At 44.5% G+C, this 53,469-nt stretch carries 46 protein-coding genes and 2 pseudogenes; 15 read left to right on the top strand and 33 right to left on the bottom strand.

Going from position 1 to position 53,469, the window contains the following annotated elements; translation table 11 throughout:
• Positions 1 to 187: 187 nt before the first annotated feature.
• The 8 genes from lpdA to AM629_RS12095 all read right to left on the bottom strand — a co-directional run bounded on the left by lpdA (position 188) and on the right by AM629_RS12095 (position 9,578).
• The gene (gene lpdA, locus AM629_RS12130) at positions 188 to 1,615 is read right to left on the bottom strand and encodes a dihydrolipoyl dehydrogenase (protein ID WP_054479257.1); all 1,428 of its coding nucleotides are present in this window, start codon (positions 1,613 to 1,615) and stop codon (positions 188 to 190) included.
• A 204-nt stretch (positions 1,616 to 1,819) separates the two neighbouring features.
• Positions 1,820 to 3,406 (bottom strand): dihydrolipoyllysine-residue acetyltransferase, encoded by a 1,587-nt coding sequence (aceF, locus tag AM629_RS12125; protein WP_054479255.1) that lies wholly within the window; start codon positions 3,404 to 3,406, stop codon positions 1,820 to 1,822.
• Between the two features lie 14 nt (positions 3,407 to 3,420).
• The gene (gene aceE / locus AM629_RS12120; protein WP_054479253.1) at positions 3,421 to 6,084 is read right to left on the bottom strand and encodes a pyruvate dehydrogenase (acetyl-transferring), homodimeric type; all 2,664 of its coding nucleotides are present in this window, start codon (positions 6,082 to 6,084) and stop codon (positions 3,421 to 3,423) included.
• Positions 6,085 to 6,270: 186 nt separating this feature from the next.
• Positions 6,271 to 7,035: a pyruvate dehydrogenase complex transcriptional repressor PdhR gene (pdhR, locus tag AM629_RS12115; protein ID WP_054479251.1), complete on the bottom strand. Its 765-nt coding sequence runs from the start codon at positions 7,033 to 7,035 to the stop codon at positions 6,271 to 6,273.
• Between the two features lie 718 nt (positions 7,036 to 7,753).
• Positions 7,754 to 8,122, bottom strand: coding sequence for a hypothetical protein (locus AM629_RS12110; RefSeq protein ID WP_054479248.1), 369 nt, complete (start codon positions 8,120 to 8,122; stop codon positions 7,754 to 7,756).
• Positions 8,123 to 8,160: 38 nt separating this feature from the next.
• Positions 8,161 to 8,433 carry a hypothetical protein gene (locus AM629_RS12105; RefSeq protein WP_235525466.1) on the bottom strand — a complete coding sequence of 91 codons (273 nt, stop codon included), beginning with the start codon at positions 8,431 to 8,433 and terminating at the stop codon, positions 8,161 to 8,163.
• Positions 8,434 to 8,769: 336 nt separating this feature from the next.
• A complete protein-coding gene (locus AM629_RS12100) occupies positions 8,770 to 8,991 on the bottom strand; it encodes a helix-turn-helix domain-containing protein (RefSeq protein WP_054479246.1) in 222 nt (73 codons plus the stop codon).
• 8 nt (positions 8,992 to 8,999) lie between these two features.
• Positions 9,000 to 9,578 (bottom strand): hypothetical protein, encoded by a 579-nt coding sequence (locus AM629_RS12095; protein ID WP_054479244.1) that lies wholly within the window; start codon positions 9,576 to 9,578, stop codon positions 9,000 to 9,002.
• A 1,035-nt stretch (positions 9,579 to 10,613) separates the two neighbouring features.
• Between AM629_RS12095 and AM629_RS12090 the strand changes: the two genes are divergently transcribed.
• From AM629_RS12090 to AM629_RS12060, 7 genes are all read left to right on the top strand, one after another.
• Positions 10,614 to 11,174, top strand: coding sequence for a fimbrial protein (locus tag AM629_RS12090; RefSeq protein ID WP_161804226.1), 561 nt, complete (start codon positions 10,614 to 10,616; stop codon positions 11,172 to 11,174).
• Between the two features lie 191 nt (positions 11,175 to 11,365).
• The gene (locus AM629_RS12085; RefSeq protein ID WP_235525465.1) at positions 11,366 to 12,010 is read left to right on the top strand and encodes a fimbrial biogenesis chaperone; all 645 of its coding nucleotides are present in this window, start codon (positions 11,366 to 11,368) and stop codon (positions 12,008 to 12,010) included.
• Positions 12,010 to 12,582 carry a fimbrial protein gene (locus tag AM629_RS12080; protein ID WP_054479238.1) on the top strand — a complete coding sequence of 191 codons (573 nt, stop codon included), beginning with the start codon at positions 12,010 to 12,012 and terminating at the stop codon, positions 12,580 to 12,582. The genes AM629_RS12085 and AM629_RS12080 overlap by 1 nt, the downstream gene beginning before the upstream one ends.
• 33 nt (positions 12,583 to 12,615) lie before the next feature.
• The gene (locus AM629_RS12075) at positions 12,616 to 13,356 is read left to right on the top strand and encodes a fimbrial biogenesis chaperone (RefSeq protein ID WP_054479237.1); all 741 of its coding nucleotides are present in this window, start codon (positions 12,616 to 12,618) and stop codon (positions 13,354 to 13,356) included.
• Between the two features lie 75 nt (positions 13,357 to 13,431).
• Positions 13,432 to 14,169: a fimbrial biogenesis chaperone gene (locus AM629_RS12070; protein ID WP_235525464.1), complete on the top strand. Its 738-nt coding sequence runs from the start codon at positions 13,432 to 13,434 to the stop codon at positions 14,167 to 14,169.
• Between the two features lie 82 nt (positions 14,170 to 14,251).
• Positions 14,252 to 16,894 carry a fimbria/pilus outer membrane usher protein gene (locus tag AM629_RS12065; protein ID WP_054479233.1) on the top strand — a complete coding sequence of 881 codons (2,643 nt, stop codon included), beginning with the start codon at positions 14,252 to 14,254 and terminating at the stop codon, positions 16,892 to 16,894.
• A 147-nt stretch (positions 16,895 to 17,041) separates the two neighbouring features.
• Positions 17,042 to 18,193 carry a hypothetical protein gene (locus AM629_RS12060; RefSeq protein ID WP_054479231.1) on the top strand — a complete coding sequence of 384 codons (1,152 nt, stop codon included), beginning with the start codon at positions 17,042 to 17,044 and terminating at the stop codon, positions 18,191 to 18,193.
• Between the two features lie 129 nt (positions 18,194 to 18,322).
• On the opposite strand, the gene ampE is transcribed toward AM629_RS12060, so the two are convergent.
• Positions 18,323 to 19,177 (bottom strand): beta-lactamase regulator AmpE, encoded by an 855-nt coding sequence (gene ampE / locus AM629_RS12055; RefSeq protein ID WP_054479230.1) that lies wholly within the window; start codon positions 19,175 to 19,177, stop codon positions 18,323 to 18,325.
• A gap of 1,052 nt (positions 19,178 to 20,229) precedes the next feature.
• Here ampE and nadC point away from each other — a divergent pair.
• The 7 genes from nadC to yacG all read left to right on the top strand — a co-directional run bounded on the left by nadC (position 20,230) and on the right by yacG (position 26,278).
• Positions 20,230 to 21,120 carry a carboxylating nicotinate-nucleotide diphosphorylase gene (nadC, locus tag AM629_RS12045; RefSeq protein WP_054479228.1) on the top strand — a complete coding sequence of 297 codons (891 nt, stop codon included), beginning with the start codon at positions 20,230 to 20,232 and terminating at the stop codon, positions 21,118 to 21,120.
• A 201-nt stretch (positions 21,121 to 21,321) separates the two neighbouring features.
• The gene (ppdD, locus tag AM629_RS12040; RefSeq protein WP_054479226.1) at positions 21,322 to 21,747 is read left to right on the top strand and encodes a prepilin peptidase-dependent pilin; all 426 of its coding nucleotides are present in this window, start codon (positions 21,322 to 21,324) and stop codon (positions 21,745 to 21,747) included.
• Positions 21,748 to 21,945: 198 nt separating this feature from the next.
• The gene (gspE, locus tag AM629_RS12035) at positions 21,946 to 23,391 is read left to right on the top strand and encodes a type II secretion system protein GspE (protein WP_054479224.1); all 1,446 of its coding nucleotides are present in this window, start codon (positions 21,946 to 21,948) and stop codon (positions 23,389 to 23,391) included.
• Positions 23,391 to 24,590, top strand: a complete 1,200-nt coding sequence (gene hofC, locus AM629_RS12030; protein ID WP_054479222.1) for a protein transport protein HofC — start codon at positions 23,391 to 23,393, stop codon at positions 24,588 to 24,590. Before gspE ends, hofC begins: the two co-directional genes overlap by 1 nt.
• Positions 24,591 to 24,681: 91 nt before the next feature.
• Positions 24,682 to 25,305, top strand: coding sequence for a dephospho-CoA kinase (gene coaE, locus AM629_RS12025; RefSeq protein WP_054479220.1), 624 nt, complete (start codon positions 24,682 to 24,684; stop codon positions 25,303 to 25,305).
• Positions 25,298 to 26,050 carry a cell division protein ZapD gene (gene zapD, locus AM629_RS12020; RefSeq protein WP_054479218.1) on the top strand — a complete coding sequence of 251 codons (753 nt, stop codon included), beginning with the start codon at positions 25,298 to 25,300 and terminating at the stop codon, positions 26,048 to 26,050. The genes coaE and zapD overlap by 8 nt, the downstream gene beginning before the upstream one ends.
• A gap of 30 nt (positions 26,051 to 26,080) precedes the next feature.
• Positions 26,081 to 26,278 (top strand): DNA gyrase inhibitor YacG, encoded by a 198-nt coding sequence (yacG, locus tag AM629_RS12015; RefSeq protein WP_054479217.1) that lies wholly within the window; start codon positions 26,081 to 26,083, stop codon positions 26,276 to 26,278.
• 42 nt (positions 26,279 to 26,320) lie between these two features.
• Here yacG and mutT read toward each other — a convergent pair whose 3' ends face one another.
• The 3 genes from mutT to secM form a co-directional block, all read right to left on the bottom strand.
• Positions 26,321 to 26,713: an 8-oxo-dGTP diphosphatase MutT gene (mutT, locus tag AM629_RS12010; RefSeq protein WP_054479263.1), complete on the bottom strand. Its 393-nt coding sequence runs from the start codon at positions 26,711 to 26,713 to the stop codon at positions 26,321 to 26,323.
• 116 nt (positions 26,714 to 26,829) lie between these two features.
• Positions 26,830 to 29,541, bottom strand: a complete 2,712-nt coding sequence (gene secA / locus AM629_RS12005) for a preprotein translocase subunit SecA (protein ID WP_054479215.1) — start codon at positions 29,539 to 29,541, stop codon at positions 26,830 to 26,832.
• A gap of 80 nt (positions 29,542 to 29,621) precedes the next feature.
• The gene (secM, locus tag AM629_RS12000; protein ID WP_054479214.1) at positions 29,622 to 30,149 is read right to left on the bottom strand and encodes a secA translation cis-regulator SecM; all 528 of its coding nucleotides are present in this window, start codon (positions 30,147 to 30,149) and stop codon (positions 29,622 to 29,624) included.
• A 31-nt stretch (positions 30,150 to 30,180) separates the two neighbouring features.
• Between secM and AM629_RS11995 the strand changes: the two genes are divergently transcribed.
• Positions 30,181 to 30,705: a DUF721 domain-containing protein gene (locus AM629_RS11995; protein ID WP_054479213.1), complete on the top strand. Its 525-nt coding sequence runs from the start codon at positions 30,181 to 30,183 to the stop codon at positions 30,703 to 30,705.
• Positions 30,706 to 30,793: 88 nt separating this feature from the next.
• Here the strand turns inward: AM629_RS11995 and lpxC are convergent, their stop codons facing one another.
• The 21 genes and pseudogenes from lpxC to AM629_RS23450 all read right to left on the bottom strand — a co-directional run.
• A complete protein-coding gene (gene lpxC, locus AM629_RS11990; protein WP_054479211.1) occupies positions 30,794 to 31,711 on the bottom strand; it encodes a UDP-3-O-acyl-N-acetylglucosamine deacetylase in 918 nt (305 codons plus the stop codon).
• A 98-nt stretch (positions 31,712 to 31,809) separates the two neighbouring features.
• The gene (gene ftsZ / locus AM629_RS11985; RefSeq protein ID WP_054479209.1) at positions 31,810 to 32,970 is read right to left on the bottom strand and encodes a cell division protein FtsZ; all 1,161 of its coding nucleotides are present in this window, start codon (positions 32,968 to 32,970) and stop codon (positions 31,810 to 31,812) included.
• Positions 32,971 to 33,033: 63 nt separating this feature from the next.
• Entirely contained in the window at positions 33,034 to 34,290 is a 1,257-nt protein-coding gene (gene ftsA, locus AM629_RS11980; RefSeq protein WP_054479207.1) for a cell division protein FtsA, read from the bottom strand.
• Between the two features lie 42 nt (positions 34,291 to 34,332).
• Positions 34,333 to 35,135, bottom strand: a pseudogene (gene ftsQ / locus AM629_RS11975) (cell division protein FtsQ).
• Position 35,136: 1 nt separating this feature from the next.
• Complete coding sequence (locus tag AM629_RS11970) at positions 35,137 to 36,057, bottom strand: D-alanine--D-alanine ligase (protein WP_054479205.1); 921 nt, start codon at positions 36,055 to 36,057, stop codon at positions 35,137 to 35,139.
• Entirely contained in the window at positions 36,050 to 37,525 is a 1,476-nt protein-coding gene (gene murC, locus AM629_RS11965) for a UDP-N-acetylmuramate--L-alanine ligase (protein ID WP_054479260.1), read from the bottom strand. The genes AM629_RS11970 and murC overlap by 8 nt, the downstream gene beginning before the upstream one ends.
• Before the next feature lie 55 nt (positions 37,526 to 37,580).
• Positions 37,581 to 38,648, bottom strand: a complete 1,068-nt coding sequence (gene murG / locus AM629_RS11960) for an undecaprenyldiphospho-muramoylpentapeptide beta-N-acetylglucosaminyltransferase (protein WP_054479204.1) — start codon at positions 38,646 to 38,648, stop codon at positions 37,581 to 37,583.
• Positions 38,645 to 39,838: a cell division protein FtsW gene (ftsW, locus tag AM629_RS11955; protein ID WP_054479203.1), complete on the bottom strand. Its 1,194-nt coding sequence runs from the start codon at positions 39,836 to 39,838 to the stop codon at positions 38,645 to 38,647. Before ftsW ends, murG begins: the two co-directional genes overlap by 4 nt.
• The gene (gene murD, locus AM629_RS11950; RefSeq protein WP_054479202.1) at positions 39,838 to 41,148 is read right to left on the bottom strand and encodes a UDP-N-acetylmuramoyl-L-alanine--D-glutamate ligase; all 1,311 of its coding nucleotides are present in this window, start codon (positions 41,146 to 41,148) and stop codon (positions 39,838 to 39,840) included. The genes ftsW and murD overlap by 1 nt, the downstream gene beginning before the upstream one ends.
• A gap of 2 nt (positions 41,149 to 41,150) precedes the next feature.
• A complete protein-coding gene (gene mraY / locus AM629_RS11945) occupies positions 41,151 to 42,233 on the bottom strand; it encodes a phospho-N-acetylmuramoyl-pentapeptide-transferase (protein ID WP_054479200.1) in 1,083 nt (360 codons plus the stop codon).
• A complete protein-coding gene (murF, locus tag AM629_RS11940; protein WP_054479199.1) occupies positions 42,227 to 43,606 on the bottom strand; it encodes a UDP-N-acetylmuramoyl-tripeptide--D-alanyl-D-alanine ligase in 1,380 nt (459 codons plus the stop codon). Before murF ends, mraY begins: the two co-directional genes overlap by 7 nt.
• Positions 43,603 to 45,090 carry a UDP-N-acetylmuramoyl-L-alanyl-D-glutamate--2,6-diaminopimelate ligase gene (murE, locus tag AM629_RS11935; RefSeq protein ID WP_054479197.1) on the bottom strand — a complete coding sequence of 496 codons (1,488 nt, stop codon included), beginning with the start codon at positions 45,088 to 45,090 and terminating at the stop codon, positions 43,603 to 43,605. The genes murF and murE overlap by 4 nt, the downstream gene beginning before the upstream one ends.
• The gene (locus AM629_RS11930) at positions 45,077 to 46,843 is read right to left on the bottom strand and encodes a peptidoglycan DD-transpeptidase PBP3 (protein WP_054479195.1); all 1,767 of its coding nucleotides are present in this window, start codon (positions 46,841 to 46,843) and stop codon (positions 45,077 to 45,079) included. Before AM629_RS11930 ends, murE begins: the two co-directional genes overlap by 14 nt.
• Positions 46,844 to 46,872: 29 nt before the next feature.
• Entirely contained in the window at positions 46,873 to 47,193 is a 321-nt protein-coding gene (ftsL, locus tag AM629_RS11925; RefSeq protein WP_072161878.1) for a cell division protein FtsL, read from the bottom strand.
• The gene (gene rsmH / locus AM629_RS11920) at positions 47,190 to 48,134 is read right to left on the bottom strand and encodes a 16S rRNA (cytosine(1402)-N(4))-methyltransferase RsmH (protein ID WP_054479192.1); all 945 of its coding nucleotides are present in this window, start codon (positions 48,132 to 48,134) and stop codon (positions 47,190 to 47,192) included. Before rsmH ends, ftsL begins: the two co-directional genes overlap by 4 nt.
• Positions 48,135 to 48,136: 2 nt before the next feature.
• On the bottom strand, positions 48,137 to 48,595 hold the full coding sequence (gene mraZ / locus AM629_RS11915; protein ID WP_054479189.1) for a division/cell wall cluster transcriptional repressor MraZ: 459 nt from the start codon (positions 48,593 to 48,595) through the stop codon (positions 48,137 to 48,139).
• 584 nt (positions 48,596 to 49,179) lie between these two features.
• Positions 49,180 to 50,187: a catabolite repressor/activator gene (gene cra, locus AM629_RS11910; protein ID WP_054479188.1), complete on the bottom strand. Its 1,008-nt coding sequence runs from the start codon at positions 50,185 to 50,187 to the stop codon at positions 49,180 to 49,182.
• Positions 50,188 to 50,273: 86 nt separating this feature from the next.
• The gene (gene ilvN / locus AM629_RS11905) at positions 50,274 to 50,765 is read right to left on the bottom strand and encodes an acetolactate synthase small subunit (protein ID WP_054479187.1); all 492 of its coding nucleotides are present in this window, start codon (positions 50,763 to 50,765) and stop codon (positions 50,274 to 50,276) included.
• Positions 50,766 to 50,767: 2 nt separating this feature from the next.
• Positions 50,768 to 52,495 carry an acetolactate synthase 3 large subunit gene (gene ilvI / locus AM629_RS11900; protein WP_054479186.1) on the bottom strand — a complete coding sequence of 576 codons (1,728 nt, stop codon included), beginning with the start codon at positions 52,493 to 52,495 and terminating at the stop codon, positions 50,768 to 50,770.
• A 353-nt stretch (positions 52,496 to 52,848) separates the two neighbouring features.
• Positions 52,849 to 53,298: an RBBP9/YdeN family alpha/beta hydrolase gene (locus AM629_RS11895; RefSeq protein WP_235525463.1), complete on the bottom strand. Its 450-nt coding sequence runs from the start codon at positions 53,296 to 53,298 to the stop codon at positions 52,849 to 52,851.
• A 55-nt stretch (positions 53,299 to 53,353) separates the two neighbouring features.
• A pseudogene (locus AM629_RS23450) lies at positions 53,354 to 53,469 on the bottom strand (IS630 family transposase); the annotation flags it as partial.

The following is a 53,469-nucleotide window of genomic DNA, read 5'->3' as shown; positions in this document are numbered from 1 at the left end:
GCCGTTCAGCTAACACTTCCCCTCACCGGGTGTGTGGAGGACTTTCACCTCTTAGTCGCTCTTTGGCCACCACAGCTAAAGAACAGCGCCTGTCACGGCGCTACGCGCCATGCCCGGCGCACATATAAAAAAACGGCTCCCATAAATGAAAGCCGCCTCGTCAAATTACATCGGTCGATTTAAGAAATTATTTCTTTTTCTTCGCTTTAGCATTTGGCAAATCAGTAATACTACCTTCAAAGATTTCAGCCGCCAGACCAACAGATTCATGCAGCGTTGGATGAGCGTGGATAGTCAACGCGATATCTTCTGCATCACAACCCATTTCAATTGCCAGACCGATTTCACCTAGTAGTTCACCACCGTTAGTACCCACAATAGCACCACCGATAATACGGTTACTTTCTTTATCGAAAATCAGTTTGGTCATACCATCAGCACAATCAGAGGCGATTGCACGACCAGAAGCAGCCCATGGGAAGGTTGCTGTTTCATAGCTGATGCCTTTCTCTTTCGCTTCTTTCTCCGTCAAGCCAACCCATGCAACTTCTGGTTCAGTGTAAGCAATGGATGGAATAACTTTTGGATCAAAGTAGTGTTTCTTACCGGAAATAACTTCAGCCGCAACGTGTCCTTCGTGAACACCTTTATGAGCCAGCATTGGTTGACCAACAATGTCACCAATCGCAAAGATGTGCGGTACATTAGTACGCATTTGCTTATCAACATGGATAAAGCCACGGTCATCAACTTCAACACCCGCTTTACCCGCATCCAGCATTTTACCGTTAGGTACACGGCCAATAGCAACCAGAACCGCGTCATAACGCTGTGGTTCTGCCGGTGCGTTTTTGCCTTCCATCGTGACGTAGATACCATCTTCTTTGGCTTCTACTACAGTCACTTTCGTTTCCAGCATCAGATTGAATTGCTTGCTGATACGTTTGGTAAATACTTTCACCACATCTTTATCAGCCGCAGGAATAACCTGATCCAACATTTCAACAACATCGATCTGAGAACCCAAAGCGTGGTAAACGGTTCCCATTTCCAGACCGATAATACCACCGCCCATCACCAGTAGACGCCCAGGAACCGTTGTCAGAGCCAGTGCATCTGTAGAATCCCATACGCGAGGATCATCATGAGGGATGAATGGCAATTGGATAGGACGGGAGCCAGCGGCAATAATGGCGTTATCAAAATTAATCGTTGTTGCGCCACCTTCACCTTCAACAACCAATGTGTTAGCACCCGTAAATTTACCAATGCCATTGACAACTTTAACTTTGCGGCCTTTAGCCATACCAGCCAGACCACCGGTCAGCTGATTGATAACTTTTTCTTTCCAAACACGGACTTTTTCAATATCAGTCTTTGGCTCACCAAAAACGATACCGTGATTTGCCAAAGCTTTAGCTTCTTCAATAACTTTTGCTACGTGAAGCAATGCCTTAGAAGGGATACAACCAACGTTAAGACAAACACCACCTAAGGTAGAGTAACGTTCCACCAGGACGGTTTCCAAACCTAAATCCGCGCAACGAAAAGCAGCAGAATACCCTGCTGGGCCTGCCCCAAGCACCACAACCTGGGTTTTAATTTCAGTACTCATCATGACCTCTTAATTGTTTGTCCGGCGGGTCAGACGCCAAAAAACGATATATTCCACCGGGACCTACATACCGCGAGCAGTTTACAGAATTGTTAATAACCTGAAAAGCGCGTTAACGTGACAGAACTCGCAACAAACCAACCAGATGCAAGCTACCCTGCCACAGCAATAACAATCAGGCCGGCATATGGCCGGCCTTTAAGATTACATCACCAGACGGCGGATATCGCTCATTGCATGATTAATAAATGTAATGAAACGTGCACCATCAGCACCATCGATCACACGATGATCGAAGGAAAGTGACAGAGGCAGCATCAGGCGTGGTACAAATTCTTTACCATTCCAAACAGGCTTCATCGACGAGCGAGATACACCCAAAATAGCCACTTCCGGCGCATTGACGATTGGCGTAAATGCAGTACCACCAATACCACCCAGACTTGAGATAGTGAAGCATCCACCCTGCATATCAGATGCAGTCAGTTTGCCGGAACGCGCTTTCTTAGACATCTCAGTCAACTCGCGGGACAATTCGATGATGCCTTTCTTATTAACGTCACGGAACACTGGAACCACTAGGCCATTAGGTGTATCAACTGCTACACCAATGTTGATGTATTTTTTCAGCGTCAGTTTCTGACCATCTTCCGAGATAGAACTGTTAAAACGCGGCATCTCTTCCAACGCTTTTGCTACCGCTTTCAGGATGAACACCAGTGGGGTGATCTTCACACCAAGCTGTTTCTTTTCAGCTTCCTGATTCTGTTGTTTACGGAAGTTTTCAACTTCAGTGATATCCGTTTCATCGAACTGCGTAACATGCGGGATCATCACCCAGTTACGGCTCAGGTTAGCACCAGAAATTTTCTGGATACGACCCAGTTCAACCTCTTCGATTTCACCAAACTTGCTAAAATCAACTTTCGGCCAAGGCAACATACCCGGCAGACCACCACCAGCTGATGCAGGGGCGGATTCGGCACGCTTAACCGCGTCTTTCACGTAAGCCTGAACGTCTTCACGCAGAATACGGCCTTTACGACCCGTACCTTTCACTTTAGCCAGGTTAACACCAAATTCACGAGCCAAACGACGGATTACCGGTGTTGCGTGAACATAAGCATTATTTTCAGTGAAGTCGTTTTTATCTTCTTCTACGAAACTTCTGCTCTCTATAACTGGCACCACTTTCTCTGGTTCAGCCGCTGGCGCAGAAGCCACAGGTGCAGGCGCTGCTCCCACGACTTCAAATACCATGATCATAGAATCGGTTTTTACTTTATCACCGACCTTGATTTTAATGTCTTTAACGATACCGGCGAATGGTGCAGGCACTTCCATCGAAGCTTTATCACCTTCTACGGTGATCAGTGACTGCTCCGCTGTAACCGTGTCGCCTACTTGAACCATCACTTCGGTCACTTCAACTTCATCACCGCCGATATCCGGTACATGAACATCCATGGCCGCAGAAACCACTGACTCCGGCTCTGCCATACGAGAGGACAGTGTCATAGCTGCCGATTCTTCAGCTGGTGCTGCTTCTACAGCACCATCAGCCGAATCAAAAATCATAATCAGTTTGCCAGTTTCAACTTTATTACCAACTGCAACTTTGATCTCTTTAACAACACCCGCTTGAGGAGACGGGACTTCCATCGAAGCCTTATCACCTTCCACTGTGATTAGCGATTGTTCAGCTTCCACTGTATCGCCAACTTTCACCATGATTTCGGTGACTTCAACTTCATCTGCACCGATATCCGGTACCTTAATTTCGATAGCCATTGGTTCTTTACCTCTTATGCCAGACGCGGGTTAACTTTCTCTGGGTTAATGTTGTATTTATTAATCGCTTCTTCCACAACATTCACGTCGATTTCGCCGCGTTTAGCCAATTCACCCAGAGCAGCAATTACCACGTAGGAAGCATCAACTTCAAAGTGATGACGCAAGTTTTCACGGCTGTCGGAACGACCGAAACCGTCAGTACCTAATACGCGGAATTCGCTTGCCGGGATGAAGTTACGAATTTGTTCTGCGAACAGTTTCATATAGTCAGTAGAAGCAACTGCTGGTGCTTCATTCATAATCTGAGCAACATAAGGTACGCGTGGAGTTTCTGTTGGATGCAACATATTCCAGCGCTCACAATCCTGACCATCACGCGCCAGTTCAGTGAATGAAGTTACGCTGTATACATCAGAACCCACACCATAATCGTTAGCCAGAATCTGCGCAGCTTCGCGAACATGACGCAAGATAGAGCCAGAACCTAACAACTGAACTTTACCTTTGCTACCTTCCAGACTTTCCAGTTTGTAGATACCTTTACGGATACCTTCTTCTGCGCCTTGTGGCATTGCTGGCATATGGTAGTTTTCGTTCAGCGTGGTGATGTAGTAGTAAATGTTTTCTTGTTTCTCACCATACATACGCTCCAGGCCATCATGCATAATCACAGCAACTTCATAAGCAAATGCTGGATCATAAGAGATACAGTTAGGAATAGTCAGAGACTGAATATGGCTGTGACCATCTTCGTGTTGCAAACCTTCACCGTTCAGTGTGGTACGACCTGAAGTACCGCCAATCAAGAAGCCACGCGCCTGTTGGTCACCTGCTGCCCAGCACAGATCACCAATACGCTGGAACCCGAACATAGAGTAGTAAATGTAGAACGGAATCATCGGCAAGTTGTTAGTGCTGTAAGACGTTGCCGCCGCCAGCCATGATGAACCGGCACCTAGCTCATTGATGCCTTCTTGCAGGATCTGGCCTTTCGCATCTTCTTTATAGTAAGCAACCTGCTCACGGTCCTGCGGGGTATACTGCTGGCCGTTAGGGCTGTAGATGCCGATCTGACGGAACAGACCTTCCATACCAAAAGTACGCGCTTCATCAGCAATGATTGGCACCAGACGATCTTTGATTGATTTGTTCTTCAACATCACGTTCAAAGCACGAACAAAAGCGATAGTGGTAGAAATTTCTTTGTTTTGTTCTTCTAGCAACGCACCAAAATCTTCCAGTGTTGGCAGTTCCAGCTTCTCTTCAAAATGAGTACGACGGCTTGGCAGATAACCACCCAATGCCGCGCGACGCTCATGCAAATATTTGTACTCTTCAGAATCTTTATCGAAAGTCACATACGGCAGATTTTCGATTTGGTCATCTGCAACAGGTACATTGAAACGATTACGGAAATGACGAACCCCTTCCATATTCATTTTCTTAACCTGATGAGCGATATTTTTACCTTCCGCAGTATCACCCATACCGTAACCTTTGACAGTCTGAGCCAAGATGACGGTTGGTTTACCGGTAGTTTCCTGCGCTTTTTTCAGTGCAGCAAATACTTTCTTCGGATCGTGACCACCACGGTTCAATGCCCAAATCTGGTCATCAGTCATGTCTTTGACTAATTCTGTCGTTTCTGGGTAACGACCGAAGAAATGCTGACGGACATAAGCACCATCTTTGGATTTGAACGTCTGGTAATCACCGTCCAGTGTTTCGTTCATCAGTTGGATCAATTTACCGCTGGTATCTTTACGCAGCAGTTCATCCCAACGCTCACCCCAAAGAACTTTAATAACCTGCCAACCTGCACCACTGAAAATACCTTCCAGCTCGTTAACGATTTTACCATTACCCGTAACTGGCCCGTCCAGACGTTGCAGGTTACAGTTGATAACAAATACTAGGTTATCCAGTTTCTCACGAGTTGCGATCGTGATCGCACCTTTAGATTCTGGCTCATCCATCTCTCCGTCACCCAAGAATGCGTAAACGGTTTGTTTGGATGTATCTTTCAAACCACGGTGTTCCAAATATTTCAGGAACTTAGCCTGATAAATAGCACCGATTGGCCCCAGTCCCATTGAAACAGTTGGGAACTGCCAGAATTCAGGCATCAATTTTGGATGCGGGTAAGAAGACAGGCCGTTACCATCAATTTCCTGACGGAAATTATTCATTTGCTCTTCAGTCAGACGACCTTCAAGGAAAGCACGAGCATAAACGCCCGGCGAAATGTGGCCCTGGAAATAAACCAAGTCACCGCCATCATTTTCATTGCGGGCACGGAAGAAGTGGTTAAAACAAACTTCATACATGGTTGCTGAAGACTGGAATGAAGCCATGTGACCACCTAATTCCAGATCTTTTTTGGATGCCCGTAAAACAGTCATCACAGCATTCCAACGAATAGCAGAGCGAATACGGCGCTCCAAATCCAGATTGCCAGGGTAAGCAGGCTCATCCTCAACAGCAATGGTATTGATATAATCGCGGTTAGCAGCACCAGCCGCAACATTCACGCCACCTTTACGTGCTTCGTTCAGTACCTGATCAATCAAGAACTGGGCACGATCAACACCCTCTTCACGGATGACCGATTCGATCGCCTGTAACCAGTCGCGAGTTTCGATCGGGTCCACGTCATTTTTCAAAATGTCTGACATGGTGTATTCCTTATCTGTTATCTGTTTCTAATGGTTATTTGGAGCCTATCTTCCGGTCATACCTTTGACGTTCACCCGGTCATGACCGGAAGATAGGCCCTCACTGTTGTTGCCGCTAGCGCCCTCAGTCAAGGGACTCGACTAGCCATGCAGACGCAGCAAACTTCAGGATCTGCACAGCTAATTTTATTGTGGATGTTGTTGGAGACGCCGTAATGATCGCTCGCAGCGGGTATGCTCACGGCTGAGATCCAATAAAACATCTTCAATAAAAGCTAAATGGCGATGGGAAGCTTCGCGGGCTTTCTCCGGTTGTCTTGCCATTATAGCTTCAAAAATTTTTGCCCGATGATCACTGACAGCCATCAGCATTTCTCTACGGGTATAAAGAAACTCAAAATTCTGCCGGATATTTTGTTCCAGCATAGGTGCCATACAACGCAATAAATGAAGGAGAACCACATTATGGGCAGCTTCAGTGACAACGAGTTGATATTGCAGAACAGCATCAGATTCAGCATTGACATCACCACTTTGCTGAGCTTGTTGAATAACAAGGTGATGTCCCCTAATACGCTCAAAATCTTCGTCAGTCCCACGCAATGCTGCGTAATAGGCTGCAATACCTTCCAAAGCATGGCGAGTTTCAAGGAGATCAAACTGAGATTCTGGATGGCCTGCCAACAATTGTGCCAATGGATCGCTGAAACTTTGCCAGAGATTATTCTGAACAAATGTTCCACCACCTTGACGGCGAAAGAGAAAGCCTTTAGCTTCCAACCGCTGAATAGCTTCGCGCAATGAAGGCCGTGACACATCAAATTGTTTCGCCAACTCACGTTCAGGTGGCAACTTCTCTCCTGGACGCAAAGACCCTTCAAGGATGAGATGCTCAAGACGCTGCTCAATGACATCTGATAATTTTGGTTGGCGGATTTTGCTATAAGCCATATTTACTATAAGCCAGTTAGAACCTATCTCATTAGGCTATTTTATTTGTCAAATTTGAACCTAGGATGGAACTCACACAAAAACACTCACTTTTGAATGCATTTTAATGCGACCCGAAGGATGAATGAAGCGAGTCATCCTCACACACTATTTTTGCATACTCCAGTTTTATATGCTCCGGGTTTTGTGTGCTGTCCATGTTCAAACTGCCTGCATCAATACTTCCTACTATCAAGATAGGCAATTAATGGGTAAACATTGTTTCGGCCTATGCCGGAGTCAATTGGTAATACCAATTTAAACCACAGGTCCCTAAAAGTAACAAAGTATTCACCAACTGTCCATAAAGACCTTGTGCTAAATCATAAAAACCTGCAAATTTTAACAATTTTTTTTAAAAATTAGTAAAATTTGATAACCAACAGGCTAAAAAACTCGCTACAACAATATTTAACTTAACCTTTTTTAAAGGTATAAATAGACATATTGAATCGTTACAGCAATAAAATAATAGAATATTCATGCTAACATTATAAATATTTAATCATCTATTATTAACTTCAAACACAGCTATTATCTCATTAGGTTATAAATGTATCTCAAATCAGGAAAACCGAGTGGCTAAAAACGGCGATTAGAAAGGAATAATTACAAATATGTGAGGAACCACCAGCAACAGCTCCATAGAACTGCTGTCGGTGGAAAAAAATGCGCGCCACTAAAACCAATAACGTGTTTCTTCATGCCACCCTTTTTCATACATACAGGAAGAAATCACCCAACGCCTTGCAGATTCATTCTTATCCCAGCGTTCAACTTCCGCTTTTGGCACAGTGATATAATGCCCGCAAGATTTGTCTTTTTTCCCGTCCTTATCTTCACAAGGGAAATGTTTCGTCTCAAAAGAATGAACAACTTTGCTGTCCCAGTCTGGTGGAAAGCGAAAATAACCCTGCTCCTTACATTCAGAATAATCTCTGTCTCTATCAAACTGAGTTGATCCCGGTTTTTCCCAAGACGTACAACCACTTAATAAAGTAAATAAAATAGATAAAAGGATAACAACTATTCTTTTTGTAAAATTCATACAAAAATTCCTACAAACAAATAAAATAACTAATAAAATTAAAAACCAATGGACATTCCAACACTATAACTTTCTTTTTCAAAAGCTGGCCATTCACCTGATTGGATAACTTGTCTATCCTGGATTGGTGTGTGTTCATCAAAATTAGGGGGGGAATTCTTAGTATTTACTTTAATTTTGGCACCTGAAATTATATCCTTAACATTACATTCATAATAACCACATGCTGAAACATAACTACTATTAAGCGTTGGCCCGGAACATCCGGTAATAATAAAGACTAATAATGAAATGATGAACAATTTATTCATTGTTAATATCCTTGAATTGCTGTATAAGTTAAAAAAATTAATATAAATAAGAACCATGTATAAATAAAGACTATTTCTTACGGTCTATTAAATAATATCTACATATGCATTTTATCTTTCTGGCACCCCATGGAATATCAGAACAATATCTCCCCATGGAAAAAAACATCCCTTCATCACAGGGAGAAACCTTTTTTATTAATGCTCCATTGACACCCAGGAATAACAAGCCAGATAAAAAACATGAAATAAGTGATATTTTCATGCAATTAAAATGAGTTAATTAATGTTAAGTTCCATCTCTAACAAGATATCAAAAGACACACAGTAATTTTATCAGCTGTTATCCTCTTGATCTTCCACATACTCTAGTATATCTCCAGGTTGGCATTGCAAATATTTACAAATCTTTTCTAATGTATCAATACGAATACCTTTTATTTTACCATTTTTCAGCAATGATAAATTTTGCTCAGTAATACCGATAATTGCAGCTAACTCTTTAGACTTTACTTTCCTTTTTGCTAAGATTACATCCAATCTTATTATAATACTCATGATGATTCTCAGATAAAATAACGTTGCTCATCGCTTATCTTCTTAGACTCACGCATAATTAAGCTAAATATCAGGAGGAATACACCAAACATAATAATAAACAGAGACTCTGAATTAACACCAAGCGAGAAACTAAATACCCGTTGTCCTTTTCCTAAATCTATAGATAAGGCCATTCCCTGTAATGTATCAATCACTGGATAAAGAAGTTGTTCTAAAATCATCAGGAAACCAATAATAAATGAACCAAAGATATTACGATCACTCCATATTTCACCTTTAGCAAACCGGAAAAATAGAATTCCGATTAATAGATAAGAAGCGGTTGATATGATTCGTGGTATCGTATCCAGCGATATGTAAAGTATCTGACTTAATAAAGACTGCTTAAATCCCTTTTCAATCAATGCGGGCATAAGATCACTATATGCCTGAAGGACGGCCTGACGAGTGGTATCATGCCATAACGACCAAGAAACGATATGGAACCCCATATCAGCAATTGCCATAACGGAAGCAATAATAATAGCCAGAAAGCTGAGTAGCCTGATCCTGGGATTAGTTACAAACTCCTGTTTATCACACATCTTACTGTCATTCCATTACATGCTCAACTAAACTGTCGTTAAATTACTTTAAAAGTTATCGTATGACAATAATTTTTTATCACTAAATAGACAGAACACGATTCAACATAATAGATAAATCATAGTGATAATCATTGAAAACTGTCATTAATTTATTGATAAAAAGGAAAAAGTAATCATTTACCTGAGTATGCAGACCTTCCCTCCCAAAGCGGCTTATCCGCCACAGCAGTAAATGCCGCTAGTGATTATTTATCATCCCGCATCACATAGCTTACAGCGATAGTTTGTTGTGAAGATTAAATAACAGACACAGTGCCGTTTACACCGGGCACCTTTTCAAAGCGCAGCGTATCTGAACAACGCCAGTCAATTTCAATACCGAGTGCATGGAAGATGATCTTAAAACAAACCTAATATCAGGCTTAGTCAATCCCCCCTAAATACGAAAAATTTATAAGCGTGATTAATACATTTTTTTGGAACGTTCAGAGAACTTGGTTTTTGGACAATACCAGAGAGACATAAATGTAGGGAAAGTACTGTCTAAAGCGGCGAGGTTGTTTTCGATGAAGTCAGTTTTTGATGTGAGGTAAAAAACCGAACATTTAGAGTTATTTTGTTCGGTTATCTTCAACCGCCGGGGCAGTATACGGAAAATTTCATCACTTAAAAGATATTTTTTGTGTTTTTTTGTAAAAAATTACTTAATTTTTTGATTTCAAATAGAAATTATTTCTTGCATTACGGATATTACGGCTTGTTAAGAGATCATTTATTGAGCGATTTAATATTCATTTTCTCATCCTAAAGGCAAAATTCCTCAAACCAAATGGTATAAGCCGTAAGTAGTTTCATTTGGTTAATATTTTTATTGATATATTTCATTAAGTTAACAACCGAACAAAATAACTCTAAATGACCAGTAAACGCACCGCCTTGGCGGCCCAGCTGTTTAATCTGTCATGGTGTTGTTTTAGACAAAATGTATTAAGTAGATATAGATAAGGAATAGATGAAATGAAAAAGCAAATTTTGAAAACCAGCGTACTAGCCTCAGTACTCTTGAGTATGGGGATGGGGATGGGGATGGGGATGGCACATGCTGCTGATATTGGTAAAAGTGCGTCAATGGTCGTGTCAGGTTCTGTAGGAGCGCCGACTTGTACACTCGACATTAGCAATCCCAGCATCGATCTGGGTCATATTGTAAAAAGCCAATTTACTAAAGCAGACACTTTAGTCGCGTCTAAGGATTTCACTATTTCACTAGAAGGCTGTGATGCTGAAATCGACGCAGGCGGCAAGATGAAGCAAAACATTGATTTGAACATTACGGGAACACAGACCTTAGATGGGAATGGATATTTTGGTGATTCTGGTGCCGCTGTCGGTAGCCTGGCAGTAGGTCTGGTGGAAAAGAGTAAAACAGTGCTTCTGGCAAACAACAGTAAGATTAACTTTGCTAACACAGGTGATGCAAAGGCAACTGCTACCAAAACCTTTAGCGTGGGGCTGGTTGCCAAGGACCCTAAAACTCTTAAATCTGGGGATAGTGTCAGTGCACCACTGACTTTTCAACTTGTTACTCGATAATCAAATTTATAGCTAATCAACGCCATTAGGCACCAAGAACACATAGCAGTGGAATTGGACAGGGAGGTCCAATTCTTACTTACGCAATACCAAAACAGATATTTTCAGGTGACTCAGTGAAAAGATTGATGACAACGATAATAGTGGCCGGTCTGCTAGGCTCATCGGTCACTGCCACAGGGGCTGGGGGAGTGAGTATTGATACTACCCGCATTATCTACCCGGCTGACAGCCATGCGGCGGCAACCTCGGTGCGCAATAGCAGTCAAGAGGCCGTTTATCTGATGCAGATGACAGTCAGTACCACCCCTAAGGGGGATAAAACCGCTCCATTTCTCGTAACGCCGCCCCTGTTTCTCATGGAACCCGGCGGCCAGAATCAGGTTCGCATTATCAAAACCGGCCAGCCCCTGCCAGCCGACCGGGAATCCCTATTCTGGTTTACCGCGCAGGCCATCCCGTTAAGCCTCAAACCTGACAATCCCTCCGGTAAGCAGGTCACCGGGGGCGTACAAATTGCTACGGCCAACACAATTAAGCTGATGTATCGCCCGTCAGGGTTGCCGGTTTTGCCAGAGCAAGGATTTGGTTCACTACGCTTCAAACCGACAGTCTCAGGGATAACGATCACGAATCCGTCACCTTATTACATTACCTTCACCTCCCTGAAAGTGGGCGGACAGGAACTGATGACGCAGCAGCAGAAAGAGGACATGGTCTCTCCGTTCTCGGTTCTGTTTTTCTCCCTCAAAGGGATACATTACCCGGCCAAAGTCAGCTGGACGGTGATTAATGACCTCGGCGGAAAATCATCCTATCAAGGGGAGATACCGTAATGCGAAAATCGTGGTCTCTTATCAGACGGACAACACTGGCCAGTCTGCTTTGTACTGCCTCCCTGCCCGGAGGAGCAAGTTCAAACACGGCAGAACTGACGCTGGCATTAACGCTGGAACAGCCAACCTGTGAACTCAATGTACAGACATCCCATGTCGAGTTTTCATCCATACCGCTTAATGAAGTACAGCGTAGTGCGGAACATATCGAAGCGGCAGACAACAAGCCTATTACGCTGGCGTTGTCAGGCTGTGCGGGATCAGCCAGAGCGGGCCGTACCCCGGCCATTAAAATAGCCGGCCCCACGCCGGAAAACCACCCGACGTTATTTCGGGATAAGGCTTCCACTGTGGCGGGAAATGTGGGATTTGGCCTGCGCTATCAATCACCGGGAGGCGAGCTGGGGAGCTACCTGAAAAATGGCGATTATGTGGATTTAGCGTCACCGGGTAACGCTGTTAAAGACAGTCAAATCACCTTCCAGATGGATATGCGACATGAATCCGGCACGGCTGTACCCACCCCCGGTGAACTGACCGCGCATATTCAATTTCAATTTAACTATCACTGAGTGTCTCTCAGGTAACAGGTTTCAGGAGGCGTTGTGGAAACAGGTCGGGTACGCACAACGCGATACAGACTGATGTCACTGTTGTTCTGGCTGGGGCTGGGGCTGAGCATGACCGGCACAGTACCCTGTCAGGCAGCCGGTATCAGCCTGAATAAAACCCGGGTGATTTTTACCCAAGGGGAGCGGGCGCAGACACTAACGGTAGTCAATACCACGCCTCAAGCGTGGCTGGTTCAGGTGAGAATCACTGAAAATCAGGAGAAAACCGCACCAGCGTTTGTGGTGACACCGCCGCTGTTCAGGCTGGAAGCCAATAGTCAGAACAGCCTGCGTATTTTGCCGACTTTTAATCTGTCGCCCTTTCCGGTGGATCGGGAATCGCTGGGGTATGTACAGATAAATACTATCCCCACCTCCCATCAGATGGCGAATGAGCACATTCGGGATCAGGCGTCGATGAGCGTGGGAATGCGAATTAAGTTTTTCTGGCGACCGCATGGCCTGCCGATGTTGCCGGAAGAGGCGTACGGACAGCTCCGCTTTCAGTCGCAACCGGATGGCATTAAGGCGTGCAATCCCACGCCGTATTTCCTGTCGCTGGACAGCCTCACGCTGGACGGACAGGCGCTCGATCTGAATCGCTATCCCTCCATGATAGCGCCGCAGGATTGTGTGACCTATGTCGGACAGAAAGGCAAAAAATCGGTGAGCTGGTCGATGATTAATGATTACGGCGGGGCTTCAAACCTATTTACCGCCAAAGTGGTGAGTTAAATTCGCCCTTGTTTTATCCAGAGGTGGAAAATGAAGAGAGTCAGTAACGGGAATGGGCGAGCACACGGTGGATCAATGATTTACCCCTTCTGTCTTGCCCTGCTGCTAGGCGGCCTATTAAAAGCGCAGGCGGCGGAGAATCAGGGGTTATCGTTCTCCCCGATGCAGTTATCGTATGTCGCCAAAGACAGCCCGGGCGGAGTGACCCTTAGTATGACCAATCATACGGCGCAGGGCTATCTGGTACAGGGTTTTGTCAGCCCGATGGACCCCGATACCGGGCGCTTTGACACCCAAACCGGGCTAGCTCCTCCTTTTGTTGTCCTGCCGCCGTTAAAACGGGTCGAAGCTGGCGGGAAATTTTTGTTCCGTATTCGCCAGCTTGGGGGGCAGTTACCGCCGGATCGGGAATCGGCCTTTGTGGTCTCGCTGCGGGCTATTCCCGGCGTTGCCGTACCGGACACGAGCACACCTGAGCGCCAAACTGGCAAGAACCCGCAAGTGCAAGTCGCCTTACAGATGAATATTCGGCTGTTTTATCGTCCTCAGGGAGTCCCCGCTCGGGATAACGCCACGGTGGCTAAACAGGTGAAATTTTCCCTTCAGGGAACGCAGTTGCGGGTAGAAAATCCTACACCTTATTTTCTGACCTTCTCTGTCCTGAAAGTAGGAACACAGCATGCGGATGACCACACACGCCAAACGATGGTACCCCCGAAAGGCATACAAACCTATTCGTTTACCGCCGGGACGCCGGACCTCTTGGTCTGGCGTTTTCCCGGCGACAGTCAGGATCGCCACACCCCGTTATAAACCCGCCACATCGGCGGACAATGTACCGGCAGAGTGACCTCAAGATTAACAGCATAAGCTTAATTAGAAGCAGAGATGAGCTATGGCAATAAACACTTTATTTCCGTCTGCACTGCGGACGGGTAACCAACGTGCGCCCGGTCAACCGGGCGGTTTCCGGCCCCGTTCGGTATACATATGTCTGCTGTGTTCACTGACGGCAACGGCCTTGCCCGCTTCGGCGCGGGAATACTTTAATCCCGCATTCCTGATGGGCGCTAACGGTGAACACAGTCATGTTGATCTCTCGGCGTATGAAAACGCGGGGTATGTCGCGCCGGGACGCTATCTGGTCGATGTCTACATGAACCAGAATAAGGTTGACAACCGAGAGATTGAATTTAGGCTGGTTAACGGCCATCTCCAACCGGTATTAACCGTCGCACAACTGGAAGAATATGGGGTCAATACCCGCAGATTACCGGCTTTTCAGGGTAAAGCGGACGACAGCCTCATCACGGATCTGACGAAACAGATCCCGCACGCCCGCTCAACACTGGATTTCGCCCGTTTGCGCCTGGATCTCAGTGTCCCACAGGTCGCCATGCAGCCCCATTATTCCGGGATGGTTGACCCGTCACTGTGGGATAACGGGATACCGGCCTTTTTGATGAATTACACCGTCAACGGCTCGGAAGGGCGTTATGACGTTCAGAGAAACTGGGGAGGATCACGTTCTCGTAATCTGTTTGCCTCTTTTCGTAACGGATTGAATCTGGGGCCGTGGCGTCTGCGCAGCACGCAAACTTACAGTTACAATCGCCAGCGCAACGAGGGCGCCTCCCGTTTTTCTCCATCCGCGCAGACCCAATGGCAGGTGAGTAATACCTACCTGCAACGTGACATACCAGCACTGCGCAGTGAGTTCACGGCGGGTGAAACTTATACCGGCGGCGACATTTTTGACAGTATCCCATTTCGTGGCATGAAACTGGCCTCTGAGGAGGCCATGTTACCCGACAGTCAGCGCGGTTTTGCCCCGGAGATAACCGGTGTGGCAAACTCCAATGCGCAGGTGACCGTATCCCAGAATGGCAATATCGTATATCAAACCACAGTGGCGCCGGGGCCGTTTCGTTTCACCGACCTCTATACCACAGGGAGTGCTGGCGACCTGACGGTGACTATCAAAGAGGAAAATGGCCGCACCCGCGTCTCTACAATAGCCTCATCGTCCCTGCCGGTGATGCAACGTCCCGGAGGCATTAAATATGAATTGACGACCGGTCAATATCATGGCGGCAACCTTACCGATGGTAGCCGTTCCCCGGTCTTTGCTATGGGCACATTGGTCTATGGTTTACCCAACAGTATCACCCTGTACGGCGGGGGACTGTTCGCCGGCAACTACCAATCGGGTGTATTAGGTTCGGGGGTTTCGTTGGGTGCATTCGGCGCGCTGTCTGCGGATGTGACGCTGGCCCGTGCACAGTTGCAGGGGCGCAAGGATCAGGAAGAAAGCGGGCAATTCGGCCAATCTTATCGCGTGAAATACTCCAAGAACTTGCTCAGTACCGGTACCGGCATTGATCTGGCCGCCTACCGCTATTCCACTCAGCATTACTACAGTTTCAGTGATGCTAACAGCATGGGGTACAGCCTGAATGAATATCAGGTGCCGTGGGCGCTTGACCGGCGTCAGAACACCTGGCAGGTGAACCTGCGTCAGACACTGGGACGTTGGGGCAGTCTTTACGCCTCCGGGACACGTAATAATTATTGGAATGGCCGTACCGACAACAACCTAAGTCTGGGTTACAACGCGATGCTGATGGGGATCAGCTATAACCTGAGTTATAACATTTCTCGTATAAAGGGCGAAGGCCACTGGCCGGAAAACCGCCAGGTATCATTCAATATGCAGATCCCGCTGAGTCTCTTTGGATCATCGTCGGCGTTACGGGGCGTTTACACCCGCTATACGGCCTCGCGCGACTCGCAGGGTAACCTCTCTCAACAGACCGGCATCAGTGGCATGTTATGGGATAACCGCCTGAGTTATAACCTCCAGCAAGGCTGGGGGCACAACGGCCAGCAAAACAGCCGGACCCTGTCGCTGGGTTATCAGGGCAGTCAGGGGAGCGTTAATCTGGGTTACAATGACAACGCAGACAGCCGGCACGTCACCTATGGCATGTCCGGCGCCCTTCTAATCCATCCTTACGGGATAACGCTGTCACGTTCGCTGGGAGATACTGCGGTATTAGTCCGCGCGCCCGGAGCGAAAGGGGTGACGGTTAGCAACGGCAACGTACAGACCGACTGGCGTGGCTACGCCGTATTGCCAGGCGGATCGGTCTACCACAAAAACACCATCAACCTAGATCCGTCCACCCTGCCGGAAGGGGTCGATATTGACCAGACTAGCCGCAACGTTTACCCGACCAAAGGTGCAGTGACGCTGGCCAATTATCAGGTTCGGCTGGGCAGCCAGTTGCTACTGACCCTGACACATCATGGCAAACCCGTGCCCTTTGGCGCCACCGCAACGCTGGAAGGAAACGCAACCCAAGTCGGCAACGGCATTGTAGGCGATAACGGCCGAGTTTATCTGAGCGGCATGCCGTCCGCCGGTCATGTGAAAGTTAAATGGGGAAACGGGGCAGATCAACAATGTACCACCCGTTATCAGGTGTCGTCCGATACCCCAGGGAAACTGGTGCAGGCCGATGCCGTGTGTCTATAAGCGTGACCCTCATATGGGCAGCCTAACCGGGGTGCCCATATGAGATATCACCGGTATCGCTTTTACGTCCGGGACACCACCAAAAGCGAGGTTAGCCCCGGCAGCGAAAGAGCAATGTAAACAGATAAGTAATTTGGAGAGAGAAGGATGTTAGACACTGAACGTTTGTGGGGCAGTCATGCAGCAAACCCCGTCCCAACCATCATGGGGCTGGGGGCGTCACTGTTCTTTTTATTGACCGCATTACCACTCCAAGCGGCAGAAATTTATCAGGACTGCGAGACTGAACTGGTGAATAAAGTTAGCAATGTTACCGTAACCGGCTATGCCATGATGCCGAACAACAAAGATAAGCGTGATTATTCACGGGATGAAATAGTGGGTTATACCACCAGTGGCCCTCTTGATTGGTCGACAACCTGCCGCGTCCCCGCCGGGACGCAGCTGATGACTTACACCGTGGGATCGGGAACAGGCTCATCGATCTCTTCGTCGTCACCGAGTAGCGTCCGGGTAGGAAAGGCTGGTGACTTTATGGTTGATATTGGGCAATCTTCACTCTCTTGCCAGACGCATGGTTCACCCAATACCTATCAATCAACCAGTCTGGTCAAAGGGAATACCAGCGTTAACATTCCCTGCGTCCCGGATGCCAACGGTCTGGTTGACATCAGTGTCCGCTCGGTAACCGGGGCAATTTACCCGGACAGTGACGGCAATTTCAATGCGAAACCGGGGGGAAGTCATTTGTCAGTGGGCTCGATCAGTTGGGTTCCAGCGGCAATATCGGGTTCTAACGGCATGCTGAACCCCCTGTGGACCACAGTCATCCTTTCATCCGTTAAAAAACCGTCCACCTGTGCCGTTGTCCTTACCCCGTCATCGGTGGATTGGGGAACAGTGAAAAGAGCAGGTAAACAGGTGGGAGATACACTGGAATCAGCGAGACAAATAGGGATAAGCAGCACCTGTTCCGGCGATGATGATGTATTTCAAAATTCACACTTACTCTACCGGATCGATGGGCCATTTGTGCCGGGGAAACCGAATGCCCTAGCCTCTTCAATAGAGGATGTCGCCTTCATGTTTACTGATGCGGCCAACAAACCCTTATCACTCAGTACCGGCCACCGAGGTGAAGGAGAGAACTCAAGATACCTTAAACAAGGGAACGATAACTATACGGCATCAACGCAAGTGTCTGTGGTACCGGTTCTGTTGAAGACTGACGGCGCCGGAGGGCTAGCCAGAGCCGTCGCGGTTATTTCCGTGTGGTCTGATGTTCAACCATCTGCTTAGTTGTTGCGGCGATTGTTGCAGCGCCAGTCGGCGCTGCATAAACCGGCTCTAATAGCTAAAGGTAAGTCAAACAATTCCATACACGGGATAAATAAAACCCGAATTGGTCAGAGTCATTAAGCCAACGACTCAAACCAATGCCCCATAAATTGTCAGTAAGGCAACAACTACAATGATAGAAAAAGTCACCTTTTTCGCCAGTATCACCGCTGCAACAGGTGTTTGAATTGAATCAAGATGTGGTTCACGGCTTAATGAAAACTGCGCAAGCTGACACACTACTTTATATTGCGTCGTTCTCAAATCACTAAGAGAAGCAACCCACGCGGGTAAAGCTCGCTCACCATGCCCTAACAAAGCATAAGCAACACCTGCCAACCGAGCCGGAATCCAGTCCAACCAGTGCAACAGGCTATCAACGCCAGACTGTGCACGCTGAATCGGCGTACCATATTGTGCTAACCAGCCTTGATAAGCTCTTAAGAAACAATATCCCATCAAAGCAACCGGCCCTAATTTACCGGCAACGATTAACCAAAAAATCGGTGCCAAGTAATAGCGAAAATTTATCCATAGAAGAGCATTCTGCATCTCTCGCAATTTATTTTCTTTACTAGCATCAGAGGGCAAACCATGAATGACGACAAGACGAGCAAGATATTCTCTTCGTTGCTCTCTGTCATCCTGATGAACAGCACGAAAATATTCACGATAATCAAGCCGTAAACGCCCCGCACCTATACACAGCAAACAAATGAACACCCATAAAATCAGTTCAAGAATTCCAAACATAAAATCATCAAGTATTACAATGAATAGCCATGTAAGCAGCATCACAGCTAATGTCATCAATAAGCTTTTCCATAATGAAAAAGACTTTATGTTGGTAAAAATTGGTTCAAGACGGTGATCCAATTGCCAATGGTCACCTAATTTAAATAACCTTTCCCACGCCAGCACTAACAACAGTATAAAGAGGGTCATTCTTTCTGCTCCTGCAACAATTGCTGATAATGTGTCCAATCGAAATAAGGTCCTAGATCTGTCTTTCTTCCCGAAGCAATATCATGGCGGCCAGTGATATGCTCTTTTATACCCGTTATCTTTCAAGTTGTCTCTTTGTTGGCTGCACTCACTCACCCCGGTCACATAGTTGGCTATGCTCCCGGGGATTCGCTCCCTTGCCGTCGCGATCCATCTTGAAATCCATTGGGTATATACCCGTTATCTTTCAAGTTGCCTCTTTGTTGGCTGCACTCACACACCCCGGTCACAGAGTTATCTATGCTCCCGGGGATTCACTCCTTTGCCGTCGCGATCCATCTTGAAATCCATTGGGTATATATCCGTTATCTTTCAAGTTGTCTCTTTGTTGGCTGCACTCACTCACCCCGGTCACAGAGTTATCTATGCTCCCGGGGATTCGCTCCCTTGCCGTCGCGATACATCTTGAAATCCATTGGGTATATATCCATATCCGAATACGCCTGCATAATCCATTGTGTCAGCACAACAAGGTTCATATGTATCAGGTAAGTGACTAAATATATGCCCCCTCCAGTTCTATCCCATGGAGAAATCATTGCACTTTTCCCATCCTTTTCCCCACCCTATATAGCAGGACATGTCAGCATGCCATGACCGCCTACTAAATGGAATATGCCAGACAATTTCACTATCACAACGGATAGGGTAACAACAATAAGCAGAAACTCTCAACCCTGCCACTTCCTTGAAAAAAACGTCATCTTCTACGTTCCATGTCCCAGTACAGAGCTGCTCAATGTAAAGGCTATCAAACTTCCCTTGAAGTGAACTCATTTATGAATAACGAGCAGTAATGGTAGCTCACCTCGAAGACGCAAATCACGATGAGGTGAAAGAATCTTTCTAACTCTATCAGTCCAACCCTTATATAACCGCATTTTGTCATCCTTAAATCTGATGACAAAACCAAGATAGTAGTCGTTCACTGCACAACAAGGTAGCATGCTAAAACCATCAATATTGTTATCAATCACTTATGGAGCTTTTCAATGACGACACGAAATTACGATGCAGATCAACGCCGGGCTATTCTGATAAAACGCTTGCAGAATGACATTCCGGCCAGTGTCACCCTTGCCTTAAAAGAAGATTTGGGCGGAAACACAGATTTAGCATCTGACATTACTGGTCAGTTAATTCCAGCAGATAAACAAGCCACCGCAATAATTATTACTCGGGAAGATGGCATTTTCTGTGGTCAGCAATGGCTGAAAGAAGTCTTCACTCAATTGGGCGATCAAACCTCCGTTGAATGGCTGGTAAAAGATGGCGATTCAATTATAGCCAACCAAAAACTCTGTGTATTACAAGGCTCAGCACCTGTATTACTGACCGGCGAACGCACTGCTCTTAACTTTATTCAGACGCTCTCTGGTGTCGCAACAGAAGTCAGTCATTATGTTCGCCTTCTTACCGGTTTAAAAACCCAATTACTTGATACGCGTAAAACGCTACCGGGATTACGCACAGCCCTAAAATATGCCGTACTTTGCGGAGGTGGTAATAATCACCGCCTTGGATTATTCGACGCTTTCCTCATCAAAGAAAACCATATTATTGCCAATGGCTCTATTAAACAGGCAGTAGATAAAGCTCGTTATTCTCACCCTGATGTTCCTGTTGAAGTCGAAGTAGAAACTCTGGATGAGTTGATCCTGGCTCTGAAAGCTAATGTTGATATTATTATGCTGGACAATTTTACTATTCCAATGATGAAAGAAGCCGTCGCTATTACATCAGGTAAAGTCGCTTTAGAAGTATCAGGTAATATCACCCTGAATACCCTGCGCAGCTATGCTGAAACAGGTATTGACTTCATTTCTGTTGGAGCACTCACCAAACATATTAAAGCATTAGATCTCTCAATGCGCTTTCAGTAATTAACAATAATGATATTGATGGTGGTGTAAATTAGCAATGGGTAGCTAGAAAATTTGCGAACACCACCGTAAATATTTTTGCAAACCTTGCAATTAAGAAATCTTTTTTCGAGTCAATTCCATAACCTTCATACATCTTGTTTCATTTTTTTCTCTTTCCTTCATTCTCTATATCGCAATACCACAATACGGAGGAAAAATATGAGACAACAACAAGGATTTACTTTAATGGAGATCATGGTTGCTATTGCTATCATTTCCATCTTAAGTGCCATTGGCATTCCCAGTTACCAGGGATATATTCAAAAAGCAGCTTTAACAGATATGTTACAAGCTATTGTACCTTATAAATCAAGTATAGAGCTTTGCAGTTTTGAAACTGAAGATTTTAAAGGCTGTAATTCAGGAGCAACTTCAATTCCTAATAGTCACAATAGCAGATATATTGGAAATATTTCAGTTAAAGAGGGAGAAATTACTATTAATGGACAACAGAGCCTTAAAGATCTTAACGTTATATTGATTCCAATGAAAAATCCACAGACAGATACAATTAAATGGATTTATAAATGCGAATCTGCAAGTAAATCATTAAAGAATCGTTGTCAGGAAATATTCAAATTCTAGAGCCAAATAGATGTATACCCAATGAATTTCAAGATGGATCGCGACGGCAAGGGAGCGAATCCCCGGGAGCATAGATAACTCTGAGACCGGGGTGAGTGAGTGCAGCCAACAAAGAAACAACTTAAAAGATAACGGGTATAATAGAATAGACAGTTAATTTATCGTCCTTATAAATATATATTGACTCAGGAAAAAATAATGAATCCACTTTCAGCAGCAGAAAACACATTGATGGAAAGAGAAATTCATGATATTTGTCAGCGACATCAATCTGTTGTGATAAAAAAAGAAGATAATACGATAACAATTGCTAGCAGTGAATTACCCAATGATGATCTATTAGCGGCATTACGCTTTATTTCCGGGCGTATCGTTAATGTAGAAATTTGGCCGCTGGCACGAATTGAATCAATATTACACCAAAACATTTCGCTAAGTCATTTACCAGAGGAAGAATCACCTTTATTACCACCTACGACTGATATTAATGCAGATGAAAATGATGTACCAGTCATTCAGCTTATTAATCAAACTTTATTAACTGCAATTCAACGGCGTGCATCTGATATTCATTTTGAACCATTTCAACAAGGTTATCGTATTCGTATCCGAGTTGATGGAGCATTACACCTCTTATCATCTCCATCTCCTCAAATGAATGCCAGCATTGCCGCACGCCTTAAGATCATGGCGAAATTGAATATTGCCGAAAAACGCTTACCTCAAGATGGACAATTTGATTGGTATGACGCACAACATAACTATGCTATCCGTATGGCCACCTTACCAACAATACACGGAGAAAAAGTTGTACTCAGAATATTAAATACAATGCGGCAACTGTCACTGGATCAGTTAGGTATCCCTGATCAGTTATTAAATCAACTACGACAAAAATTAGCATTACCACAAGGGATGATTTTAGTGACAGGCCCAACAGGTAGCGGAAAAACCGTAACTTTATATAGCTGTTTACAATATCTGAATCAGAATAAAAAGAATATTTGCAGTGTAGAAGACCCTGTTGAAATCCCGCTCAATGGTATTAATCAGACACAAATTAACAGTAAAATTGATCTCAATTTTGCCAAAGTATTACGAGCATTATTACGACAAGATCCAGATGTTATTATGGTAGGAGAAATACGTGATAGTGAAACAGCCGAAATTTCAGTAAAAGCAGCACAAACGGGTCATCTGGTTCTTTCTACACTGCACACCAATTCAACTGTAGATACATTATCTCGCCTACAAAATCTGGGTATTTCAGGTTATATGTCTGCGTCTTGTATCAAATTAATTATCGCCCAACGACTTGTCAGGAAATTATGCCCTCATTGCCGTAATCAGCAAACGGATGAAACAGTGATTAATATTGGAAGTAATTCTGTATTTATCAGGCAATGGCTAGCAGTTGGTTGCAAGCATTGTTTCTCTGGTTATTATGGCCGAACTGCTATTTATGATTTTTTGGAAATAACACATGAACTCCAGCAAGTATTATCACAGCAAGCTCCTCAAGATTTACAAAGAATTATTATTTCTCAAAGAAAAGAGACCTTATTTTCATCCGGCATTCTATTAGTAGAACAAGGAATCACTACACTGGAAGAAATTTATCAAGTTACAGGACAAGAAGAATAATGAAAATCCATTATATTTATCATTGGCAAGCAATTAATAATAAAGGTGAAATATCAAAAGGAAAATCACTATGTGATAACCGAAAAACTTTATACCAACAGCTTATCCATGTTGGATTGCAACCTTATAATATAAAATGTGACAAATGGATATTTTACCACCATCAACAAATTGCCTACCGGATAAATTTCATTCGTCAATTGGCAACACTATTATCATCAGGAATGCCATTACTCAATTGCCTGAATATTCTTATTCGAGAGTGTGTTAATCCATTATGGCATTGCGTATTGTCAGATATTAGCAAAAACATTACCTGCGGAGAATCACTCTCCGCTTCATTAAAAAATTACCCACTTCTATTTCCAACTCTATTTTATCAACTCATTGCTATTGGTGAGTTAACTGGGCAATTAGAGAACTGCTGCCAATTATTGGTTAAACAACAGGAACAACAAGATAAGTTACAGAAAAAAATAGCCAAAGCATTGCGTTATCCTCTGATTATTACCGTTGTTGCCAGCATCATTATTTTATTAATGCTGATTTTTGTCTTACCTGAATTTGAACACATTTATCGTTCATTTGATGCACAACTCCCTTTGCTGACCCGTAGTTTATTAATAACTTCCAACTGGCTTATTCAATATGGTGGCTATGGTGCTATTGGATTAATAGTACTACTCCTATCTTATCTACAGTTACGCCAACGCCACATAATATGGGTTGTCCGTGAGAAAAATCTGATATTACGTTTACCGATTATTGCGAAATTAATTAGCTGCCAACAATTAGGGCAACTTTTCCATATCCTATTTATGACACAAAAAGCTGGCCTGACACTCACAGCCGGGTTAGACAGTGCTATTGCATCAATAAATCATCCGGTATTTTTGAAAGCAACGAAATTCTTACGAACCCAAATTAATCAAGGAATACCAATGAGCGAAGCACTGAAACAACAACCTTGTTTTCCTGCACTGTGCCAACAATTCATCAGTGTTGGCGAAGAGTCTGGCAATTTAGAACTGTTATTGGAGAATCTAGCCGAGTGGTATCAACAACAGGCCCTGGAAATTTCCGAGAATATGGCTCAGCTACTGGAACCAATACTTATGGTTATAATCGCTATTATTGTTGGCATACTATTACTCGCAATGTATTTGCCAATCTTTCAGCTAGGTACAATACTCACTTGAAATAAAAACAATTCCATAGTTTTGCTCTAGGTCATCTGCCTCCCTTTCGGTTACAATCCCAAAATACTATCAAGTAATGTTAAGGGATAGGATGACTTATATTATTGCACTCACAGGTGGGATTGGCAGCGGTAAAACCACTATAGCCAATGCTTTTGCAGCTCTTGGTGTTCCTCTTGTTGATGCAGATATTATCGCCAGAGAAGTCGTAGCTCCTGGAACTCCTGCGTTACAAGCCATCAAAGAACACTTTGGATATGAAATACTAACGCCAAATGGTAGCCTGAACCGAACACTGTTACGCCAGAAAATTTTCACAAATCAACAAGAAAAACAATGGATTAACCAACTCCTTCACCCTCTAATATATAAAGAAACCAGACGCCAATTAGAGCAGATAACTGCACCTTATGTGATTTGGGTTATTCCATTATTAGTCGAAAATAATTTGGGGCATCTGGCAGACCGGATTCTAGTCGTTGACGTTTCACCTGAATTACAAATCAACCGAGTAGCCACTCGTGATGGTATTAGCAACCAACAGGTTGAAAATATTTTGACTGCACAGGTATCCCGTAGCGAGAGGCTGGCTTATGCCGATGACATTATCTCAAATCATGATAACGTACAGGCAATTGCTCCTCGTGTTGCCGAACTACATCAACAATATTTAAGATTAGCTGGATCAGCCAGACAGGATAATCATGATGAGTGACCCAACTTCTACAATTATTTTTGAACACCCATTGAATGAAAAAATGCGATCATGGTTGCGAATTGAATCTTCTCTGCAACAGCTCACCAGTCAACGCCATTTAAACTCATTGGCAAGTAGCCTTGCCTTTTTCCGTACTGTTGCTGAACTCCTTGAAGTTTTAGAACGAGGTGAAGTACGTTCAGAACTATTAAAAGAATTAGAACGCCAACAAGCGAAATTAAAACAATGGGCCGAGATACCTGATGTTGATATTAATATCGTCAATAATTTCAGATTAAAATTAAAAGAACGAGCTGTTGCACTAAGCAAAGCACCACGGCTAGGGCAATCCCTTAAAGAAGATAAAATCATTAGTATGGTACGCCAGCGCCTCAGCATTCCAAGCGGCTGCTGTGGTTTTGATCTACCCACCCTGCATCTATGGCTTCACTTGCCACAATCAGAAAGAGATAAAATGGTTTCATTCTGGATTGATAGCTTGTTGCCACTCCAACAAGCCCTGGAAAGTATTTTAGAACTAATACGCCAGTCTGCTACCTTCCGTTCAGAAGTCAGTAAAAACGGTTTTCACCAAGATACAGCAGAAGGTTCAGATTTACTAAGATTACGGTTACCATTAAAACCTTTATTGTTCCCTCAAATCTCTGGTCATAAGACCCGCTTTGCTATCCGTTTTTTACCTCTGGATAGTGAAAAAGGCTCTATACCTGCTCATTTGCCATTTGAACTGGCATGCTGCTAAGATTACAAACTCATTATCCGGAGAGAGATTATGTCTGAGTTATTAACCATTGAATGTCCAATATGTGGTAAAAGTGTGGTTTGGGGAGAAATAAGCCCATACCGACCATTTTGCAGTAAACGCTGTCAGTTGATTGACTTAGGCGAGTGGGCAAATGAAGAAAAACGGATATCAAGCCAAAGTGAAGACTCCGATAGCGACGATTGGAGTGAACAACCTGAGCAATAATAAATAGCCGCGTTATTCATTATTAATGCGGCTATTAACAATTCAAGTAGTCAATAATGCGACAATGCTGCGATTAGCAGGTGGGAATTCATCTGCAATTAAATCTTTCTGTAATACCCACCGAGAAAGCTGACCCTCTTTGCCAAAAGGCTCATTTTCCCATTCACCTACCAAGAAAAAATAAAGGGTAATTAGTCTATCAGGAAAATCATGTTCAACCGTTTTTACCAACTCATAATGAGTAACAGTAATACCGATTTCTTCCTGTAGTTCACGAACCAAAGCCTGTTCAGGTGTTTCCCCTTTTTCGACCTTCCCACCAGGAAACTCCCAGAATCCCCCCATATGAGTATCAGCATGACGCTGAGTAATAAAAATTTCATATTGTGAGTTTCTAATAATTCCAGCAGCTATATGCAGGTGTTTCTTTTCCATATCACTATTATCTTCATCTATTTTTTGGCTGCTTAAACAACCAATAGTCAAATATCGTTTCCAAAGGAGGTAGATTAAGGCTGACAGTAAAAAGGCGGTTTCCCGCCTTTTCATCATTACTGCAAACGCCCATGGCAATGTTTATATTTCTTACCTGAACCACAAGGACAAAAATCATTACGGCCTACTTTACGAACACCACTGGCAATCTGAGCCTCTGTTTCAGACATCAAAGCACCTTTTTCAACTTCATGGCTTAATTGCTGTTGTTTTGCCAGACGTTCAGCTTCCATACGACGTTGCTGTTCTAATGCCTCAACCTCTTCCGGCATTCTCACCTGAACTTTGCTTAATGTACTAATCACTTCATATTTCAGTGATTCCAACATGTTTGCAAACATGGCGAAAGATTCACGTTTGTACTCCTGTTTTGGATCTTTCTGAGCATAACCACGTAGATGGATACCCTGACGCAGATAATCCATTGCAGCCAGATGTTCTTTCCACAACATATCCAGAGTCTGCAACATGATACCTTTTTCAAAGTTACGCATCATTTCAGTGCTAACAATCTCTTCTTTACGTTTATGGACTTCAATAGCCCGTTCAAGAATACGCTCACGCAAAGTTTCTTCATGTAGTTCAGGCTCTTTATCCAACCACTCTTTGATCGGTAGCTCCAAATCAAAATCAGCAATTAAACGCTGCTGCAAACCTTCTATATCCCACATCTCTTCCAGAGATTGAGGGGGAATATAAGCATCAATGGTTGCTTTAAATACATCTTCACGAATGCTACTAATAGTTTCGCTAACATCACTGACATCCAGCAAATCATTGCGTTGTGTATAGATAGCACGACGCTGATCATTAGCAACATCATCATATTCCAGCAATTGCTTACGTATGTCGAAGTTACGGCTTTCTACTTTACGCTGAGCATTGGCAATAGCTTTAGTTACCCAAGGGTGTTCAATCGCCTCACCAGGTTTCATACCAAGTTTACGCATCATACCCGTAACACGATCAGATGCAAAAATACGCATCAGTGAGTCTTCCATTGATAAATAGAAACGAGATGATCCAGCATCCCCTTGACGACCGGAACGCCCACGTAACTGATTATCAATACGGCGGGATTCATGACGCTCCGTACCGATAATATGCAAACCACCCGCAACCAGAACAATATCATGGCGCTCCTGCCATGCAGCTTTAATCTCTTCAATCTGCACTTCTGTTGGTTCTTCCAGTTTAGCAATTTCTGCCTGCCAGCTACCTCCCAGCACAATATCGGTACCACGACCAGCCATATTAGTCGCAATAGTTACTGCACTCGCCTGACCAGCCTGCGCAATAATATCTGCTTCCATTGCATGGAATTTAGCGTTAAGCACGTTGTGCTCGATACCCGCTTTAGTCAATTCATGGGAAACCAGTTCAGATTTTTCAATAGAAATAGTTCCCACCAATACCGGCTGCCCTTTACCGGTACGTTCGCGGATATCTTCAATGATAGCTTCAATTTTTTCAGCTTCAGTCATATAAACCAGATCCGGCAAATCATTACGGATCATTGGTCGGTTTGTTGGCACCACAATGGTATCAAGCTTATAAATAGAACTAAATTCAAATGCTTCTGTATCTGCCGTACCGGTCATACCCGCCAGTTTTTCATACAGACGGAAGTAATTTTGGAAAGTAATCGAAGCAAGAGTTTGGTTTTCGTTTTGAATTTCTACGCCTTCTTTGGCTTCAACAGCCTGATGTAGCCCATCAGACCAACGACGCCCTTGCATAGTACGGCCAGTATGCTCATCAACAATAATGACTTCACCATCTTTCACGATGTAATCAACATCACGGGTAAATAAAGCATGAGCACGTAACGCAGCGGTAACATGGTGCATCAACATAATGTTAGTGGGTGAATACAGGGATTCACCTTCTTCCATCAATTTGGCATCCACCAGTAATTGTTCAATCAGAACCAAACCGCGTTCTGTCAAGTTAACCTGGCGAGACTTCTCATCAACAGAAAAGTGCCCCTCTCCCTGGAAAGTATCTGAATCTTCTTTTTCCTGACGGATCAGTTTAGGAATCAGCTTATTAACTTTAATATAAAGCTCAGAGCTATCTTCAGCAGGGCCGGAAATAATCAATGGAGTACGGGCTTCATCAATCAGAATGGAATCAACTTCATCCACCAGAGCATAATGCAGTTTACGTTGAACACGTTCTTCTGGACTAAATGCCATGTTGTCACGAAGATAGTCAAAACCATATTCATTGTTAGTGCCGTAAGTAATATCCGCTGCATATGCCTGACGTTTAACGGGTGCAGGCATACCTGGCAGGTTGACACCAACACTCAACCCCAGAAATTCAAACAGTGGACGGTTATTTTCAGCGTCACGTTGTGCCAAATAATCATTCACCGTAACTACGTGAACACCACGGCCAGTCAATGCGTTCAAATAAGCAGGCAAAGTAGCTGTCAATGTCTTACCTTCACCGGTACGCATCTCAGCAATACAACGCTCATTCAAAACCATACCACCCAGTAACTGAACGTCGAAATGACGCATAGCAAACACACGCTTACTTGCTTCACGTACTGTCGCAAATGCTTCAGGTAACAGATTCTCCAGCGATTCGCCTTTTTCCAAACGAGCACGAAATTCAACCGTTTTACCTTTTAATTCGTCATCAGATAGCTTTTCAAATTCTGACTCCATACAGTTGATTACATCAACTACCTTACGCATACGACGCAATGTACGATCATTACGACTACCAAAAACCTTAGTTAATAATTTAATCAGCATAATTAGTTACATCTCAGATAAGGCCGTTATCTCGCAGCCAACAAATAGTTATTTATTAGAAACTTGTAAAAAAATGAAGATCAAAGGTAAGCAGAAGGACCTGCCCGAATACCCTGGGCTTTTGCAATCCAAAACACCGTTGTATGAGAAGATTGTGATGCGGTAATCAGGAACTGTGTATCTGAAACCGGTTCAGGTAGCTGGGGCTCCCGAGTTAACAGTGCATTCAGCGTTTCCAGCACAAGCTGCTGAATATTGGAAGAACTTAACCGAATACTTTGTTTTGCTGTTTCATCGTTCAGAGGTTGGGAAACAAAAAAAGCAAAAGAAAGCTGCCGGATCATATTACGTACAGCATGTTGTTGCCAGTAATTAGCACCATTATTGGCAGGCTGACGCTGAACATTTTGCTGTGAGAATAGGTTATCAAAAGCCGATAAAGCCTGATTTTGCCAACGCTGACTGGATGATATATTGGCTTGTAAGATATTATCCGTAACACCCACTAAGATGGTAGGAACACCAATACTTGCCGCGACCATCCCTAATAACAGATGTGGCCAGAAATAACGTCTACCAAATTGTCGCCAAAGATTTAGAATACCCATTAATCCTTCGTTATATCGGAACTACTTTTATATGCGCGACAGTCGCCCACAATCATTAGATGTTCTTTTTGAAGACGCTTCTACCGTTGAGAAAAGCCCGCTTCAAGTTATCCAGCAACGTGCTGTCGCTTTATTAAAACTAAATCGGGCAGTTATTAGCCTACTCCCCGCACAATTACATCCGTGGTGCCGGGTCGCCAATTATCGCAAACAAATTCTGGTACTGGAAGCAGGAAACGCCAGTTGGATGACCAGATTACGTTACGAGTTGCCAACGCTGCTCTCTACATTAAGAAGTGAAATTCTACCATCATTGTCATCGATCGACATCAGGATTAACCCATCACTAATGGTTAAGCATGACAATAATGCGCAGAGCCTCGCAAAAACAATGAGTATCAGTCACAAAACCTCACCGATACGTCGGTTAAGTCAAGAGAGTGCTAAGGAATTAATAGTATTGGCGAACCGTAGTCCGAAAAAATTAAAGGAAAGATTGGAACGATTGGCTGCACTAGCCGGAGAGGGTGCCAGCACAGCCAACAAGAAGCGCTAACGCTGAGTAAAAAACGTCAGCGAAAACAAAATCACAGATAGCATAACCCACTGATGTATCATTGAGTTATCTCTTGCATACCCAAGAGTTATGCCATTACAGTTGATGGAGTACGAAAAGCCTGTGGCATTTCAGCTTCATCTTCGAAAGTGATCAGTTCCCATGCACTTTCTTGCGCCAAAACTGCCTGCAACAGTTTATTGTTCAATGCATGACCAGATTTGAACGCAGTAAATGCGCCTATGATGTTATAGCCACACATAAATAAATCACCAATTGCATCTAGCATTTTATGGCGAACAAATTCGTCTTCAAAACGCAAACCATCTTCATTAAGCACACGATAGTCATCAACAACAATCGCACAATCAAAACTACCGCCTAAACACAAGCCTTTAGATTGTAAGTACTCAATATCACGCATAAAGCCGAAAGTGCGTGCACGACTGATTTGGCGCACAAACGCGTCTGCTGAAAAATCCAGGCAGTAACGTTGAGAACTTGAATCAATCGCAGGATGATTGAAATCAATAGTGAAATCCAGACTGAAACCATTATAAGGTGTCATCTCTGCCCACTTATCGCCATCTCCCACACGAACAGCTTCTTTAATACGCAGGAATTTTTTAGATGTGTTCAATTCTTCAATACCAGCATCCAGCAGCAAGAAGACAAACGGGCTGGCACTGCCATCCATAATAGGAATTTCTGGCGCATCAACTTCGATAACAATATTATCGATACCCAACCCTGCAAGTGCTGCGTTCAGGTGCTCAACTGTTGAGATTCGCACATCATGCTCATTTACCAGGCAAGTACAGAGCATAGTATCACGCACAGATTTTGCATCTGCCGGAAAATCAACCGGTGGATTCAAGTCAGTGCGACGATAGATGACCCCGGTATTAGCCGGTGCTGGGCGCATTGTCAGCGTGACCTTCTTACCGGTGTGCAAACCGACGCCAGTCGCCTGAACAATACGTTTAAGTGTCCTTTGTTTGATCATCGTTTTATCTCGCAATGTTATCCATCCTGCCAACCACTATACACTATGGTTGGCGGGGGAGTTTAGCACAAAAAGCGGAGAATCCAATCTTTTAGCTATTAATCGGCCTGTTTACGTAAAAATGCAGGAATATCCAGATAATCTGGTTCCTTGTTTGTTTGTGCGTTTTGGTCATTCACCACTTTTGCCGCAGGTTTATTCTCTTCAGACAATGAGGACAGACCACCAGACAACTGCTGATGGCGGTGCTCCATTGCACTTGATTGAGATACCTTGTTGGTAACTAGCGTAATTTCAGGACGCTTATCCATGCCAATACCAGTAGCAACCACAGTCACACGCAACTCATCATTCATGTCTGGGTCCAGAGAAGTACCGATAACGACAGTTGCATTATCAGACGCGAATGCCCGAATAGTGTTACCCACAGTTTCGAACTCATCCAAACGCAGATCAAAGCCAGCAGTAATGTTAACCAAAACACCACGAGCACCAGACAAGTCGATATCTTCTAGTAACGGGCTGGAAATTGCCATTTCAGCGGCCTCTTCTGCACGATCTTCACCCTGAGCAATACCAGAACCCATCATCGCGTAGCCCATTTCGGACATCACGGTGCGCACGTCAGCAAAGTCAACATTCATCAAGCCTGGACGTGTTATCAGTTCGGCAATACCCTGAACTGCACCTTTCAAGACGTCATTAGCTGCACCAAAAGCATCCAGTAGTGAAATACCACGGCCAAGAACTTTCAACAACTTGTCGTTAGGGATAGTAATCAATGAATCCACATGTTTGGACAGTTCAGTGATCCCTTGTTCAGCAAATGCCATACGTTTCTTACCTTCAAAATTAAAAGGTTTAGTCACAACGGCAACTGTCAAAATCCCAAGTTCTTTTGCAATTTCAGCGACCACAGGTGCTGCGCCAGTACCGGTACCGCCTCCCATACCGGCAGCGATAAATACCATATCCGCACCATCAAGAGCAGTACGCAATGAATCACGATCTTCTTGTGCAGCCGTACGACCAACTTCTGGGTTTGCACCAGCCCCCAAGCCTTTAGTAATACCATTACCAATCTGAATAGTCTGGCCGACAGCAGTTTTACGCAATGCCTGAGCATCCGTATTTACTGCGAAGAATTCAACACCTTCGATGCGCTCGCGCACCATGTGCTCAACAGCATTACCGCCGCCACCGCCGACGCCGATGACTTTAATCACCGCGTCATTGGTTAATTCTATTGGTTCAAACATAGTTTCTCTCCGCTTTGTGCCTTTATATCGAGACCAAAAAACAGATGTAGTCTCTGTATAAAATTAAAACTCTTTTTTCAGCCAGCTACTGACTTTCTTAAACCAGCGACTCACTGAAATATGTTTTTCAATATCCGCATCACCATTAAGGTGAGAGGCTTTTCCGTAATGCAACAACCCTACTGCTGTTGAATAATAGGGTTCCTGCGCATAGTCCGTCAGGCCAGTAATATTAAGAGGTTGACCAATACGCACTTGAGCGTGGAATACACGCTGAGCACATTCAGCCAAACCATCAATCTGGGCACCACCACCGGTTAAGACAATACCCGCAGCCAAATGGTGTTTAACACCTTGCTGACGTAACTGTTCCTGCAATCGCAGGATTTCATCATTCACTAAATTCAGTAATTCGATGTAACGTGGCTCAATCACTTCAGCCAGCGTTTGGCGCTGTAAGCTACGCGGTGGGCGCCCACCGACACTCGGTACCTCCACACTTTCATCCTTGCTAACCAACGAACCCAGCGCACAACCGTGACGTACTTTTATCGCTTCGGCATCGCTTGGTGGTGTACCAAAGGCATAAGCAATATCGCTGGTAACGACGTTCCCAGCGTAAGGGATTACTTTGGTATGACGTAGCGCTCCGCCGGTATACACCGCAATATCCATCGTCCCACCGCCAATATCTACCACACAAACGCCTAGTTCACGCTCATCCTCAGTCAAAACCGCATAGCTGGCAGCCAAACCGGAAAAAATAAGCTGATCGACTTTCAAACCACAGCGCTCAACGGCTTTTGCGATATTTTTCGCCATATCGTTATGGCAGGTAATCAGATGAACTTTCGCCTGCATACGCACTCCGGAAAGCCCTACCGGATTTTTGATGCCTTCCTGATAATCGATCGCATACTCTTGAGGAATAACATGGAGTATCCGGTATTCATCGCGTACACGAACCGATTTGGCAGTATGAACGACATTGTCTACATCTTCCTGGGTGACTTCCTCTTCAGAAATGGGAACCATCCCAATCTCATTCTGACAACTGATATGTTTTCCAGATAACGCCAGATAAACAGAAGAAATTTGACAATCCGCCATCAATTCAGCCTGATCGATAGCCCGCTGTACACATTTAACAACCGACTCCAGATCGTTGACACCACCTTTATCCATGCCGCGGGATGGACAGCTTCCCACCCCGATAATATTAACCATACCATCGGGCAGAATTTCACCAACAAGGGCAGATACCTTTGCTGTGCCAATCTCAAGGCCAACTACTAATTTTCTGTCCGTCGATTTGATCATTGTTATTCTGCCTGCCTCTATATTATTGCCAGTAACTGTTTATTACCCATTGACCGGAGCATCAGGAGCACCAATTAGTAAAGGAGCCCAACCTACCGCGGCACCACTGTCATAACGTAAATCCACATAATCCACTCTTTTCTCTGTGTTCTGCTGTAATAGTGGATAAAGCTCGATAAAACGTTTAATACGACCTGTTGTATTCATTCTTCCCAGCTTTAGTCGGATATCATTATCCAGTGTCAATTGCCAAGAACGACGATCAGTCATTGCCGCAGCTTTTAATTTCAATTTATTGGCAGCGAGAAGTTTAGCCATTGCCCGGTAGCTATCAAGCACCTCTTTCTCACTACCTTGTGGGCCATAAAGCATCGGGAAATGACCTTTAGCTTCCCATTCAACCGGTATACTGAACACCAGCCCTTCGGCATCCAGCATTTGTGTATCATTCCAACGCACATAAGGAACATATTCTACCAGATGAATTCTCAGCTCATCAGGCCACTGTTTACGGACAGTGACTTGCCTTATCCATGGCATTCGTTCAATCTGTTGCTGAATGATATTCACATCTTGCGTCATGAAAGTTCCCGGCTGCCCTAATGACAAAATTGCCTGCCGAATATCATCGTTGGTGGTGTAATGACGTTCACCCGTTACCACCAGCTTTGAAATAGGCAATCTGTTAGCATCTTTCATCCAGTTAAGAACTGCCCCCCCCCCCAAATAATGATCCCAAGTACCATCAGGAAGAAGATAAGTCCTGCCAGATAAGAGCCGTTACTAGGGCGGGAACGACTATTTTCACTATCCCGCCCTTTTACTTTCAGGGCCGCCTGAGACATATCAATCAGCCAACTCCAAAATCTTTACTACCAATTGTGAGAAATTTAACCCTGCTTGACGTGCTGCCATTGGTACCAAGCTATGGTTGGTCATCCCCGGAGATGTATTCACTTCTAACAGATAGAAACCACCATCAGTGTCCATCATGACATCTACCCGCCCCCAGCCACTGCATCCAACCGATTTGTAGGCTTTTAGTGCTAGTTCTGCCAGTTGTTGCTCTTTTTCATCACTTAAGCCACTCGGACAAAAGTACTTCGTTTCCTCAGACCAATATTTTGCATCATAGTCATAAAAAACAGCAGCGGGCTGAATACGGATAGAAGGTAAAGCCGTCTCATCAAGAATAGCGACAGTGTATTCTGGGCCGTACAACCATTTTTCTACCAACAAGTCAGTGTCATAACGAAATGCTATTTCCAGTGCGCCACGCAACTCTGAAATCTCATTAACCTTAGTCATACCCACACTGGAACCTTCCAGACTTGGCTTAACAATTAATGGTAAACCTAAATCTGCTACATATTCTTGGAGTTGCGAATCAGTAAATTGTTCAAACTGCTGAAAATTAATTGCAACATATGGCGAGACAATTAACCCTATCCCTTGCCATAACTGCTTTGTACGCAATTTATCCATCGACAATGCAGAAGCCATCACACCACTTCCGGTATAAGGCAGCTGCAAAAATTCCAATACGCCTTGCAAAGTACCATCTTCCCCGCCACGACCATGAAGAGCGATAAAGACTTTCTCAAATCCTGCCTCTTTAAGTTGCGTTACAGGAAAATCTTTTGTATCAACTGGATGAGCATCAATACCTGCTTCTTTCAATCCAGCTAGCACGGCATGTCCCGATAACAGTGAAACTTCACGCTCAGCAGAAGTTCCTCCCAACAATACCGCGACTTTCTCAGCCATGGTGTTTTTCCTCATTCAAAGATGGCTGTAATTTGGTTTCAGCCAGATTGCGCGCTATTTTGCCTATATTCCCGGCCCCTTGAACCAGAACTAAATCATTACCGTCTAGTACCTGGGCCAACACAGCGGCCACTTTTTCTGGCTCAGATACCAGAATCGGATCTAACTTACCTCGGCTACGGATAGTACGGCACAACGAACGGCTATCCGCCCCCGGAATAACCCCTTCGCCAGCAGAGTAAACGTCCAGCATTAGCAATACATCCACCTGATTCAATACATTGGCAAAATCATCGTACAGATCACGCGTCCGAGTATAACGATGGGGCTGAAATATCATCACAATACGTTTATCCGGCCAGCCAGCACGAGCGGCTTTAATGGTTGCATCCACTTCCGTTGGATGATGACCATAATCATCAACCAACATTGCACTACCACTTTTGCGGTTAACATGCTCCAGAGAAAAATTCCCCAGAAAATCAAAACGGCGTCCGGTTCCCTGAAAACCGGCTAACGCAGCCAGCATATCACTGCCAGAAATACCTTCTTCAGTTGCCACAGCAATTGCTGCTGCCGCATTTAGCGCATTATGGCGACCCGGTGCATTCAAGACGACTTTCAAATCAACCATATCTTGGCGACTAACAGTAAAATACCCTTGAGCACCTTTTTGCTCATAATGGGTGATACGTACATCTGCTTCCTCACTGAAGCCATAAGTCGTGATATAGCGTCCCACACGAGGGATTAACTCTTTGACGACTGGATCATCAATGCACATGACTGCACGCCCATAGAAAGGTAAGTTGTGCAGGAAGCTGATAAACGTCTGTTTCAGTTTTTCAAAGTCACCATGATAGGTATCCATATGGTCTGCTTCGATATTAGTAACTACTGCCACCATGGGTTGCAAATGCAGGAAAGAAGCATCGCTTTCGTCCGCTTCAGCAATTAAATAGCGGCTACTACCGAGACGGGCATGTGTTCCTGCTGCTTTGACTAAACCACCATTAACAAACGTTGGGTCTAAACCAGCTTGTGCATAAATGCTGGAAATCATCGCCGTGGTAGTTGTTTTGCCATGAGTACCAGCAATAGCAATACCATGACGGTAACGCATCAGTTCTGCCAACATTTCTGCTCTGCGAATGACCGGAATCCGAGCTTCACGAGCAGCAATAATTTCTGGGTTATCTGCTAAGATTGCAGTTGAAGCCACAACAACACTCGCATCCAGTACATTTTCAGGACGATGGTTAAAATAAATCTGAGCACCCAACTTAGTTAGTTGCCGAGTTACCGGATTTGGCGCCAAATCAGATCCGCTAATCTGATAACCTTCATTGGCCAACACTTCGGCGATCCCCCCCATGCCAGCACCACCAATGCCGACAAAGTGGATATGCCTGACTTTTCTCATTTCAGGCACGAAAGCTCTTAATTTCGCCAGTTGTTGTGTATTCACGTTTTCTTCTTCACTGTGTATGTTTACTTCACCACCCTTTTTCAGGTGGTCTGAATCATTTTTTGGCTGCATCGATTAATGCCGCCGATACTTGCTCAGTTGCATCAGTAATTGCTGCTGAACGGGCTTTTTTTGCCATTTCCAACAATTGTGGGCGTTGCCACTGAGTTAATAATTCCACCACTGCATCAACCGTAAGTTGTGGTTGTTCCAGTATTTTTGCTGCACCAGCTCTTTCCAGTGGCAGCGCATTCCAGTATTGCTGACGATCTTTATGCTGAAATGGTATAAAAATCCCAGGTAATCCAGCTGCGGCCACTTCGCTGACTGTCAACGCACCAGAACGACAAACCACTACATCAGCCCAAGCATAAGCTTGCGCCATATCGTCAATAAATTCAGTAACCTTATGTTCACACTTAACTGAATTGTTATAGGCATCCTGAACACTTTCTTTAACCCCTTTGCCAGTCTGATGCCAAAGGGTAATTTTATCACCCATACGGGCTGCAACTTCGGGCATTATCTGGTTGAGAATTCTCGCGCCCTGACTACCACCAATAACCAGAACCCGAACCGGGCCTTCACGCCCTGCCAAACGCTGTTCAGGTATGGGTAATGTCAGCACATCTTCACGAACAGGGTTCCCAACAATAGGCGCTTTTGGGAATGCGCCAGGGAATGCCTGTAAAACAGTTGTAGCGATTTTTGCCAACCAACGGTTTGTCAGCCCGGCAATACCATTCTGTTCATGCAAGACAACCGGAATACCGCACATCCACGCAGCAATACCGCCAGGGCCAGAAACATACCCCCCCATTCCGAGCACTACATCTGGCTGATAGCGGCGCATAATCGCTTTTGCCTGACGAATTGCTTTGAAAATTCGTGCTGGCGCCGTTAGTAGTGCTTTAATTCCCTTACCTCTCAAGCCAGAAATCTGAACAAATTCAATTTCAATACCATGTTTCGGCACTAAATCCGCTTCCATACGATCCGCTGTTCCCAGCCAACGAACTTCCCAGCCTTGGTTTTTTAAGTGATGAGCTACAGCCAAGCCCGGGAAGACATGTCCTCCGGTTCCACCAGCCATCACCATCAAACGCCGGGTCTTACCACTCATCGAGAACTCCTTACAAACGCCTGTGCTTTTGCCAAACGTGTTTCAAAATCAATTCTTAATAGCAATACGATAGCGGTCGACATAATCAACAAACTTGAACCCCCATAACTAATCAGAGGTAAAGTCAGACCTTTGGTCGGTAACATGCCTGCGGCAGCCCCGACATTAACCAAGGTTTGAAAACTGAACCAGATACCAATCGAACACGCTAAAAAACCAGAAAAACGCTGATCCATCTGCAACGCACGACGACCTATAGTCATCGCACGAAAAGCGACGAAGAATATCATTAACAACGCCAAAACCACACCTACGTAACCTAATTCTTCTGCCAAAACAGAGAAAATAAAGTCAGTATGCGCTTCGGGTAGGTATGCCAGCTTCAGTACTGAATTTCCCAATCCTTGCCCCAAAAACTCCCCGCGACCAAAAGCCATCAAAGATTGTGTTAATTGATAACCTTTGCCATACGGATCTTCCCAAGGGTCCAGAAAAGAAGTTACACGGCGTATACGATAAGGTTCAGCAATAATTAATAGAACTACTGCAAATATCCCCGAACCAATAATTGCCAGAAACTGCCACAATTTTGCTCCCGCTAGAAATAACATAGCCAATGTTGTTACAAACAGCACTACCACAGTTCCCAAGTCAGGCTGAGCTAAAAGTAATACAGCCAACACCACCATGACGCCCATTGGCTTACAAAATCCCCAGAAGTTATTCCGTACTTCTTCCACTTTACGCACCAGATAACTGGCGAGATAACAAAATAGAGAAAGTTTGGATAACTCAGCTGGCTGAATTCTCAAAGGTCCAAACGCAATCCAACGCGAGGCACCATTTACCGAGCTTCCTACCGCCAAGACAACCAGTAGTAGAATAACAGAGACAAGCAACATCAGGTTGCTATAGCGCTGCCATAAATCCATTGGAATACGCAGTGTTATTAATGACAATCCGAAAGCTAGCAACAGATAAATCGCATCACGTTTAGCAAACAGAAATGGATCTTCTGCAAGACGCTGCCCAACCGGCATTGACGCCGAAGCCACCATAACAAAGCCGATAATACCTAATCCGAGTGTCAGCCAAATCAATGTACGATCATACAACACTATATTAGTAGCATCGGTTTCACGGCCATCAATAATCCAGTCTTTTAATCTACTGAACCCGGAAATAAACATCAGCCTAACTCCTCAGCCAGACGAGCAAACTCATGACCACGCTGCTCAAAATTACGAAACTGATCAAGGCTGGCACAAGCAGGAGATAACAGCACCATGTCGCCGGCAACCAATCGCGGCGCAATATCACGTATCGCCTGTTCCATAGTTTCAGTCAATATAGCTATTTCCGGGCGTAGTTGCGCTAACCGTTTACCATCACAACCAAAGCAGTAAAGCCGGATTTTATTTCCGCTAAGGAAAGGTTTGAGCGGAGAAAAGTCTGCCGATTTACCCTCTCCACCCAACAGCAAATAAAGCATGCCATTCAGCTCCAAGCCATTAAGAGCCGCTTCCGTACTACCAACATTGGTTGCTTTAGAATCGTTAATCCAGCGTACCCCCTTGTTCAGATGAACAAGCTGGAAACGATGCTCAAGCCCTGGGTAAACCGCCAATGCTGCCAAGCTGGCTTTACGGGGAATATCAACCGCATCAGCTAACGCCAGTGCAGCCAACCCATTAACGTAGTTATGCCACCCTGTCAGTTTGATTTCATTTGTCGCTAACAATGATTCATTGTGAACTTTCAAAAACGCATTTTTACTGTCAAGTTGGTAGTCGCCACAATCGACACCAAAACTAATACAACGATTATCGGTACCCGTTTCCGGCAATGTTAAAGCGTCCTGAGCATTAACAATGCATGCCTTCGCTTGATGATAAACCCTCAATTTAACTGCCCGATACTGAGACAAGCCTTGAGGATAACGATCCATATGATCTTCAGTTACATTCAGCACAGTTGCCGCTGCTGCCTTAAGACTATATGTAGTTTCCAACTGGAAACTGGAAAGTTCCAAAACATAAAGCTGACAAGATTGTTTCAATAGTTCTAACGCAGGAAGACCGATATTACCGCCGACACCCACTTGCCAATCAGCCGCTTTCGCCATTTCTCCGACAAGACTAGTCACGGTACTTTTACCATTAGAACCGGTGATTGCGATTATCGGGGCTGTTGCTTCACGGCAAAATAACTCGATATCGCCAACGATTTCTATACCAGCATTAGCCGCGGCCTGTAATTCGGCTGTTGCCAGAGCAACTCCGGGACTTACAACAATCAAGTCAGCATCCATCAACCATTTGGCATTCAAGCTACCACTATGACATTCAACCTCATCAGGCAGCTTGCCCCTGCCAGGTGGCATTGCACGGGTATCCATCACGCGAGGAATAACACCCCGCGCCATAAAAAAATCAACACAGGAGAGGCCCGTCAGCCCTAGCCCAATAATGATGACTTTTTTACCCAAATAATCCGTCATGATTAACGTACCTTCAATGTTGCCAAGCCAATCAGCACTAACATTAGAGAAATAATCCAAAAACGCACGATAACGCGCGGTTCTGGCCAGCCTTTCAATTCATAATGGTGGTGAATAGGTGCCATGCGAAAAATACGTTGTCCTCGCAGTTTAAAAGAACCTACCTGCAAGATAACTGACAAGGTTTCCACCACGAATACACCACCCATAATCACCAGTAGAAACTCCTGACGCAGCAATACAGCAATGGTCCCAAGCGCACCACCTAATGCCAAAGAACCAACATCTCCCATAAAAACCTGAGCCGGATAAGTGTTGAACCACAGGAAACCTAATCCAGCACCAACAATTGCAGTACAGACGATGACCAATTCACCGGCATGATTCAAATAAGGAATATGCAAATAATTGGCAAAATTGACATTACCTGTTGCCCATGCAACCAGTGCAAAACCAGCCGCAACAAACACCGTCGGCATAATTGCCAAACCATCCAACCCGTCAGTTAGATTCACTGCATTGCTGGTTCCGACAATCACAAAATAAGACAACAGAATGTAAAGCACCCCCAGTTGCGGCATCACATCTTTAAAGAATGGCACGACCAATTGTGTTGCCTGGGTATCTTTACCGACACTATACATCGCGAATGCTACGCCCAGCGCCAAGACTGACTGCCAGAAATACTTCCAACGAGCAATCAACCCCTTAGTATCTTTACGCACGACTTTACGGTAATCATCCACGAAACCAACAATGCCGTAACCAATCAGGACAATTAGCACACACCAGACATATGGGTTATTCAAACGCACCCACAACAGTACCGAAATTGTGATTGAAAATAGGATCAGCAAACCACCCATAGTCGGCGTGCCACGTTTACTGAAATGAGATTCTGGCCCATCATTGCGAACAACCTGCCCAATTTGCAATTTTTGCAGGAAGGCTATCATGCGCGGCCCCATCCATAACGCAATAGCCAATGCAGTCAGCAGGCTGACGATAGCCCTAAACGTCAGATAAGAAAAGACGTTAAAGCCAGTGTGATACTTGACCAAATATTCGGCCAGCCAAACTAACATGTGAAGCTCCCCTGTAATGCGCTCACGACATCTTCCATCGTGGTACTGCGCGAACCTTTAACTAAAACTGAAATGACTTTGTGTTGCTGTAATAGTGGAACCAATGCTGCAACCAATGCGGTTTTGTCCACAAAATGCTGACCACAACCACTCGCTTCGCTAATGTGCATACTTGAGGTGCCCACACTGAATACTTTGTCGATACCACTAGCGGCGGCGGCTTCCCCCACTTGACGATGGCAATTCTCTGCCTGTTCACCCAACGCCCCCATATCGCCAACGACCATGACTCGATACCCAGGCATCTGTGATAACACCTGAGCCGCAACAGTCATCGAACCGACATTGGCGTTATAAGTATCATCAAGCAGCAATTTTCCTTCCGCCAAATTGATTGGAAATAACCGGCCCGGAACAGCCCTCAATTCAGACAATCCAACACGGATATCTTTTAGCGTTGCACCAACAGAAATTGCCAACGCACTGGCAGCTAAGGCATTGGCAACATTGTGTTTCCCAGGTAATGGCAAAATGATTTCTGTGCTGCCGATGGGGGTATGCAAATGAAAATGAGTGGTCAGCTGCTTAACCTGAATATTTGTAGCATAAAAATCAGCATCCGATGCCTGTTGCATGGAAAAACGCCATACCGTTTTGTTGCCAGTAATCTGTTGCCAATTCGCCCAATCATTGCTTTCCACGTTGATAATGGCGATACCTTCTGCTGGAAGACCAGAGAAAATCTCTCCCTTGGCTTTTGCAATACCAGCCAGAGAACCAAAATCTTCTAAGTGTGCAGTGGATAAATTATTGACCAGAGCTGTTTCTGGTCGGGTCATTTCTGTGGTATAGGCAATCTCACCAATATGGCTTGCACCCAATTCAATCACGGCAAACTCATGCTGTTCTGTCAACCTGAATAATGTCAACGGTACACCAATCTCATTATTCAGATTACCCGCAGTATAAAGCGTGTTACCACTCTGACGCAAAATCGCTGCGGTCATCTCTTTCACCGATGTTTTGCCGGAAGACCCCGTTAGCGCAACAACTCGAGCTTTACTCTGTTGGCGAACCCAACCAGCTAATTTCCCCATTGCTAAACGGGTATCTTTGACCACGACCTGAGGACAATTAACCGCTAATACACGGCTCACCAGCAAAGCACCGGCACCCGCTTTTACTACATCATCAGAAAAATCATGGGCATCAAAACGTTCACCTTTCAATGCAATAAACAGACTACCATTTTCAACCTTACGGCTATCAGTAGTAACATCACGGATATAGATATCTACTGCCTGCCGCTCAGTCACCTGATTTAGTACCCCGTCAGTAACTTGTGCCAACTGTTGCAAGGTAAGGGAAATCATGCAATTACCCCCAGTAACCGGGCAACAGTCAAGCGGTCTGAATAATCCAAACGACGATGGCCTACCAACTGATAATCTTCATGGCCTTTACCCGCCACTAATACAACATCATCTTCTTTTGCCTGCATAATGGCACTGGTCACCGCTTCAACACGACCATGAATCGCCATTGCTCGCCCCGGATCAATGAAGCCAGTCAAAATGTCAGCAATAATTGTCTGTGGCTCTTCACTTCTCGGGTTATCATCGGTAACAATCACATAGTCGGCCCACTGTTCTGCCACACTCCCCATTAAAGAACGTTTGCCTTTATCACGATCACCACCACAACCAAAAACACACCAAAGTTTGCCTTTACAATGCAGACGTGCAGCCGATAGAGCTTTCTCTAGTGCATCAGGTGTGTGAGCATAATCAACAACGACTGCTGGCTTATCCGGTGCAATGAACACTTCCATTCTCCCGCAAACAGGTTCAAGGCAGGAAGCCGTTTCAAGCAGTTTTTCCAATGGATAATCCAGCGCTAATAAGGTAGAAAGTGCTAACAGCAGGTTGCTGACATTGAAGGCTCCCATCAGGGGGCTGTCAATTGTACCGCCTCCCCAACTGGACTCAAAAGTAATCGATACGCCTTTATCGTAATATTTTATTTCACAGGCCGACAACCAACGCCCTTGCCAATCTTCTGGCAAGCGGTTTTCCATCGTCACAGCCACCGCTTGCGGTAAACGGGATAACCATTTCAGACCAGTATCATCGTCAGCATTAATGATTTGTTGTTTCACATTGTGAGAGGAAAACAGTAGCCACTTAGCTGCTTCATAGTGTTCCATATCACCATGGTAATCAAGATGATCACGGCTCAGATTGGTAAACACCGCCGCCTCAAATGGTAATGCGGCCACACGCCCCTGCACCAGTCCATGGGAAGAGACTTCCATTGCTGTAAAAGTAGCCCCTTGTTGAACAAGTTGTTGTAAATCCAGTTGGATATCAACAGCTGAGCCGGTGGTGTTTTCACTTGGCGCCACATGCCCCAATAAGCCATTACCTACTGTTCCCATCACTGCGCTGGTTTCACCCAATCCGAAAGCCCACTGCGCAAGTAATTGGGTCGTAGTCGTTTTACCGTTGGTTCCGGTCACGCCAATCAGGTGTAATTTATCACCAGGGTGGTGATAAAACTGACCGGCTAACTGTGACAACTTATTATTCAAATCGCTCACATAAACAACTGGAACACCATGTATAACCTGCACAATCCCGTTATCGGCCTCGCTTTGGGCTTCTGCAATAACCGCCGCGACTCCTTGCGCGATAGCCTGAGGAATGTAGTGTCGACCATCTGCCTGATGCCCTTTAATAGCAACAAACAAATCTCCGGCAGCCGATTTACGGCTGTCCAATGTCATTTCGCGTAATGCACGCTCTGGGGCATCAATACCCAATGGAGCGAGTAAACCGCGTAGATTACGATCTGCCACCTGTATCCTCTTTCTTATTAATCACAAATTCGTTTTTATCACCTGCTGCCAAAGCATCCGGCTCCACATTCATGATGCGCAGAACACCCCCCATAATGGTGCCAAATACCGGCGCAGAAATCGCACCACCGTAATACTTACCTGCCAGTGGATCATTAATGACTACAACCAGTGCAAATCTTGGATTACTTGCTGGAGCAATGCCTGCGGTGTAAGCGATATACCGATTAATATATTTGCCATCCGGCCCAAGTTTCTTGGCTGTGCCAGTTTTGATGGCAATTCGATAACCTTTTATCGCAGCTCGTGTTCCGCCGCCGCCGGGCAGAGCCACACTTTCCATCATATGAACGACAGTACGCATGACTGGTTCTGGAAATACTCTTGTACCTGGCACGGGTGGATCAACTTTAGTAATTGACAGTGGGCGATAAATGCCCAAGCTACCAATCGTTGCATAAACCCGCGCTAACTGTAACGGTGTTACCATCAGCCCGTAACCGTAAGAAAAAGTAGCTCTGTCAAGATCTGACCACCGTTGCCTCTTTGTTGGATATAAGCCACTGCTTTCTCCGACCAATCCCAGATTGGTTGCTTTTCCCAATCCAAAGCGTGAATAGACATCCACTAATTCTGTCGCGGGCATTGCTAACGCCAGCTTAGAAACACCAACGTTGCTTGATTTCTGTAAGATACCGGTGATGGATAATTCAGAATAACGGGCCACATCTTTAATTTCCTTGCCGCTGATTCTATAAGGTACTGTATTAATAACTGTATTTTCTTTGATAATACCATCATTCAACGCAGCCATTACCACCATCGGTTTCACTGTGGAACCCGGTTCGAAAATATCGGTGATCGCACGGTTACGCATTGCTTCTTTTGGCACATTAATGCGATTATTCGGGTTATAAGATGGACTATTTGCCATTGCCAGCACTTCACCAGTATTAACATCTATCAGTACAGCTGTACCGGATTCCGCTTTATTAAAAGCCACTGCATTTGTCAGTTCGCGGTAAACTAATGACTGCAAGCGTTCATCAATACTCAATACCAAATTGTGTGCAGCCAGACTATCAACAGATGAAATATCTTCGATGACACGACCAAAGCGGTCTTTACGTACAATCCGTTCGCCCGGCTGACCCGTCAGCCAGCGATCAAAACTTTTTTCTACGCCTTCAATACCCTGACCATCAACGTTAGTCACACCAATAATATGGGCGGTTACCTGACCTGACGGATAATAACGCCGAGATTCCTGACGTAAATAAATTCCCGGCAATTTCAGTTTATGAATATAATCGCCAACCGATGGATTAACCTGACGCGCCAGATAAACAAAACGACCTTTGGGATTAGCACTGATTTTGCTAGTAAGTTGCTCAATAGGCAGATTAATGGCATCAGACAAAGCTTTCCAGCGGGTATCATCCGTCATCCCCCCTTTTTCAAATACCTCTTTCGGATCTGCCCATACAGCATTAACCGGAACACTGACAGCCAAAGGTCGCCCCATGCGGTCGCTGATCATACCGCGGGCGGTAGGAACTGACTGTACGCGCAAAGAACGTAAATCCCCTTCTTTAACCAATTGATCCGGATTAATAACTTGCAGGTAAGTAACTCGCAATAGCAAGCCAACTAAAGCAAGGGCAATTCCCCCGCATAACAAGGCAAAACGCCAGCTGACAAAGCTGGCTTTATCTTCTTGCCGTTTTGACTTCGCAGAGCGTGCCACTTTCATCACTTACCTTATTAATTAATCAAATTAACTCACTGTAAAACAACAACGTTTTCCTGTGCAGGATTAACATGCTGCATATGCATTTTTTCAACTGCTACTCGCTCAACCCGGCTATGCTCACTAAGCGCATTTTCTTCAAGGATTAAATTACGCCACTCGATATCTAACGCATCACGTTCCAATACCAGATGCTCCTTTTCAGCAATCAACAAACGAGTTTCATGCGTTGTGGTCACAACAACTATGGCTGAAACCACCACAGCCACTAGAAGAATCAATGGTATTTTGGCATTTCTGAGCAAATCGCTGCCGATAATGCCGGCTAATCCGTGACGTTCACCTGCCATTATTCACTGACTTTTTCAGCAAAACGCAAAACCGAACTACGGGCTCGTGGGTTATCAGCCACTTCGTTCTCTGAAGGTTTCATCTTGCCAATAGACTTTAGGCTACGCCCGCCTTGTGCTTTCAGTTGCTCTTCTGTCAGTGGTAATCCTGCCGGTACTTGTGGCCCACGACTGTTATGACGAATAAATCGCTTAACAATGCGATCTTCCAGTGAATGGAAACTGATAACTGAAAGTCGTCCATGTGGGGCAAGCACCTGTAATGCACCATCCAGCGCTTGCTCAATCTCTTCCAATTCACTGTTGATATAAATCCTAATCGCCTGGAAGCTCCTTGTTGCTGGATGCTTATGCTTCTCTTTCACCGGACTGGCTTGAGCAATCAAATCCGCCAACTCTTTTGTTCGGGTAATGGGTTGTTCCTGATTACGTGTAACAATTGCTCTGGCGATACGTTTGGCAAAACGCTCTTCACCAAATGTTTTTAACACCCATGCAATATCATCCGCTTCCGCTTTCATCAGCCATTCTGTAGCTGACTGCCCGTGAGTCGGGTCCATCCGCATATCTAGCGGCCCATCACGCATAAAAGAAAAACCACGTTCCGGATCATCCAATTGAGGTGAAGAAACACCTAAATCCAGTAATACACCATCAATTTTGCCTGTCAGACCGGCTTTTTCTACATAGTGTGCTAACTCAGAAAACGGTCCATGGACAATTGAAAAACGCGGATCTGTAATCGATTTTGCAGTTTCAATCGCTTGCGGATCACGATCAATTGCGATTAAACGACCGGTCATACCCAGTTGTGACAAAATCAGGCGTGAATGCCCGCCACGCCCAAATGTGCCATCAATATAGATTCCATCTTCACGAATATTCAGTCCGTTGACTGCTTCATCCAGCAATACGCTGGTATGTTTAAAATGACTGTTTGCCATGTTTATAGTGATAAGTCCTGTAGCCGTACTGATAAAGGTTGTTGTGTGGATTGTTCAGTTGCAATGTCATCCTTAACCTGTTGATACCAAGCCTGCTCATCCCACAATTCAAATTTGTTGAACTGACCAACCAGCATGACTTCTTTGACTAGCCCTGCGTGCTGACGCAGAGTATTGGCTAGCAAAAGACGTCCAGCACTGTCCATCTGGCATTCACTGGCATGACCTAAGAGCAAACGTTGTACCCGACGCTCTGCCGGATTCATACTGGATAAGCGGGAAAGTTTTTCTTCGATAATTTCCCATTCAGATAGTGTATAAAGCAGCAGGCATGGCTGATGAAGGTCAATGGTACAAACCATTTGCCCTTGCGATTCCTCGTTTAGCATAGCTCGATATCGGGTAGGTACGGCAAGCCGTCCCTTGCTATCGAGATTAACCAACGTTGCTCCACGAAACATCCTCAAGTTGCCTCAGACAATTCAAAATTACCACTTTATCCCACTAATCCCCACAATAAGGAGTTTACGGATGGGACGAAAACCTTGTCAAGCCAGAGCCGATGCGCTTTAGCTATATTTAGTAAAAGGATTTTGGAAGTTGGCAGCACAATGATTGAATTTAGCAATATCAATAATAATTAACACTATGATAATTTTGAATAATTTTTCGAGCAAAGGGAGAATGAATGTTTACGATAAAATAATGAAAAAATAATTGTGTTATTAGTTTATTTACATAATTTACATTTCATTACTATCCAACCATCATACAATAATATTTATCATTTAATGGGTACATTCGATACTAAAACCAACAATGATAATAAAATCATCAAAAATAACATCATTAAAATCGATTTAATATATAAATAAAACAACGAGATAAGATAAAAAGCAAAAAATTCCAAATCCGAATAAATTCATATTCATGCCTTTTTTCTGGTAAATAATTTAAGCATTGTTCTAAAGTTGTCTTCTGACACTTTTTTCTACAAATCTGGAGTAAAAGCCCCCCCACCCAAAAATTAATGAGGGGGCTTTTATCATAACTTTCGGTTCAAGCTTCCTCTCCGGCATAAGTCACGGTGTATCCGTGTAATACCTGGGCTTGGTTTTTGCTTTTCATCCAAACTGGCTAGTACTAGTTCTAATACCTGATCCGCAACTTCACGATGGCGCTGCGCTACAGAAAGCACCGGACATTCAAGGAAATCCAATAATTCATGATCACCAAAAGTCGCAATAACCAATTGATTAGGTAACCGGCCACTGTGTTTAAGCGTGACATCCATTACGCCCTGTAAAAGAGCAAAAGAAGTCGTGAACAACGCTTGTGGCATCGGGTAAGTTTCCAACCACTTAGCGAACACCTCAGCCGCTGCATCACGTTCATAGCTGTTTGAGTAAAGATACATAACTTCGCGAGGGTCATCTTTCCAGGCTTCACGGAACCCCTGTTCACGCAGAAAGCTAACGGATAGCTCAGGTAATGCCCCAAGATACAGCACAGACTCAGCGGGGAATTGACGAAACTCTTGTGCCAACATTTTTGCATCTTCAAAATCATCACCCACTACGCTGATAAAGTGTTCATTTTCCAATGCGCGGTCGAGCGCAATAATAGGCAAAGAACGATTTGCCCAGCGCTGATAAAAAGGATGTTCAGGAGGTAATGCAGTAGAAACAATTATTGCGTCCACCTGACGTTGTAACAGGTGTTCAACACAGCGCATCTCATTATCAGGCTGATCTTCAGAGCATGCTATCAATAATTGATAACCACGCTGACGAGCTTGACGCTCTAGATAATTCGCAATACGGGTATAGCTGGTATTTTCTAAATCTGGAATAACCAAACCAATAGAACGGGTGCGTCCTGCACGGAGACCCGCTGCCACAGCATTCGGATGGTAATTATGCTCTCTAACCACAGCCATCACTTTCTCTACCGTTTTATCGCTGACCCGGTATTGCTTAGCTTTACCATTAATCACATAACTGGCCGTTGTGCGCGAAACACCTGCAAGGCGGGCGATTTCATCCAGTTTCACATTAACTCCTCATAAATCCAGAAAAGGCCCTACTTTATCGCAGAGCCTCGTAAATGTATGTACATTGTCCCGCAGTTTGCGATTTTTCATCGCATAATTTTATCCCCACGCGATACACCGACAATACCGGAACGGGCCACTTCTACAATTTCAGCAGCCTCGCGAACGGCATCAAGAAATGCATCCAATTTATCGCTGGTTCCTACCAGTTGTACGGTATATAGGGTAGAAGTCACATCAACGATCTGCCCGCGAAAGATTTCAGTACTGCGCTTGATTTCCTCACGTCCATATCCGCTGGCCTGTAATTTCACCAGCATAATCTCACGTTCTACATGAGAACCTGATACCAACTCGCTAACCCGCAATACATCCACCAGCTTGTGCAGTTGTTTTTCAATCTGCTCAAGTACCCTGGCATCACCTTTAGTCTGAATGGTCATCCGTGACAATGTCGGATCATCCGTTGGAGCCACAGTCAAACTTTCAATGTTGTAGCCGCGCTGGGAAAACAGACCAACAACACGGGACAAAGCCCCCGATTCGTTTTCAAGTAATACAGATAAAATCCGGCGCATAATCAGGTTCTCTCCGTTTTGCTTAACCACATCTCATCCATTGCCCCTCCACGGATCTGCATAGGATATACGTGTTCAGTTTCATCCACTGTGACATCAACAAATACCAGCCGCTGGTTTTCAGTCACCTCTTTCAAGGCTTCTGCTAATTTACTTTCCAGTTCATCATAACTCTGAATAGAAATACCAACATGACCATAAGCCTCTGCTAATTTGACAAAATCAGGCAAAGATTCCATATAGGACTGAGAATGACGCCCGGCATAAATCATGTCCTGCCACTGTCTTATCATCCCCAGGAAACGGTTATTTAGATTCAGAATCAATACTGGCAGGTTATATTGCAATGCTGTGGACAGTTCCTGAATATTCATCTGAATACTGCCATCCCCGGTAACACAGACTACCGTTGCTTCTGGTTTCGCCAGTTTGACACCCAAAGCAGCAGGTAAACCAAATCCCATGGTTCCCAAACCGCCAGAACTTATCCAACGCCTTGGCTTATCAAATGGGTAATGCAATGCAACAAACATCTGGTGCTGCCCAACATCCGAAGTGACATAAGCTTCGCCTTTAGTCAGACGATAAAGAACCTGGATAGCGGCCTGAGGTTTAATCTTTTCGCCATTACGATCAAAATTGAGACATTTACGACTACGCCATTGCTGAATAGATAACCACCAATCTTTCAATGCATCCGGGTCCTGCGTATCTTCCATTTTTTCCAATAATTCCAGCATTTGCCGCAGAACCTGTTTAGCGTCCCCAACAATAGGTACATCTGCGGAAACGGTTTTCGAAATTGATGTTGGATCAATATCAATATGTAAAACAGTTGCTTCTGGACAGTATTTTTCCAGATTATTAGTCGTTCGATCATCAAAACGGACACCAACAGCAAAAATCACATCTGAATTATGCATTGCCTTGTTAGCTTCAAATGTGCCATGCATACCAAGCATACCCAGATTTTGCCGATGAGTGGCCGGGAAACTGCCTAATCCCATCAGGGAACTGACAACCGGAATATGAAATTTTTCTGCTAATACCAGTAATTCTGCCGAACAATCTGCATTAATTACTCCGCCCCCGACATACATAATCGGTTTTTTCGCATTCAGAAGCTTTCTCAATGCTCGTTTAATCTGCCCTTTATGCCCTTGAATCGTCGGGCTATAAGAGCGCATGCTTATCTGTTCAGGATAAATATATGGCAGTTTTATTGCTGGATTTACCGTATCTTTTGGTAAGTCAATAACAACTGGCCCCGGACGACCACTAGAAGCCAAATAGAAAGCTTTTTTTAGTACCTTCGGAATATCTTCCGCTTTCTTCACTAAAAAACTGTGTTTCACGATCGGACGGGAAATACCCACCATGTCACATTCCTGGAATGCATCATTACCAATCAAGGAACTGGCTACCTGACCGGACAATACAACCATTGGAATTGAATCCATATAAGCTGTCGCAATACCCGTGATTGCATTGGTCGCACCTGGCCCAGAAGTGACCAATACCACACCAACCTTACCCGTGGAACGGGCATAACCATCAGCCATATGAACTGCACCTTGCTCATGACGTACCAGGATATGCCCAATTCCCCCAACCGTATGCAAGGCATCGTAAATATCCAGTACTGCCCCACCCGGATAACCGAATACATGTTCAACGCCCTGATCAATTAACGATCGGACGACCATTTCAGCTCCTGATAACATCTCCATGGGTTTTCCTCCAGGCTCTGTTTGCAAGTTAATAATCGGAAGTTATTTCCACTTTTATTTTAGTAAGACAAATAGACTCTCAGCTATTATCGTTGCTGAGTTAATTAACATAACGCTAGAAACGGATGTTAGCAATTGTCATCACCCTATTCTCTTCCCACCACTTCTGCCGTAATCCGTATCATCCCATTCCGTCTATAAATATGGTAATATTCAGCCAAAATCCATATACCTCATCATGAATTCATTCTTTTATCACGCCATAAATTATATTAATTCCAATAATTCACCAAAATAGCCAGGTTATGAACATAAGCAGACCTGACATATCTGCAAACAGCCAGTCAATTTCTTCACAACATTGAATTATCTTTTAACACCTTCTCCAGATTAGGAAAAATCGTAAAACCATCGCGATCTAAAAAGTGCCCGCCATCAGGGAAACCGTACAATTCAGCACAAATCTTCTGGCTCAAATTTAATGTAAACTGTGGGGGTACAATCTCATCATTAAGAGATAATACTGCTATTCGCCGCTTTATTTTTTGTATAAAGAGACGAAAATCTAGATTCACATCAGTAAATGTACTTAATTCAGGTAGGGTAGGTAATTCTTCAGAGAATCCTGAAATTAATACGACACCCCCTATAGTGACATCATCAGGTAAAGATGAGATGTACCTGAGTGTGGCAATACAGCCCAAGCTATGCCCAATAAAAAGCGTTCTTTCATTAGGATTGGGTATACTTTGCTGCAATTTTTCTTGCCACAAATGAGGAGAAGGAGCATGTGATTCTGGCATTTCTGGCACAATAACCTGAATATTTGACCTTTCATATTGACCTTTAAATAAGGTTTCATAATAGTGCTACACCCATTCTTTGTCTTCCTGGTTTTTGCTGTGATGAAAACGATGCCAAAAAGGCATCAACATAATTAATCAACTGCCACATAAATTGACAGCTATGATTTC

Source organism: Photorhabdus heterorhabditis (assembly GCF_001280945.1).
Classification (GTDB): Bacteria; Pseudomonadota; Gammaproteobacteria; order Enterobacterales; family Enterobacteriaceae; genus Photorhabdus; species Photorhabdus heterorhabditis.
This window is presented reverse-complemented; position numbering and strand designations above follow the sequence as displayed.

Bases quoted from the DNA above. Each gene is read 5' to 3' on its own strand.
- mutT (WP_054479263.1), bottom strand. From the start codon at position 26,713: ATGGAAAAGAAACACCTGCATATAGCTGCTGGAATTATTAGAAACTCA.
- rsmH (WP_054479192.1), bottom strand. From the start codon at position 48,134: ATGGCAAACAGTCATTTTAAACATACCAGCGTATTGCTGGATGAAGCA.
- ftsZ (WP_054479209.1), bottom strand. From the start codon at position 32,970: ATGTTTGAACCAATAGAATTAACCAATGACGCGGTGATTAAAGTCATC.
- AM629_RS11995 (WP_054479213.1), top strand. From the start codon at position 30,181: ATGCGCGACAGTCGCCCACAATCATTAGATGTTCTTTTTGAAGACGCT.
- lpdA (WP_054479257.1), bottom strand. From the start codon at position 1,615: ATGAGTACTGAAATTAAAACCCAGGTTGTGGTGCTTGGGGCAGGCCCA.
- secA (WP_054479215.1), bottom strand. From the start codon at position 29,541: ATGCTGATTAAATTATTAACTAAGGTTTTTGGTAGTCGTAATGATCGT.
- mraY (WP_054479200.1), bottom strand. From the start codon at position 42,233: ATGTTAGTTTGGCTGGCCGAATATTTGGTCAAGTATCACACTGGCTTT.
- AM629_RS12110 (WP_054479248.1), bottom strand. From the start codon at position 8,122: ATGAATTTTACAAAAAGAATAGTTGTTATCCTTTTATCTATTTTATTT.
- ftsA (WP_054479207.1), bottom strand. From the start codon at position 34,290: ATGATCAAATCGACGGACAGAAAATTAGTAGTTGGCCTTGAGATTGGC.
- coaE (WP_054479220.1), top strand. From the start codon at position 24,682: ATGACTTATATTATTGCACTCACAGGTGGGATTGGCAGCGGTAAAACC.
- AM629_RS12065 (WP_054479233.1), top strand. From the start codon at position 14,252: ATGGCAATAAACACTTTATTTCCGTCTGCACTGCGGACGGGTAACCAA.
- murF (WP_054479199.1), bottom strand. From the start codon at position 43,606: ATGATTTCCCTTACCTTGCAACAGTTGGCACAAGTTACTGACGGGGTA.
- yacG (WP_054479217.1), top strand. From the start codon at position 26,081: ATGTCTGAGTTATTAACCATTGAATGTCCAATATGTGGTAAAAGTGTG.
- nadC (WP_054479228.1), top strand. From the start codon at position 20,230: ATGACGACACGAAATTACGATGCAGATCAACGCCGGGCTATTCTGATA.
- ampE (WP_054479230.1), bottom strand. From the start codon at position 19,177: ATGACCCTCTTTATACTGTTGTTAGTGCTGGCGTGGGAAAGGTTATTT.
- AM629_RS11970 (WP_054479205.1), bottom strand. From the start codon at position 36,057: ATGGCTGAGAAAGTCGCGGTATTGTTGGGAGGAACTTCTGCTGAGCGT.
- AM629_RS12060 (WP_054479231.1), top strand. From the start codon at position 17,042: ATGTTAGACACTGAACGTTTGTGGGGCAGTCATGCAGCAAACCCCGTC.
- AM629_RS12080 (WP_054479238.1), top strand. From the start codon at position 12,010: ATGCGAAAATCGTGGTCTCTTATCAGACGGACAACACTGGCCAGTCTG.
- AM629_RS11895 (WP_235525463.1), bottom strand. From the start codon at position 53,298: ATGCCAGAATCACATGCTCCTTCTCCTCATTTGTGGCAAGAAAAATTG.
- AM629_RS12070 (WP_235525464.1), top strand. From the start codon at position 13,432: ATGATTTACCCCTTCTGTCTTGCCCTGCTGCTAGGCGGCCTATTAAAA.
- mraZ (WP_054479189.1), bottom strand. From the start codon at position 48,595: ATGTTTCGTGGAGCAACGTTGGTTAATCTCGATAGCAAGGGACGGCTT.
- hofC (WP_054479222.1), top strand. From the start codon at position 23,391: ATGAAAATCCATTATATTTATCATTGGCAAGCAATTAATAATAAAGGT.
- lpxC (WP_054479211.1), bottom strand. From the start codon at position 31,711: ATGATCAAACAAAGGACACTTAAACGTATTGTTCAGGCGACTGGCGTC.
- gspE (WP_054479224.1), top strand. From the start codon at position 21,946: ATGAATCCACTTTCAGCAGCAGAAAACACATTGATGGAAAGAGAAATT.
- ilvI (WP_054479186.1), bottom strand. From the start codon at position 52,495: ATGGAGATGTTATCAGGAGCTGAAATGGTCGTCCGATCGTTAATTGAT.
- aceE (WP_054479253.1), bottom strand. From the start codon at position 6,084: ATGTCAGACATTTTGAAAAATGACGTGGACCCGATCGAAACTCGCGAC.
- zapD (WP_054479218.1), top strand. From the start codon at position 25,298: ATGAGTGACCCAACTTCTACAATTATTTTTGAACACCCATTGAATGAA.
- AM629_RS12095 (WP_054479244.1), bottom strand. From the start codon at position 9,578: ATGTGTGATAAACAGGAGTTTGTAACTAATCCCAGGATCAGGCTACTC.
- murD (WP_054479202.1), bottom strand. From the start codon at position 41,148: ATGACGGATTATTTGGGTAAAAAAGTCATCATTATTGGGCTAGGGCTG.
- ppdD (WP_054479226.1), top strand. From the start codon at position 21,322: ATGAGACAACAACAAGGATTTACTTTAATGGAGATCATGGTTGCTATT.
- ftsW (WP_054479203.1), bottom strand. From the start codon at position 39,838: ATGTTTATTTCCGGGTTCAGTAGATTAAAAGACTGGATTATTGATGGC.
- secM (WP_054479214.1), bottom strand. From the start codon at position 30,149: ATGGGTATTCTAAATCTTTGGCGACAATTTGGTAGACGTTATTTCTGG.
- AM629_RS11930 (WP_054479195.1), bottom strand. From the start codon at position 46,843: ATGAAAGTGGCACGCTCTGCGAAGTCAAAACGGCAAGAAGATAAAGCC.
- aceF (WP_054479255.1), bottom strand. From the start codon at position 3,406: ATGGCTATCGAAATTAAGGTACCGGATATCGGTGCAGATGAAGTTGAA.
- pdhR (WP_054479251.1), bottom strand. From the start codon at position 7,035: ATGGCTTATAGCAAAATCCGCCAACCAAAATTATCAGATGTCATTGAG.
- AM629_RS12100 (WP_054479246.1), bottom strand. From the start codon at position 8,991: ATGAGTATTATAATAAGATTGGATGTAATCTTAGCAAAAAGGAAAGTA.
- ilvN (WP_054479187.1), bottom strand. From the start codon at position 50,765: ATGCGCCGGATTTTATCTGTATTACTTGAAAACGAATCGGGGGCTTTG.
- murG (WP_054479204.1), bottom strand. From the start codon at position 38,648: ATGAGTGGTAAGACCCGGCGTTTGATGGTGATGGCTGGTGGAACCGGA.
- AM629_RS12105 (WP_235525466.1), bottom strand. From the start codon at position 8,433: ATGAATAAATTGTTCATCATTTCATTATTAGTCTTTATTATTACCGGA.